Raw genomic sequence first — 57,671 nt, forward strand, 5'->3', positions numbered from 1 at the left:
ACATGCTCCACCCGCGAGCGGGTCTTGGACTTGATGCTGTTGACGATGCGCTCCAAGTCGGCCGCATGCCCCGTGCCTCGGACCCTCTGATTCGTTCTGTCTTTGGCCTTTGGCGCCTTGGAGGCGATCAACTCCTGCTGGGAGGCGTAGGCGCTGTCGCCGAAGACTTCCAGCTCCTGGCCATGCAGCAGTTCGGGCAGCGGGTGCTTGTCATGAACGTTGGCCGCCGTCACCACCGCGCTATGCGCAAGACCCGTCTCGCTGTCCACGCCGATGTGCAGCTTCATGCCGAAGAAGTACTGCTGCCCTTCTTGGTCTGGTGCATCTCGGGATCGCGCTCGCCCTTGTCGTTCTTGGTCGAGCTCGGTGCCGAGATGATGGTCGCATCCACGATGGTGCCCGTGCCGACCTTCATGCCCTTGCTCTGCAGCACCTCACCAACCTTGGCGAACAGGGCCGCACCCAGCTTGTGCTTGTCGTCCTCGAGCAGGCGGCGGAACTTCAGCAGCGTGGTCCCGTCGCCGCGAGAGACGGAATTCGTCGCCGTCGGCGCCACGCGCCAGGTCTATGCCTACAAGCCCAAGGCCTACAAGGGCCGCGAAGAAGATGGCATTCCCTTCGAGCTGCGCAAGTTCACCGAGGAGGCCAACGAGGAATTCGGCTGTGCCATCTACAAGACCGTGCGAGTGGGGCCGACGGTGTTCGCGTTGGGCAGGCCGTTCCGCGTCTTCGAGCGGGAAGGCCCGCAGGAGTGACGCGAGCATTCGGCCATTCCTTTACCAGCGGATCTGGGTAGCCTGGCTTCATAGCGACGCTCAGCTCTTCACGGCCGCACGGGGACCTCCATCGGCTCGGTGTCCGGCAGCGGCACCCGAGCCACCTGGCTGACGATGACCAATGGCGCATCGCCCTCCAGCAGAGCCAGGTCGATCGGCTCGGTATCGTCCAAACGACGCGCGCCGGGCTCTTGGGTGAGCACCGCACGGGCGGCGGTATCGTGCGCACACACGATCACACGGAACCAGCGGTCCTCATGCTTGAGCCGCACCTCCGCCCAGTCCCAGTGCGCCGGCAGGCAGGCACGCACTCGCAGTCGGCCTTGCTCCACTACCACACCGCAGATGGATTCCAGCGAGGCCCGCAGCAGCCAGCCGGCGGAGCCGCTGTACCAACTCCATCCGCCGCGGCCGACCCAGGGCGCATGGGAATAGATGTCCCCCGCCATCACGTAGGGCTCGATGGCATAGACCGGTCCCAGGCGCGGATCGGCCCATCGATGGGCCGGGCTGAGGCCGGTGTAGACCTGCCACAGGGTCTCGCGCTGGCCCAGCTTGGCCAGGGCCATCAGCGCCCAGACCGCCGCATGGTTGTATTGGCCGCCGTTCTCCCGCACCCCCGGTGCATAGGACTGGATGTAGCCGGCACTCGGCTCGGCCATTGCCAGCGGTGGATGAAGCAGCCGCGCCAGCCGCGCGACCGGATCCAGCAGATGGCGGCAGGTGCTGGCCATGGCCTGGCGGGCATGGGTTTCATCGGCCGCTTCGGTCAGCACCGCCCAGCTCTGCGCGATCAGATCGATCTTGCATTCCGGATTGGCTGCGGACCCGAGGGGCGAGCCGTCGTCGAAGAAGCCGCGCCGGTACCACTGGCCATCCCAGCCCGGGCCGTCCAGCGCCTTCACCCAGCCGTCGCGGGTCGAGGTCCAGCGCTGGGCACGTTCCGTCTCGCCCCGGGCCATGGCCAGCGGCGCAAAGGTCTCGATGACCTGGCAGAGGAACCAACCCATCCACACCGATTCGCCCCGGCCCTCATGGCCGACCCGGTTCATGCCGTCGTTCCAGTCCCCTGTGCCGAACAGCGGCAGCCCGTGGGCACCGCTGGCCAGGCTGCGGTCGATGGCGCGAGCGGCATGCTCATACACCGAGGCCATCGGCCCGTCGGTGCGCGGCGTCTCGTAGATGTCCTCGGCACCTTCGGGGACCTGCTGGCCCACGAGGAAAGGCACCTGATCGTCCATCAGGGACAGGTCCCCCGTCCGGGCCACATAGTGGGCCAGTGCATAGGGCAGCCACAGGCGGTCGTCCGAGAAATGCGTGCGGACGCCGGCACCACCCGGTTCATGCCACCAATGCTGCACGTCGCCCTCCGGGAACTGGCGGGCCGCGCTGCGCCGCAGTTGATCGGCCAGCAGTTGTGGGGCCACATCCGTCAGGGCCATGGCGTCCTGCAACTGGTCTCGATAACCAAACGCACCCCCGGCCTGATAGAAGCCGGCCCGTGCCCACATGCGGCAGACCAGCGTCTGGTAGGGGAGCCAGAAATTGGTCAGCGCATCGAAGCGTGGATCGGGTGTGCGCACCTGACGGCCGCCCAGCAGCTCCGGCCACTGCGCACACTGGCGCTGCAGCCGTTCGGCTGGGTCCACCGCCCAGGCCGCCTCCATCAGTTCATGATTGGCCTGCGGTGAGGCCGCATGGCCCAGCAGCACGGCCACGGCGCCGGTCTGCCCCGGGTCGATCTCCATGCGGGCAGCCAGCGCCGCGCAGGCGTCCAGCCCGCCGCCGCAGCGGCGGCCCAGCGCGCCGGGCACCACCAGACGGCCGGAGGCATCAAAGAACTCGCGGCGGTCGCAGGTCCAGTCCTGGGTGTCCAGCCGCACGCGGGCGGACGGTTCCTGCCCCATGCCGCGATCCGCCGGTTGGCGGGGGCGCAGGCTCAGGGCAGCCGTGGCATGGCCGAACCCACCCAATTCATCGAGCTGGGTGGCACACAGCGACAAGGCCCGTTCCGGCTGCGGTAGACCTGCGCCCAGCGGCCCAACCGTCAGCCAATCGGCGCGGGTGGTCACCGACAGCCGCTCGCTGCGGGCACTGCCCATCTGCCATTCGGCCATGGCCACCAGCCGCAGATGGCGGCGCTGGCGGCCGTGGCTGCGGATCTCCACCTGCAACTGCTTCACCGGGGCGTCGCGGTCCACACACCAGCTCAGCTTGATGTCCAGATCGTCCAACTGCTGGCGAATGCGGCTGTAGCCGATGCCGTGTTCCACCTGCAGCGGGGCGCCCTCCAGCACATGTCGGCCCAGGCACCAGACCCTGGACTGGTCCAGGTCGTGCAGGAGTAGCCATTCACCGGGCGGGTCCAGCAGCGGATCGTTGGACCATGGCGTGATCTGATGCATGCGGCTGTTGCCGGCCCAGGTGTAGCCCGCAGCGATGTCGGTGACCTGGCAGCCAAAGTCCGGATTGGCCAGCACATTCACCCAGGGACGGGACGGATGGCGGCTCGGGGAGACCTCAAAACCAAAGCCCCCGTGGGACGGGTCGAACAAGCCCTCCGGCGCACGCGCGACCTGGGCCGGGTCCGGTCGGCGGGGCAAGGTCTGCGGCACCATCAGGCGCGGGACGCCGTCGGCCGGGTGCATGTCCTCCAGCCAGCGCTCGACCTGCTGCGCCAGGCTGCGGCCATCGGCCTGCAGTCGAATGCGCGTGAGGGTGTTGAGGGTGAAACGCTCGTCGGGGGAGAGGTCGTTTTCCCGCAGCACATGCAGGGCGGAGCGCAGATGCGTCGGGCGGCCGTGATGCTGGCTCTCCAGCCGGGCCTGCAACTGCTGAAGAACCTGCTGCACCGGCGCGAAATAAGACGCCGGCTCTTCGTTCAGCACCACCAGGTCCACCCCCACCGCATGCGCACTCCACATGCGCAAGGCCTTCTTCAGTGCGCGCACCAGGTCCAGGCCTTCCTCGCCGCTGATCTGCACCGCCACCAGCGGGCGGTCACCGGAGATGCCAAAGCGCCAGAGCAGGCGTCGGTCACAGCGGCCCAGCGTTTCGCGCGCATGCAGCGGCTCGCGGGCCGCCTGGCCGGTGATCAGGGTATTGAGCTGCAGCAGCGAGCCCCAGGTGGCGGTGTCGAACTGCAGTTCCCGCAGCCGGATGCCACCCATGGTGTGAGACATGGCGGCGCTGCGCTCCAAATGTGCGGTCTGGCGGTACTTGTCCACCAGGGCGGCCAGTTGGTCCAGGTCGCGCGAGGCGGCGGTGCAGAAGGTCATCCGCAGGGTGGCCCCCGCTGGAATGTCCGCCCGCACGCGGATGCCGGCCACTGGGTCGAGGCCGGTGTCCAGCAGGCGGCCGGGTTCTCCGGCCGAGGTGACATCGGCCTCATCATCGACCACGGTCACTCCGGCATCGCCGGCCGGTCGGGTGGTGCTGCCGTAGCGGCCCAGCCAGCGGCCACGGTCGGCCACGGGCGTCACTTCGCGGATGGTGGCCGTGGGGCCGACCGGCAGGGTGACGCGCGGCGGTTGGCCGGCATGCAGGGTGGGGTCGTTGTCCGGTACCAGGAAGAACACCGCTCGCAGGGCGGCTTCGTTTAACAGGCGCGGCCGGCGGCGCAGATGCAGCGCATGTTCCCGGTCATCCCAGCGCGCCTGGATGAACAGGTTGGAGAAGGCCGGATGGGCCTCGTCGCCGCGTTGCTGGGCCAGTGTGGCTTCGAAGCAGGAGAGTAGCTCGATGCTGAGGGCTTCCTTGCCGGTGTTGCAGAGCTCCACCTGGCGCAGTTCGCAGTCATCTTCCGGGCTGACCCAGACGGTGGTGCAACTGCGCAGGTCCGGCCAACGGGTTTCATACAGCACCCGCTCTGCCTGCATGCGGCAGTGATAGCTGGCGCGCGGGTCGGGGGCGGGGCGGGCGCTGGCGCTGAACCAGTCCGCCTCGCCGCTGCGCCGCAGGAACAGGAACTGGCCATGCTGGTCACGCAGCAGGTCGTCCCGCCAACGGGTGACGGCGGTGCCATCCCAACTGCTGTAGCCGCCACCGTGGCTGCGCAGCACCACCGCATAACGGCCGTTGGTCAGCATGTGCGTCAGCGGCAGGCTGTCGTTCAGCGGCTCGGTCTCACGCACCATGCGGGTCTTGCGCAGCTCGCGTCGGCGCGGCAGCACGTCCAGCGGTGGCAGGGCCAGCGGCGCCACCTCGCGCGGCGCGCGTTCATGCAGCAGCGTGGCCACCGCCTTGATGTGCGGGTCGCTCATCAGCCAGCGGCGCGGCGCTTCATCGGCCAGCACGTTGGTCAGCGCCACAAAGCCCATGGCCTGGTGGTGGGCCATGTAGGTCTGCACCAGGGTGAAGGGCGTGCCGGCGGTCTGGCGCTGTGGTGTGTAGTCGACCGATTCGATGAAGCCGAAACTGCCGCGCGCACCGAGCCGCTCGAAGTCCTGCAGGTTGCGCACCACCGCCGATGGCGCCAACACGCTGGCCATCACGGCGGCATAGGGCGCCAGCACGCGCTCTTCATTGGACAGTCGGGCCAGCGCCAAACTCTGCACGCCTTGTGGGCCGTATTGATAGGCGAGGGTGTGGTCCTGCCCGGCAATGGCCGATTCCGAAATGCCCCACGGCGTGTGGCGGCCCTGTGCTTCCGACTGCTGCTCCGCCACGGCGGTGCGGATGGCGCGGCCCAGCGCACTGGCGGCGGGTTCGCGCAGCACCAGCGAGGGCATGAGGTATTCAAACATCGAGCCGGACCAGGACTTCAGGCCCAGTGAGGCATCACGTGTGTCCCGTGCAAAGAACGGTCGGCCGAGCGAGCGCCAATGCTCGGGGGGCAGGTCACCCTTGGCAATCGCCACCAGGCTGGTCAGGCGGGCTTCGCTGGCCAGCAGATCGTAGTGGTTGTCGTCCAGTTGCTGTGCGTCGGCCCGCCAACCGATGCGCAGCAGGCGGCGCTCGGGGTCGAACAGCGGGCGGTAGTCGGCCTCCAGGGCCAGGCGGCGCGCACGGTCGGCCAACGCGCGCAGTTGCTCCCGGGCCTGGGCCAGGGCGGCGCCCTGGTCCCGCCAGTAGGACTCCAACTGGGCGATCAGGTCGCGCACCAGCCAATGCAGGGGCGTGTCCAGTCCGGTCTGGTGCTCGTCCACTGGCAGCGGCCTGCCATCGGCATCCACACCGCATGGCGACGCTTCCCCCACTTCCGCGCGGGCGGCTTGCAGCCGGGTGCCCAGCAGGGCCTGCTGCTCTTCCACGGAAGCATCCAGCACCTCCAGCGAGGCCAAGGCCTGCACCAGCGCCGTGCTGGCGGGCAACTGCCCGCCCGTGGCCCAAGGGGGTTGATGGATGCGCAGCCGGTGCAGTGTCTGCTTCAAGGCCTGGCGCGTATTGCGGGCGATGGATTCGGGCGGGCTGTCGATCAGCACTTCACAGGCACGCGCCACGGCCAGCAGATGGCCGGAGCAGTTGCCGCTGTCCACGGCGGAGACATACCCGGGCGGCAGCACCGCCAGGGTCTGGGTGTCGTACCAGTTGTAGAAGTGCCCTTGCCAGCGTGGCAGGCGGTCCAGGGTGTCCAGTGTTGCACGCAGACGCTCGGTCGTGCTCACCAGGCCGATGAAGCCCAGTTCCCGTGCACAGGCCACCGTCAGCAGGTAGATGCCGATGTTGGTGGGCGAGGTGCGGTGCGCCACCAGCAGATGAGGCGTGAGCTGCACGTTGTCGGGGGGCAGATGGTGGTCTTCGGCGCCGACATGGCGGTCGTAAAAGCGCCAGGTGTCCCGGGCCAACTGCCACAGATAGTCGCGGCCCTGCGGGTCCAGCATCGGCTGGGGGTCGTGCAGGGCAGGGCGAGGGCGACTGGCCCACCAGATCCACAGCGGCGATAGGCCCCAGATCAGCAGCAGCCAGAAGGCAGCCATGCCATGGACGGGCGCACCCAGCAGTTCGGCGCAGGCCAGCAGCAGGCCGAGCACGATGGCGGTGGCGGGCACCCGCAGATGCTGCACCATCAGGGCGGGCAGTTCATGCCGGGCGGCCGCCTGCGCGGCGGCGGCGGTGGTCCACTCCAGCAGGTGGCGGCGGGTCACCGTCTGGCGCCACAAGGCCCGGCCGATGGCGTCGAGGTAGAGCAGGCCCAGATGCAGCAGCAGGGCCACGTGCCAGGCCGCCAGGGCCACGGCGCGGCCGAGGTCGGCCCCGGTTTCGCGGTAGAAATGGCGCAGCGCCAGGCCGTCGCGGCTGGGCACCAAGCCCGCCAGCGCACCCACCAGGGGGCCGATGCTGAAGGCCGCCGCCACCAGAGTCAGCGTCAGGCCCAGCGGCAGCGCGTCGGTGACCAGCACCGCCAGCAGCAGCCCCAGCGACAATGGCGCCACCAGGGAGCGGCGCAGGTTGTCCAGCAGTTTCCAGCGGTTGATGGCGCCAAGGCGATATCGGCGGGCATTGAAGAGGAAGGGCAGCAGTTGCCAGTCGCCGCGGGTCCAGCGGTGCAGCCGGGCATGGGCCGCATCCGCATGCATGGGGGAGTCTTCCACCACGGTGATGTCGGACACACCCGCGCAGCGGGCCATGCTGCCTTCCAGCAGGTCATGGCTCAGCACCTGGCCTTCCGGCAGCCTGCCCGACAGCACCGCGTGGGCCGCCGCCACATCGATCAGGCCCTTGCCGGTGAAGCTGCCTTCTCCAAACAGGTCCTGGAAGATTTCTGAACTGACCGCGCTGTAGGGGTCAATGCCGAACTGGCCGCCAAACAGGCGGTGGTAGGGTGTGCCCTGGTGATCGTCCGGCATCGGCGCCAGCACCCGTGGCTGCAGGATGGCGTAACCCTCCACGATGCGAAGGCCGTCGGCCGACAGGCGTGGGCGGTTCATCGGATGGGCAGCGGTGCCCACCAGCGCGCGCAGGCGCCCGGGCGGCATGTCGGTGTCGCTGTCCAGGGTGATCAGGTGGCGCACACCGGCGCCCGCCATCGAGATGGGGCCGAGATCCACAAAGGGCGTGGGGCGTTCCGGCGCATGCAGCCATTCGACCAGTTGTTCCAGCTTGCCTCGCTTGCGCTCCCAGCCGATCCACTTGCGCTCGGTCGCGCACCAGGTGCGCGGGCGGTGCAGCAGCAGGAAACGCGGGTGGCCGTCGGCCAGGGTGCCATGGCGGTCGTTCAGGGCCGTCACGGCCTGCACGGCGGCGGCGAGAATCTGTTCATCCGCCTCACGATGTTCCTCGTAGGCATCGGCGAAATCGCCCAGCAGCGCGAACCGGGCCAGCGGTTCGCGGTTGGCCAGATAGTGCTGCTCCAGCTGGGCGCACAAGGGCGCCACTGATGTAGCGGCGGGGAACATCACCGGCATCACCACCAGCGTGCTTTCCGAGGCGGGAATGCCGTCGGAGAGATCCAGGCGCGGCAGCCGCACGGGATGGGCCAGTTCGCTGATCCAGCGGTTGGTCAGGGCCACCACGGCTTCGCTGATCGGTCCGGCGGCCAGTACCGCGATCAGCACCTGCCAGCCCACCGCCAGTTCCGGCCGCATGCGGCCGATCAGCCACAGCAGCACCACGGTGCTCAGCGCCATCAGTCCGCAAAGATACGCGGCGGCGGCCCAGCGTTCACCGCGTGCCGGTTGCACCGGCCAGAAGCCGCGTGTGGGCAGGCCCAGTGCGGCGAGCAACTGCGGCCGGCCTTCGCCGCGCCACCAGTAGATGGGTGCGCTGCGGCGGTCAGCGTCCAGCGGCGCCTGGCCGACGTCAGCCTTGCGGGTCAGGGCGAGCAGCTGCTGCGCCACCTCGAGTTCACTGCGGCCCGATTTGCGGGCCAGTTGTTCGATTTCATGCAGGGTCAGGTCCTGCGTGTCACTGGCCTCCGCCGCATACACCGGCGATTGCGCCAGCGTCTGCATCACCGGGCTCACGGCCAGTACCAGCCGGCGCCAATCGGTCTGGTCGATGCGGCGCAGGGCGGTGATGGCATTGCGGATGCTTTGCAGGTCGCGGATGGATTCGTCCTGCTGCAGCGCAAGGACCTGCGACGGTGTCGGCAGCCGGGTGCTGAGCCAGGCGCGCAGTGCGCCGCCCAGCTCGGACGGCAACTCTTCCAGGCGATGATCCAACTGCAGCCAGAAGGCTTCCAGCACACCGCGTTCGCGCATGCGGGGTTCGAGCTCGGTGACAGCGTCCAGGCCGGTCTTGGCAGGGTTGCCGTCATACCAGTGGTGCACCACGTCGCGGGCCCCCTGCAAGGTGGCAAAACGCTCAGCCAGACGGCGCAGGTTTTCCACCAGCACCACCCGCAAGGTGGTTGGCAGGGCCCACAGCTCCGCCAGCGACAACGGACGCTCTTCCTGATAGGCGCGCAGGTAGCGGGTGAGCAGCTCAATGTCGAAGCCGCCATCGGTGTGGGCCACCCAGGCCCAGGCAATGCCGTAGATGCGCGGCAGCCCCGCCAGCGGTTCATCCCGCAGGCGCGGCAGCAGCCGGAAAAAGCTGCGCGGCAAGCCGCGGCGGACCTGATGGGTCTGCTCGTCGATCAGGGTGGCGTTGTCCAGCAGCCATTTGCCGGCGGCGCCGAGGTGGCGATAGTCCCTCGAACGCTTTTCGATCAGGCGCCGGGCCTGCTGCAGCATCGACAGGTTGTCATCCAGGCGCGGAAAGAACTGGCTGGCGCCGGCCGTGCCCTGGACGGCCTGCGCACGGGCCAGACTGCGGCCATGCTGTTCAAAACGCGCAGCGCCGAACAGCACCGAGCGCACCGGGGGCTCCAGTGCGCCGAGGGCGGGGTCCAGCAGGGCCAGTTCTTCCTTGATCTCCGGTGTTGTGGGCGATGGCGCCCGATCCGACGCCGTCGCCTCCTGGCTCATAGCCAATGCACCAGCACGGCCAGGGTCAGGCTGGCAAGGGCGGCGGTCGTGACGAGCCGCGGCAGGATCATGCCGTGCAGGCGCTCGGCCCATGCGGACAGGCCGAACCAGCGGCTGCGAGCCTTCGCGCACTGCAGCAGGTGACGCTGCAGGGCCATGGCCTGGTCATTGACCGGCATGAAGACGGAGGCGGTTGTGCGGCTCATGATGTGTTCCTTTGTTCAACTTCTGCAACGGGCCGTTTCAATGGCAATTGCCGTGCCCAGTCGAAATCAAAGGAAACGGCTCCCGAAGGAGCTGAGTGGGGATCAGGAGCCCCCTGCGCCTGCCGCACTGGGCACGGCCGATGCTGCGCGGTGGGGTGGGCGTTATTCGATGACGCCGCACGCCACCCGAACCCCGCCACCACCCAGCGGCGCGGGATGGTCGGCGTGGTTGTCGCCGCCCGCATGGACCATCAGTGCATGTTGTTTCACGTCCAGCAGACGCATCAGGCGCGGCGCCAGGACGGGGTTGGTGGCATTGCCTTGCGGATCGACATACAACGCGGGCAGGTCACCCAGATGGCCTTCGCCCCAGGGTTCCCCATGGCGACCGCTTTTGTCCGGATCCATGTGGCCACCCGCGCGGTCGGCCGTGACAGGATTGCCGTCTTTCATGCCGGGGGCGCAGGAGGGATTGGCATGCACATGGAAACCGTGCAGGCCCGGTGGCAGATTGTTCAGCTGCGGATAAAACACCAGGCCATAACGCGTTTCAACAATGCGCACCGTGCCCACCGTCTGGCCGTCGCCTTGCGGCGTGGCCAACTTGAGCGTCACGGTGGTGTCCGCCGCCCAGGCGCCCATCATCGGGCAGAGTGCAAGCAGGGATGTGGCCAGCCAATGGCGTTGCTTCATGCGGATCTCCTTGTGTTCTGCGTGGAGCGCGATGGGGGGGCAGGGTGCGTGCCCGAGCCATCAAGCTTGTGTCGCGAGAATAGGAGTGCGCGATGTCTTCATCAAGAACACAATGAAGGACATCAAAAAGAAAAAACCCCGGAAGACTTTCGTCTACCGGGGTTTGCTCAGGTGTGTGGCGGAGAGAGCGGGATTCGAACCCGCGGTGGGCTATTAACCCACACACGCTTTCCAGGCGTGCGACTTAAACCACTCATCCATCTCTCCGAAGCCCGCCATCATAGCGCAGTTTTTGAGAGTGAAAAGAAAGTTCTCATCACAAATTCTTTTTTCCGTTCTTGAACAGCGCCATCGCCGTGCCGATGAGGCCCGACACCTCGCTCATGTTGCCCGGCACGATCATGGTGTTGTTCTTCTGGGCCAGTTGCGCGAAGGCCTCGACGGCCTTTTCGGCCACCTTCAACTGCACCGCATCTTCACCGCCCGGTTGTTGAATGGCGGCGGCAATTTTTCGGATGGCGTCGGCGCTGGCGTCGGCCACTGCCGTGATGGCGGCGGCTTCACCCTGGGCCTTGTTGATTTCGGCCTGCTTCTCGCCTTCGGAGCGGGCGATGGCAGCTTCCCGCTCACCGGTGGCGATGTTGATCTGCTCCTGGCGGCGGCCTTCGGAGGCGGCGATCAGCGCACGCTTTTCACGCTCGGCCGTGATCTGGGCCTGCATCGAGCGCAGGATTTCGGCGGGCGGGGTCAGGTCCTTGATTTCATAACGCAGCACCTTCACGCCCCAGTTCAGCGCGGCCTCGTCCAGTGCCTGCACCACGGCGCTGTTGATGATGTCCCGCTCTTCGAAGGTACGGTCCAGTTCCATGCGGCCAATGACCGAGCGCAGGGTGGTCTGCGCCAGCTGCGTGATGGCCACGATGTAGTTGCTGGAGCCATAACTGGCGCGCATGGCGTCAGTCACCTGGAAGTACAGAATGCCGTCCACCGTCAGCTGGGTGTTGTCCTTGGTGATGCAGATCTGGCTGGGGACATCCAGCGGAATTTCTTTCAGCGAATGCTTGTAGGCCAGCCGGTCCACAAACGGCACCAGGATGTTGAGGCCGGGCGTGAGCGTGGCGTGGTAGCGCCCCAGGCGTTCCACCACCCAGGCGTTCTGCTGGGGGACGACCTTGACCGAGCGGATGATGAAGACCACCACCACAATCAGCAGAACCAGTGCAACGATTTCCATGAAACTCAAACTCCTCTAAAAAGTAGAGAGACCACAGGCACAACACACAACACACAAGATCAAGATGCCAGGACCCAGCGCACGTGTTCACCGATGCCTGTGAGGCTGCGGGCTCGCGCGAGGCTGGCGCTGTAGCGCTGCAGGCCTGACCATGAGCCGGCGATGGCAGCCCCGCGACACACCGGTGGGCGCATGTCGCCCGCTGCGGTGTGGGCCTGGCGGCCTGCGCCAGGGGCCGTGCTGCGCGACCTTCGGCGTGGGTCTGCCGTGGGTCTGGCGATCAGGCGGCTTCCAGCATGAGGCAGGCCCCTTCCACCGCGCGGATGACATGACGCCCGGAATGCGGAGCGCCGTTGCCGATAAAGCGGGCCTGCCAGGCCGCGCCGCGATACTTCACCTCGGCCGTGCCGTCCGCCCGCCAGTGATGGACATCCAGGCTCTGGCCCACATCCATATTCACATTCGGATTGGCCGTGGCCGGAATACGCGGGTGGCGGACCTGGCGCCGGTGCCACCAGGTGACCGCGCCGCCACCCACCACGGCGGCCAGCACCATCTGCAGGCTGAAATCCAGGCCGACATGTGCCGCCAGCGCCGCTGCGGCTGCGCCCAGGGCGAGCATCAGCAGATAAAACGTGGTGCCGCTGGCGAGTTCCGCCGCGATCAAGCCGCCGCACACCACCCACCACCAGGTGGACAGGCTCCAGTCCATGTCAGCCTCCGGATGTTTCAAGCATCCCTGTTGTATTGATGAAAGAAAGTGTACGCCTCGGGCCGCGCCGAACGGGGCTTCTTCCTATCCTCCCTTGGGGTGATGGGCTGGGGGTGTTGAACGTCCTGTTTGTGCGACGTTCACGGCATAGTTTCGGCTTAAAGACCACCGGACACTTGCGTGACCTGGGGTTGGCCCTACACTTCGCGCCTTTCCTGTTTGACCCCGCTTCGCCGGAGGCCCCATGACGCCGCGTTTCCGCTTCCCCATCGTCATCATTGACGAGGACTACCGCTCCGAGAACACCTCGGGTCTGGGCATCCGCGCCCTGGCCGACGCCATCCAGAAGGAAGGCTTCGAAGTGCTGGGCGTCACCAGCTATGGCGACCTGAGTCAGTTCGCCCAGCAACAGAGCCGGGCCAGCGCCTTCATCCTGTCGATCGACGACGAAGAATTCAGTTCCGGGCCCGAGCTGGACCCGGCCGTGCTGAACCTGCGCAAGTTCATTCAGGAGATCCGCTTCAAGAATGCGGACATCCCGATCTATGTGTATGGAGAAACCCGCACCTCCCAGCATTTGCCGAACGACGTGCTGCGTGAGTTGCATGGCTTCATCCATATGTTCGAGGACACCCCGGAATTTGTGGCCCGCCACATCATCCGTGAAGCCAAGAGCTACCTGGACGGGCTGGCGCCTCCCTTCTTCAAGGCGCTGATGGACTATGCGCAGGACGGGTCCTACTCCTGGCATTGCCCGGGGCATTCCGGTGGCGTGGCCTTCCTGAAGAGCCCGGTGGGCCAGATGTTCCACCAGTTCTTTGGCGAGAACATGCTGCGCGCCGACGTCTGCAATGCCGTGGAAGAACTGGGCCAGTTGCTGGACCACACCGGCCCGGTGGCCGAGAGCGAGAAGAATGCCGCCCGCATCTTCAATGCGGACCATTGCTTCTTTGTCACCAACGGCACGTCCACCTCCAACAAGATGGTCTGGCACCACACGGTGGCGCCCGGGGATGTGGTGGTGGTGGATCGCAACTGCCACAAGAGCATCCTGCACAGCATCATCATGACCGGCGCGGTGCCGGTCTTCATGACGCCCACGCGCAACCACTACGGCATCATCGGCCCGATTCCGGAGCAGGAATTCGAGCCGGAGACCATCCGCAAGAAGATTGCCCGCAATCCGCTGCTGGCCGGGGTGGATCCGAAGACGGTGAAGCCGCGCATCATGACGCTGACGCAGAGCACCTATGACGGCGTGCTCTACAACACCGAAACCATCAAGAGCAAGCTGGACGGCTGGATCGACACGCTGCACTTCGACGAAGCCTGGCTGCCGCATGCCGCGTTCCACAGCTTCTATGGCTCCTACCATGCCATGGGCAAGCACCGCGCGCGGCCCAAGACGGCCATGGTGTATGCCACCCAGTCCACCCACAAGCTGCTGGCCGGGATTTCGCAGGCGTCTCAGGTGCTGGTGCAGGATTCACAGAATGTGAAGCTGGATCGGCATCTGTTCAATGAAGCCTACCTGATGCACACGTCCACCAGCCCGCAATACTCGATCATCGCGAGCTGCGACGTGGCCGCCGCCATGATGGAGCCTCCCGGCGGTACGGCGCTGGTGGAAGAGTCCATCTCCGAAGCGCTGGACTTCCGCCGCGCCATGCGCAAGGTGGAGAAGGACTACGGCAAGGACTGGTGGTTCAAGGTCTGGGGCCCCGAAAAGCTCGCCGGGGAGGGCGTTGGCAAGCCCGCTGACTGGATGTTGAAGACCAACGAGAAGTGGCACGGTTTCGGCCCGATCGAAGACGGCTTCAACATGCTGGACCCGATCAAGTCCACCATCATCACGCCTGGGCTGGACATGAGCGGCAAGTTTGCCAAGACCGGCATCCCGGCCAGCATCGTGACCAAGTTCCTGGCCGAGCATGGGGTGGTGGTGGAGAAGACGGGGCTGTACTCGTTCTTCATCATGTTCACCATCGGCATCACCAAGGGACGCTGGAACACGTTGCTGACGGCGCTGCAGCAGTTCAAGGACGACTACGACCGCAATGCGCCGATCTGGCGCATCCTGCCGGAATTCGTGGCGGCTTTCCCGCGTTATGAACGCATGGGGCTGCGCGACCTCTGCCAGAGCATCCATGAGGCGTATGCATCCGGGGATATCGCCCGCCTGACGACCGAGGTGTATTTGTCGGACCTGGAGCCGGCCATGAAGCCCAGCGATGCGTATGCGCATATCGCCCATCGCAAGACGGAGCGGGTGGAGATCGACCATCTGGAGGGCCGCGTGACCACCGCGCTGCTGACGCCATACCCCCCGGGCATCCCGCTGCTGATCCCGGGCGAGCGCTTCAACCGCAAGATCGTCGAGTATCTGAAGTTCACCCGTGACTTCAACGCCAAGTTCCCAGGCTTTGCCACCGATGTGCATGGTCTGGTGGCAGAGAAGGGCGAGGACGGTCGTTCGCGCTATTACGTGGATTGCGTGGTGGGCGGCTGAATCAGAGCGGTGCAGCGGTTCTGAAACGGTTCTGAAGCCTGAAGCCGGATCCAGACGTGGAGCGGGGAAGGGCAGGGAAGAGGCCAGGAAGGGGGCGATGCGGCGCCCCTGTCTGACGCCGGTTCAGCGGTTGACGGCTGGTGTACGACGTTCTTTTACCCCTCCAGATAAAAAAATGGCCTCCAACAAGGAGGCCATTTTTCTTGGTGGGTTCGGATTATTCGGTGCCAGCCAACGCGCTGTGGCTGAAACCGCCGTCTACATAAATGATTTCCGAGCTGATGCCGGCCGACAGGTCGGACATCAGGAATGCGGCGGTATTGCCCACATCCTCGATGGTGACGTTGCGACGGATGGCGGTGGTGGCTGCGAACTGGTTCAGCAGCTTGCCAAAGTCCTTGATGCCGGAGGCGGCCAGGGTTTTGATGGGGCCAGCGGAGATGCCGTTGACCCGGATGTTCTTCGCCCCCAGGTTGTAGGCCAGATACCGTACGCTGGCTTCCAGCGAGGCCTTGGCCAGGCCCATGGTGTTGTAGTTGGGCACATAACGCTCGGCGCCCAGATACGAGAGGGTCAGCAGGGCTGAACCGGGGCGCAGGCGGGCGTGGGCTGCCTTGGCCATGGCCGGGAAACTGTAGGCGGAAATGTCGTGCGCAATGCGGAAGTTCTCGCGCGACAGGCCGTCCAGGAAGTCCCCGGCAATGGCCTCACGCGGCGCGAAGCCGATGGAATGCACAAAACCGTCAAACTCCGGCCAGTGTTCACCGAGTTGGGCGAACATGCGCTCGATCTGGGCGTCGTCGCCCACGTCGCAGTCAAACACCAGCGAGGAGCCAAATTCAGCGGCAAACTCGGTGATGCGGTCCTTGAAGCGCTCACCTACGTAGCTGAAAGCCAGCTCAGCGCCTTCGCGATGGCAGGCCTTGGCGATGCCATAGGCGATGGAACGGTTGGACAGCACGCCCGTGATCAGCAGTCGCTTTCCAGCGAGAAATCCCATGTCTGCTCCTGGTATTCATGGATTCGAGAGAGGCCAGGATTCTCGCATGCAAGCACACCGGATGCTGCTGCGCCTTGTCGGCATAGTGTTTGCATAGTACACTTGCGGCTTCACTGATTGCAGTGAGCGCGTTGTGAACGCGGAGGTGTGTGCCCGGTGGTGTATCCGGTGTAGCCAAGATGCATGCTAGGTGCACCCCAGATTCACGCGAAATTGCACTAAACGGACGCGAAAGCGTATGGAGTGGGCGGATTCATCCAGCCCATTTTTTTTGCTTGTCCGTTGTTGGTGTGAGAAGGTGGTCGCTGGAAGTGAGCCGCTAAGGTGGTGCTCCCCGAGTCGTCTCACAAGATCTTTACAAGGTAGATAAGTCGTTGATGAGTTTGAGCTGGCAAGCCGTTGTTGAAAAAACCGTGACCGGGCTGGGTTACGAGGTGGTGGGCTGCGAACGCAGCGCCGGAGGCTTGCTACGCGTCTACATCGACAAACCCCTTGTTCAGCAAGCTGCCGAAGACGGCACGGTGACCTGGCAGGAGCCGGAAACGGCCGTGAATGTGGAAGACTGCGAACGCGTGACGCGCCAGCTCCGCTACGTGCTGGAAGTGGAAGAGTGCGATTACCAGCGGCTGGAAGTGTCCACCCCTGGCATGGATCGCCCGCTGAATCACCCGATCGATTACGCCCGTTTCCACGGCATGGAAGTGGAAATCACCTTGCGTGAAGCCTTCCAGGGCCGCAAGAAATACCGCGGTGTGCTGGCCACGCCCGATGACGCCGCCCCTGATTTCGCTGCACCCGCCTCGGACTGGCGCGTGATCTTCAGCGACGGCAAGCAGGAGCAGGCGCTCGACTTCAGCCTGGACGAGGTGCGCTCGGCCAAGCTGGTCCCACAGATCAGTTTCAAGGGTCGTCCGGCGGCAGCGCCTGGCGGCAAAACCCCGGCGGGCGCAGGCCCTTCGGCGGGCAAGTTGGAAAAGACGGGTTTGGCGCCCCAGGCTTCGAAGGCTGCGAAAGCATCGAAGAAGAAGAGCAATGCCAAGACCCGGCAAACGGATGACAAGGTTGACGGAGGTCTCGATCAATGAACCGCGAACTGTTGATGCTGGTGGACGCCATTTCGCGCGAGAAGAGCGTGGAGCGCGACGTGGTGTTTGGTGCCGTGGAAGCGGCACTGGCTTCGGCCACCAAGAAGTTGTATGGCGGCGAGGTCGACATCCGTGTGGCCATTGACCGCGACACCGGCGAGTACGAGACCTTCCGCCGCTGGCATGTGGTGCCCAACGAGGCCGGCCTGCAGAACGCCGATGCCGAGATCCTGCTGTTTGAAGCGCAGGAGCAGATTGCCGACATCGAGGTGGACGACCACATCGAAGAAGGCGTGGAATCCGTGCCCATCGGCCGGATCGGTGCCCAGGCCGCCAAGCAGGTGATCCTGCAGAAGATCCGCGACGCCGAGCGCGAGCAACTGCTGAACGACTTCATGTCGCGCGGCGAAAAGATCTTCGTGGGTACGGTCAAGCGCCTGGACAAGGGCGACATCATTGCCGAGTCCGGCCGGGTGGAAGGCCGCCTTAAGCGCGGCGAAATGATCCCCAAGGAAAACCTGCGCACCGGTGACCGCGTTCGCGCCGTCATCCTGGGCGTGGACCCCACCCAGCGGGGCCCGCAGATCATGCTCTCGCGCTCGGCGCCGGAGTTCATGAAAGAGCTGTTCGCCCAGGAAGTTCCTGAGATTGAACAGGGCCTGCTGGAGATCAAGAGCTGCGCCCGCGATGCCGGCAGCCGCGCCAAGATCGCCGTGGTCTCGCATGACAAGCGTGTGGACCCGATCGGCACCTGCGTCGGCGTGCGTGGCTCGCGTGTCAACGGCGTGACCAACGAACTCGCCGGCGAACGCGTGGACATCGTGCTGTGGTCGGAAGATCCCGCCCAGTTCGTGATCGGTGCGCTTGCTCCGGCCAACGTGCAGTCCATCGTGGTGGACGAAGAGCGTCATGCGATGGACGTGGTGGTGGACGAGGAAAACCTCGCCATCGCCATCGGCCGTGGCGGCCAGAACGTGCGTCTGGCGTCCGAGCTGACCGGCTGGAAGATCAACATCATGACGGCCGAGGAATCGGCCGCCAAGCAGGCTGAGGAATCCGAATCGGTCCGTCGCCTGTTTGTGGAAAAGCTGGATGTGGACGAAGAGGTCGCCGACATCCTGATCGCTGAGGGCTTTGCCAGCCTCGAAGAAGTCGCTTATGTCCCCATGCAGGAAATGCTGGAGATCGAAGCCTTCGACGAGGACACCGTCAACGAGCTGCGCACCCGCGCCAAGGATGCTCTGCTGACGATGGAGATCGCCCGTGAAGAGAAGGTCGAGGAAGTGTCTCAAGACCTGCGCGACCTCGAAGGCATCACCCCTGAGCTGCTGGCGAAACTGGCCTCTGGTGACATCCACACCCGCGACGACCTGGCCGATCTGGCTGTGGACGAGCTGGTTGAAATTTCCTCCCTCGACGAGGCAGCGGCACGCGCTTTGATCATGAAGGCGCGCGAGCACTGGTTCAGCGCATAACACCCTGCGCCGCACCAGACCGCTCCGCCCACACAAGATTTAAGGATTCAACAATGGCCGTGACTACCGTCGCCCAGTTGGCCGCAGAGCTGAACAGGCCTGCGACCACACTGCTGGAGCAGCTTCAAGCTGCGGGCGTCAAGAAGGCGTCCGCCGAGGACACCCTCAACGAAAGCGACAAGGAACGTCTGCTGGAGCACCTGCGCGTTGCGCATGGCACCGGCGGCGCCGAGCGCAAGAAGATCACCCTGACCCGCAAGTCCACCAGCGAGATCAAGCAGGCAGATGCCTCTGGCAAGGCTCGCACCATCCAGGTGGAAGTGCGCAAGAAGCGCGTGTTTGTAAAGCGTGACGACAACATGGATGAGGCTGCTGCCGCTGCTGCGGAAGAAGCCGAACTGAAGCGTCGCGAAGAAGAAGCCCAGGCTCAGGCCGAATCCCTGCGTCAGCAGGAAGAGGAACTGGCCCGCAAAATGCGTGAGCGCGAGGAAGCCGAGCGGGCTGCCCGCGAAGCGGAAGAGAAGCGCCGCGAGGAAGAGCGTCTGGCCCGTGAGGCCGAGGCGCGCGCCGCAGCGGAAGCTGCTGCCAAGGCAGCCGCTGAAGAAGAGGCGCGTCGCGCCGAGGAAGCAAAGGCCAAGGCCGCCCAGGCCAAGGCTGTTGCCAAAACCAACGAAAAGCCCCTGGAGAAGTCTTTGGAACAAACGGCCGACAAGGTCGTCGAGAAACCTGTTGCGGCTGCTCCCGCGCCTGCGCCTGCCCCTGCTGAAGCAGTGGCGGCCAAGCCGGTCCTGCGAGTCGTCAAGGCCGCCGACAACGGCGCCGACGAAAAGGCCCGTCAGGCCGAACTGGAACGCCGCCGCAAGGCTGCCGAGGCCGAAGCGGCCGCCATTCGCGCCATGATGAACGCACCCAAGAAGGTGCTGGTCGCGAAGAAGGAAGAGCCCAAGCCGGAAGCCGCTGCTGCTGCCGCCGGTATCAAGGGCACGATTCACAAAAAGCCGGCCGGCGCGCCGGGTGCTGCTGGCACCACCGCTGCGGCCGGTGCCGGCGCCAAGCCGGGCGACAAGAAATCGGTCAAGTCCGAGAAACTGTCGTCCAGCTGGGCCGATGACGCCAAGAAGCGCGGTGGCGCGGCCAAGGGTCGCACCGATGCGCCTGCGGGTGCCGGTGCTGCCCGTCCGGCAGGCTGGCGCGCGCCCAAGGGTGCGGGGGCCGGCCGCCGTGGCGACCGCAATGACCGTGGCGCTCCGTCCAACTTCGTGGCACCGACCGAACCGGTCATCCAGGAAGTGCATGTGCCGGAAACCATCTCGGTGGCCGATCTGGCTCACAAGATGTCGGTGAAGGCGTCCGAGGTCATCAAGCACCTGATGAAGCTGGGTCAGATGGTCACCATCAACCAGCAGCTGGATCAGGAAACCGCCATGATCCTGGTCGAGGAAATGGGCCACAAGGCCTTGCCGGCCAAGCTGGACGATCCCGATGCCTTCCTGGAAGAAGAGGGCGCCGCCGCCGAAGCGCAGCACGAACTGCTGCCTCGCGCACCGGTCGTGACCGTGATGGGTCACGTGGACCACGGCAAGACCTCGCTGCTGGACAGCATCCGCCGCGCCCGTGTGGCGGCTGGCGAAGCGGGCGGCATCACGCAGCACATCGGCGCTTATCACGTCGATACGCCGCGCGGCATGATCACCTTCCTGGACACCCCGGGCCACGAGGCGTTCACCGCCATGCGTGCCCGCGGCGCCAAGGCCACGGACATCGTCATCCTGGTGGTGGCGGCGGACGATGGCGTGATGCCGCAGACCAAGGAAGCGATCCACCATGCCAAGGCGGCGGGCGTGCCCATCGTCGTGGCCATGAACAAGATCGACAAGCCCGATGCCAACCCTGAGCGCCTGAAGAGCGAGCTGGTGGCCGAAGAGGTGGTGCCGGAAGAATTCGGTGGTGACTCGCCGTTTGTCCCGGTGTCGGCCAAGACCGGCCAGGGCATCGACGAGCTGCTGGAACAGGTGCTGCTGCAGGCTGAAGTGCTGGAACTCAAGTCGGCCAAGGATTCCCTGGCCAAGGGTCTGGTGATCGAAGCCAAGCTGGACAAGGGCCGCGGCCCGGTGGCGACGGTGCTGGTGCAGTCCGGTACGCTCAAGCGTGGCGACGTGGTGCTGGCCGGTTCGACCTATGGCCGTGTGCGCGCCATGCTGGACGAAGACGGCAAGCCGGCCAACGAGGCGGGTCCGTCCATCCCGGTGGAAATCCAGGGTCTGACCGAAGTGCCGCAGGCCGGTGATGAATTCATGGTGCTGTCCGACGAACGTCGTGCCCGTGAAATCGCCACCTTCCGCGCTGGCAAGTACCGTGACGTCAAGCTGGCTCGCCAGCAGGCCGCCAAGCTGGAGAACATGTTCTCCGACATGACGGCTGGCGACGTGCAGACGCTGCCGCTGATCATCAAGGCCGACGTGCAGGGTTCGCAGGAAGCGCTGGCAGCCTCGCTGCTCAAGCTCTCGACCGACGAAGTCAAGGTGCAGATCGTGCACGCGGCCGTGGGTGGTATCAGCGAATCGGACGTCAACCTGGGCATTGCCTCCAAGGCGGTGGTCATCGGCTTTAACGTGCGTGCTGATGCCGGTGCGCGCAAGCTGGCCGAGCACAATGATGTCGATCTGCGTTACTACAACATCATTTACGACGCTGTGGATGATGTGAAGGCGGCGATGGCTGGCATGCTGGCGCCTGAGCAGAAGGAAGAGATCATCGGCATGGCCGAGATCCGTACCGTGTTCGTGGCTTCGAAGATCGGCACGGTGGCTGGTTGCATGATCACCAGTGGTCATGTCACCCGCAGCTCTCGCTTCCGTCTGCTGCGTGAGAACGTGGTGGTCTACACCGGCGAAGTCGAGTCGCTCAAGCGCCTCAAGGACGACGTCAAGGAAGTGCGCGAAGGCTTCGAGTGCGGTATCAAGCTCAAGAACTACAACGACATCAACGAAGGTGATCAGTTGGAATTCTTCGAGATCAAAGAGGTCGCTCGGACGCTCTAACCCACCGCGCCTCAGCCAACGCTCCCGGGGCCCCTTGGGGGCAGGGGCGGCGTGACTGGGGGCCCAACAGAACCCCGCCTGGACGTCAGGCGGGGTTTGTGTTTGATTGAAACCCGTTTTATTGTTTTGGATGATTGAGGTCGGATATGCGTCATAAGCGATCGATTCCTAACCGCGGCCTGCGCGTGGCGGACCAGATCCAGCGCGATCTGGCCGAGCTGATCCGCGATCTGAAGGATCCGCGTGTGGGTATGGTCACGGTCAACGCCGTCGAGGTGACACCGGACTATGCCCATGCCAAGGTCTATTTCTCGCTGCTGGTGGGCAACCCGGACGACACGCAGGAGGCGCTGAATGAAGCGGCCGGTTTCCTGCGCAACGGGCTGTTCAAGCGGCTGCAGATCCACACGGTGCCCAGCCTGCATTTCCATTTCGACCGCACCACCGAGCGTGCAGCCGAAATGAGCGCCCTGATTTCCAAGGCCAACGCCAGCCGTGCGCTGGACGATGAAACGCAAGAAGACTGATCGCCCGTCCGTCGCCCGCCCCAGGATTGAATGGCAGCCCCGCCGGGCTGTGTTGCAGTAGTCATGAACGCCGTCGTTCCCCGCCCCAAGATCGAAAAGCGCGCCGTCCACGGTGTGCTGATGCTGGACAAGCCGCTCGGCCTGTCCAGCAATGACGCTTTGCAGAAGGTCAAACGCCTGATGCGGGCGGAGAAGGCCGGCCATACCGGTACCCTGGATCCGTTGGCCACCGGCCTGCTGCCGCTCACTTTTGGTGCGGCCACCAAGTTCAGCCAGGTCAGTCTGGAAGCGGACAAAGGCTACCGTGCCACCCTGCAACTGGGCGTCACCACCACCACCGGTGATGGCGAGGGCGAGGTGCTGCAACGGCGTCCGGTGGACGTGACGCTGGCGCAGATCCAGTCGGCCTGCGACGCCTTCAAGGGTCCCATCTCCCAACTGCCTCCGATGTATTCGGCGCTCAAGCATCAGGGCCGTGCCCTGTACGAGCTGGCCCGCGAAGGCATCACGGTGGAGCGTCAGCCCCGCCAGATCACGATTCATGCGCTCGACATCGTCCAGTGGCAGGCTGAGGCCTCGCTGCTGGTGATGGACGTGCGCTGCACCAAGGGCACCTACATCCGCACCCTGGCCGAAGACATCGGCGAGCGCCTCGGCTGCGGGGCTCACCTGGCGGCGCTGCGCCGGACCGGCAGTGGTCCGGTCAGCGTCGAGCAGGCCGTCACGCTGGAACAGCTGGAAGCCATGGACGACACCCGTCGCCTGGCCCAGTTGACCGCGCCCGACAGCCTGCTGGGGGAGTGGCCCGAGGTGGTTTTGAGCAATGAGGAGGCTGGCCGCTTCCTCTCCGGCATGCGTCGTCGTGTGGCGCTGGCCGATGCCCCGCAGGTGCGGGTCTACGGCCAGATGCCGCGTGCGTTTCTGGGCAGCGGGCACATTGCCGGTGGCGAGCTGATCGCTGACCGGCTGCTGAGCCCGGCCGAAATCGCCTCCATGCTCATGCAGGCTTCCGCCGGCTGAGCCCCCAGGCCGCACGACCGATTCACCGATTCCCAAGAACTTCAGAGTCTCCGAAGAAAGCCCGAAAGCGAAAGCCTCACCATGAGCAAGCAAATCCGCAACATCGCCATCATCGCCCACGTCGACCATGGCAAGACCACCATGGTGGACCAGCTCCTTCGCCAGAGCGGCACCTTCGCCGAGCACGAGAAGGTCGTCGACACGGTGATGGACAACAACGCCATCGAACGTGAACGTGGCATCACCATCCTGGCCAAGAACTGCGCCGTCAGCTGGAAGGGCACCCACATCAACATCGTGGACACCCCCGGACACGCGGACTTCGGCGGCGAAGTGGAGCGTGCGCTGTCCATGGTGGACGGCGTGGTGCTGCTGATCGACGCCCAGGAAGGCCCGATGCCGCAGACCCGTTTCGTCACCAAGAAGGCACTGGCCCTGGGCCTGAAGCCGATCGTGGTGGTGAACAAGGTCGACAAGCCGGGTGCCAAGCCCGACGCCGTGATCAACGCCGCTTTCGACCTGTTCGACAAGCTGGGCGCCACCGATGAACAGCTGGACTTCCCGGTGGTGTATGCCTCGGGCATCAACGGCTGGTCGTCGCTGGAAGAGGGCGCTCCGGGCGAGAAATGGGGCGAAGACATGTCGGCCCTGTTCGACACCATCCTGAAGCATGTGCCGTCGCAAAGCGGTGATCCGGCCGCTCCGCTGCAGCTGCAGATTTCCGCGCTGGACTTCTCCACCTTCGTCGGCCGTATCGGCGTGGGCCGCATCAGCCAGGGCACACTCAAGCCGTCGATGGACGTGCTGGTGATGGAAGGTCCGGACGGCAAGACCACCAAGGGCCGCATCAACCAGGTGCTGACGTTCCAGGGTCTGGAACGTGTGCAAGCCACCGAAGCCGGCCCCGGCGACATCGTGCTGATCAACGGTATCGATGAGATCGGTATCGGGGTGACCGTGACCAGCCCGGCCAATCCGGCGCCGCTGCCGATGCTGAAGGTGGACGAGCCGACGCTGACGATGAACTTCTGCGTCAACACCTCGCCGCTGGCCGGCCGTGAAGGCAAGTTCGTCACCAGCCGCCAGATCTGGGACCGCCTGCAGAAGGAACTGCAGCACAACGTGGCTCTGCGCGTGAAGGAAACCGACGAAGACGGCATCTTTGAGGTGTCCGGCCGCGGTGAACTGCACCTGACCATCCTGCTGGAAAACATGCGCCGTGAAGGCTATGAGCTGGCTGTGTCCAAGCCTCGTGTGGTGTTCCAGGACATCGACGGCGTCAAGAACGAGCCGATCGAGCTGGTGACCGCCGACGTGGAAGAAGGCCATCAGGGCGGCGTGATGCAGGCCCTGGGCGAGCGCAAGGGTGAGCTGGTGAACATGGAGCCGGACGGCCGTGGCCGTGTGCGCCTGGAATACCGCATCCCGGCCCGTGGCCTGATCGGTTTCAGCAATGAATTCCTGAACCTGACCCGCGGTTCCGGCCTGATCTCCAACATCTTTGACGGCTACGAGCCGCACAAGGGTGACATCGCCGGCCGCAAGAACGGCGTGCTGATCTCCATGGACGCCGGTGAAATCTTCACCTATGCCCTGGGCAAGCTGGACGACCGCGGCCGCATGTTCGTCAAGCCGAACGACCCGGTGTATGAAGGCATGATCGTGGGCATCCACAGCCGCGACAACGACCTGGTGGTGAATGCCACCCGGACCAAGCAGCTGACCAACTTCCGTGTCAGCGGCAAGGAAGACGCCATCAAGATCACCCCCCCGATCGAACTGACGCTGGAATACGGCGTGGAGTTCATCGAGGACGACGAGCTGGTGGAAATCACCCCGAAGTCGGTGCGTCTGCGCAAGCGGTTCCTGACTGAAAACGAGCGCAAGCGCGCTCAGCGCAGCTGAGACCCTGACCGGCTGAGCCTGATAAAAGCGTCGCCTAGCGACGCTTTTTTTTTAGCCCGAATGACCTTTTGCTCTGGGAGCGGGCCGGGGAATCCGTCAACAATGCGGCTTCTGCGCCGCCCGGTAGAGGGTGTTATGGTGCGGGCCGCGTGTTGACTAAAGAAGAGCCGGGCGCCCTAAGGGTGTGCCGGCAGACAAGTGGAGAATTGACGTCGTGATTCCGTCGCTGCAATCCGAAGGTTTTGTCCTGGCCGAAGTGAATGGCTGCCTGGGGGTGATTACCCTGAACCGGCCGCAGGCGCTTAATGCGCTGTCGCTGTTCATGATTCGCGACCTGACCACATTGCTGACCGCCTGGGCGGCCGAGCCCGGCATCCAGGCGGTGGTGGTGTTGGGGGCGGGCCGTGAGGGCAAGCCTGCGGCGTTTTGCGCGGGCGGCGACATCCGGTTCTTCCACCAGGCCGCGCTGGCGGGTGATGCGGCGCTGGAGGCGTTCTTCACCGAGGAATATGCGCTCAACCATCTCATCCACCAGTTCCCCAAGCCCTACATCGCCCTGATGGATGGTGTGGTGATGGGTGGCGGCATGGGCATCAGCCAGGGGGCGAAGCTGCGGGTGGTGACCGAGCATTCCAAGCTGGCCATGCCGGAAACCAACATCGGTCTGTTCCCGGATGTGGGGGGCGGTTATTTTCTGTCCCGCTGCCCGGGATACAGCGGCGAGTGGATGGCGCTGACCGGTCAGGCGATCGGCGCGGGGGACGCGATCGAACTGGGGCTGGGTGACGTGTTTGTGAAGAGCAACGAACTGCCGGCCATCATCGATGCCTTCCGCCACGGCATGCAGGACAGTGCGGAGCATGTCGTGGCCACGGTGATGGAACGGGCGGACCTGGCGCCCCTGGCGGAGCACTGGGAGTCGCGCAAGAAGATCAACCAGCACTTCAGTGCCGCATCGTTGCCGGCGCTGATGGCGTCGCTGGCCGCCGACGCGGACCCGTGGGCGCAAGGGACGCTGGAGGTGCTGAAGAAGCGGTCTCCGTTGATGATGGCGGTGACACTGGAACAGATCCGTCGTGCGCGGGGCATGAGCCTGGCGGACGACCTGCGGATGGAGCGGGATCTGGTGCATCACTGCTTCCACCTGCGGCCGGGTGCGGCCAGCGAGACGGTGGAGGGCATTCGCGCGCTGGCGGTCGACAAGGACCATGCGCCGAAATGGAATCCGCCGACGGTGGATGCGCTCGATGCAGGCGAGGTGGCGAAGTTCTTCGTCAGCCCTTGGGGGGCAGACGCGCATCCGTTGAAGGGCTTGGGGTGAGCCGCTGCGCACCACCGGTTACGCTGATTGGCGGGGCAGATAGAGCTCAGCCACCGGGGCGGCACCCAGGCCTTCGGCAATACATGGTCCGCTGGCTGCCTGACCATCCCAAGCGATATCTATCCTAGATTTCTGGCGTCTATGGGGCAGATCAAATCGTGCCACGATGTTCTCGTCGATGGCGATTGATCACCTGCTGTGACGTGCCGTCCCGCTGCTGACCAGCGCCGCTTTGACCCTCATCTACGTGGGAACGTTGGCGGTCAGGGCGCAGCCTCTGGCTCCCGGGATTCAGCGCTTCCGATGTGCCGCTTGGGTGGATCGGGCGCGGATTCACTGCACGTCTTCCCTCAACCCGCAGGCCTCCCATTTGCCCCAAACTCCGATCTGCCGACGTTGAATCAACCCCTCGGCAACCGCCCAGTCACGAGCTGACGACCTCGAGCGATCAGGAGCGCACATGTCGGATACGCATCGGCAGCCGGAGCAGCCGGAGCCGCAGGCCATGGAGGTCGAAGACGAAGACATCCGTCGGCTCCGGCAGGCGGGGGACGCCACGTATCGTCACCTTGTCGAAGGTGTCCTGGACTACGCCATCTTCCTGCTCACCCCCGCCGGACACGTTGCCACCTGGAATGCCGGTGCTCAGCGTATCAAGGGCTACATCGCGGAAGAAATCATCGGCAGACACTTCTCGGTCTTCTATACCGCTGCCGACGTCGCCGCAGGCTGGCCGAACAAGGAACTGGTGCTCACGCGCGAGCGCGGGCGGGTCGAAGATGAAGGCTGGCGCGTCCGCAAGGACGGCTCCTCGTTCTGGGCCAATGTCGTCATGACGGCCATTTACGGCGGCCACAACGAGTTTCTCGGCTACGCCAAAGTCACCCGCGATCTCAGTGACCGTCGCCGCATGGCCGCGCTGCTGGATGAAGGTCGGCGCATGACGGAATTCATCGCCATGCTCTCGCATGAGTTGCGCAATCCGCTGTCGCCGATCATGAACGTGCTGGCCATCATGTCGCACGAGCCGCAGAGCCCTCGCTCCCAGTGGTGCCTCGATGTGGCCGCCAAGCAGGTGCGGCAGATCAATCGCCTGGTCGAAGATCTGTTGGACGTCAGCCGCGTCACCACCGGCAAGGTAAGCCTCACCATGGAACGCCTGGACCTCGTTGAGGTGGTGAAAGAGGCCGTGGAGGGCATGCGTCCCGCGCTCGATGAACGCGGCCACATCTTTGTGGCGCACTGGCCCCAGCACCCCGTCTGGATGCAGGGCGACCGGACCCGGCTGATCCAGTTGGTGTCCAACCTGCTGAACAACGCCGCCAAGTTCACCCAGCTGCCGGGCGACATTCAGTTGACCCTCCACCTCGATGGCGGCCAGATCTTTCTGGCTGTCTCCGACAACGGCATCGGCATGGAAGAGGACACGCTCAAGCGCGCCTTCCAGCCCTTCTCACAGGCGGAGAGCCGCTACAGCCGTGGGGAAAGCGGTTTGGGCCTGGGGCTGGCGCTGGTGCGCAGCATCGCCCAGCACCATGGTGGTAGCGCCGAAGCGTCGAGCGCAGGGTTGGGGCAGGGCGCCGTGGTCACCGTCCGGCTGCCGCTGGACAGCGGCGAAGCAGCCAGCCGGGGCGATCTGGCTGCGGGCCACACCCTGAGTGCCGCACCCGTGGGCGATCCCAAGCGCCTGTTGATCATCGACGACAACATCGATGCCGCCGACAGCCTGGCCCTGCTGCTGCGCACCTTCGGCCATCAGGTGCAGACCGCCCATGATGGGCTGCGCGCGCTGGAGTTGATGCGGCAGGAGACGCCCGACGTGGTGTTGCTGGACATCGGCATGCCGATGCTCAGCGGGCTGGAAGTCGCTCGTGAAGTGCGCAGCGACCCGACCTTGTCCGGCATCCGCTTGGTGGCGGTGTCGGGTTATGGGCAGCCTCAGGACAAGCTCGCTGCTCGCGTGGCCGGGTTCGATGACCATCTGGTCAAGCCGGTGGTCTTGGAGGATGTTTTGCAGGCGCTGCACTGATCTGCAGCGCAACTCCGGGCGACTTCCGTGGCCGCGATGCCCTCGGCTCCGCGAAGGCCTCAATGCCTCAACGCATCAAGGCCACAGGCACCGCAGCCACTGAGGCCGCCACGACAAGGTCATGGCCACCGTCAGCACTGCGGCGGCCAGCAGCATGAACCACACCAGCACCGCCATGGAGGCATGGTCTGCCGTCAGGCACAGCCCCAGCGATGCGGCCAGTGCCAGGCTGCCCAGCACGCGAAGCAGCCGTACCACGGGAGCGGGCTGAGGACGCTGGCCCTGCGCCTGTTCCCAGTGCACATCCATGGCCAGCGCGAGCCAGCCAAAGCCCACAATCGCCGCTCCAGCGGCGGCCAGTTGAAGCAGCAGCGGATCAACCATGGCTGACCTCCGCCGAAGCCAGGCGTCCGGCCGGGTCGGCACTCGGGGCCGCTGGCGACGGTGGAGGAACGAGCGCCGCCTGATCGCGAGCCCGCAGCCCCAACCGGCGCGCCGCCAGCAGACAAACGCCACTCAACACCAGCAGGCTCAGGTCCACTCCGGCCACCGGCCAGTAACCGGTGGAGATCGTGCGCAGCAGATGGTCCCCGGTGCTCACCGCATTGGCCACCACCGCCGCGATGGCGATCAGGGCCACCACCCCGCATTGCTCCCGCCAAGCAGGATTCATGCGGCCTTGGGCCACCGCCCCGCCACGCAGGAAGGCATGCACCATGGCCAGCGCCCACACCCCCCAGAACACACGCTGCTCCCAATCACCTTTGCCCATCAGGTTCTCCGGCAGCAGCCGGTTGGACAGCAGCATCGCCACGGTGGCGATCAGCATGCCGGTCATCGTGGTCACCGCCAGTGCATCCACGATCCGGCTGCCCTGGCCGCCGGCCTTGGCATGCTGCGCCTTGCGCTTTTCCACGAAGAAGATGAAGCCTGTGGCGATGCAGACGCAACCGGTCAGCCCGCCCAGCACATAAAGCCAGCGCAGCAGCCAGTGGCGGAAGTGCTGCAGATGCAGGCCTTCCAGGAACTCATTGGTGCTGTCCACCGCCGTACGCGGTGGGTCTTCCCGCAGCAGTTCGCCAGTGCTGGCTTTGAAATGAATGCCTTCGCCGGTCAGCGCCACACGGTCGGTGCCCGCCCGGTAGACGCTGACGTAGGCATTGGCATCACCCGGGTGCTGCACTTGCAGATAGCCCACGTCACCCGCCATGCCCTTGGCCTGCCAGCGTTGCTGCGCCTGGGCCACCATCGCATCCACCGAGGCCATCGGCGCGGCCACCCCAGCAGGATCATGCGGCAGCCCGGTCTCGGAGGCTTCGATCTTCTCGCTCAACTCATGCAGCGGATTCAGCTGCGTATGGGCCACCGGAAAATAGAGGCCCGCAAAGATCACCAGCCCGGTGAAGGCAAAGAAGAAGTGAAAGGGCAGGGCGACAACACCGGTCAGGTTGTGCAGGTCCAGCGTGTTGCGCTGCGTGCTCTTGTTGCGCCGGAAGGTGAAGAACTCGCGGAAGATCTTGCGGTGCATCACCACGCCGCTCACCAGCGCGGCCAGCATCATCAGCGCCGCAAAACCCACCACCCAGGTGCCGAGATCCTTCCAGGTGACGTTCAGGCTGTAATGCATGGGGTAGAACCACTGGCTGCCGATGGCCAGCTGGCTCTGCGGCAGCAGCTTGCCGTCGCGCGGGTCCATGGCATGCACGGCCCAGAGCGTTTCTTCCGGGTCCTTGGCATTCGGTACTGCAAAGCCCGCAAACACCGTGGCCACCGGGTCCCGATGGGTGGTGTAGACCCCCCAGGTCCGCACCACATCGAAGTGAGCCGGCAGCGGCCCGTTCACCCGGTCCTGGATGCCCGCCACGACGGCGGGGTCCGGTTGCATCTCCTCCAGCGCCGGCTTGAGCAACTTGTCAAAGGACGGCATGGGTTGCGGGTCAAAGCGCGATTGCGGGATCGACCAACGGTCGATCTCCCGGTCAAACACCGACAGCGACCCGAAGAAGAACACCACGATCAGCACAAAGCCCAGCACCAGGCCGAACCAGGTGTGCAGCCAGGCCATGGAAAGACGGAAGCTCTGGAACATGGGTCGACCTCCGTTCAAACCAGGGCGTGCTGCACCAGCGCAGCCGCCCCTGCCATCACGCCCGCGCCCACCAGCAGCACGGCCCACACGCGGGCCACGCTGCGGGCGGCAAAGGCCCACAGGAACACCACCAGAAACACCAGCATGCCCACCATGGCCGACAAGTGCTCGGCGTCATGGAAGGACATGCCGGCGGCGTAGGCCCCCGCGATCAGCAGGGCCACAAAGCCCCAGGAGAAGACATATCCGCCGCCGACCGCCGCGCCGATGCGCAGGATCAGGGGCAGGGCCAGCGTGAAGCGGCTCAAGGTGTTGGACGTATTCATGGTGTGGTGGCGGCAAGACGGCGGCTTCCGGGACAAGAGTCGCACCGGCCGAAGCCTGGAGTGTCCTACACAATGAGAATGATTCCTAACAAGCCGCACAGAAAAAACGGGAATGTCGATGGGGGATTCCGTTGGGTGGGCGCTTTGCGATCAGTCGTCCGGGCCGGTGGGCGGAATCGTGTAGATTGCGGGGCCTCCCACTGGAACTCTCATGCGCACCATCCTGTCTTCCATGGGCCGCAGGGCCTTGATCTCCTGGGCTGGCAAGTGCCTGCTGGCCACTGGCGCGCTGGCGCTGCACCTCCAGGCGCCGGCGGCGGACGCCAGCATCCCCATCTACACCGTCAAGGTGGTCAAGGCGTATCCGCACGACCGTGGGGCCTTCACCGAAGGCCTGTTTTTCAAGGAAGGCTTCCTCTACGAGAGCACCGGCCTGAAGGGCCACTCCACCATCCGCAAGGTGAAGCTGGAGACCGGTGAGGTGGTGATGGACACCAGCCTGCCGGCCGAAGTGTTTGGAGAAGGCATCACGCACTGGGGGGACCGCATCATCGGGCTGACCTGGACGGACCAGGTGGGCTATGTGCTGGACGCGAGCAACTTCAAGCTGTGGCGCAAGTTCAGCTATGGCGGCGAGGGCTGGGGCATCACGCAGAACGGCCGCGAGCTGATCATGAGCGACGGTACGCCGGAGCTGCGATTCATCGATCCGGTGTCGTTCAAGGAAACCCGCCGTGTGCGGGTCACCGCCGGTGGCAAACCGGTGGAGAAGCTCAATGAGCTGGAATGGGTGGACGGCGAGGTGCTGGCCAACATCTGGCAGACCGAACGCATCGCGCGCATCGACCCTGCCAGTGGCAAAGTCACCGGGTGGATCGACCTGACCGGGCTGATGCCGGAGCGCAACCCCGAGGCGCAGGGGGAGGACGTGGCCAACGGCATCGCCTACGACGCCAAGACCAAGCGCCTGTTCGTGACCGGCAAACTCTGGCCGAAGCTGTTTGAGGTTCAGCTGGTCAAGGGCGGCGCCGGCCCGCGGCGCTGAGGTGGCTGGGCCGCAGGCCCCAGCCGTCTCAATCCATCTGCTTGCGCAGCATCACCGCCTTGTCGCGGTAGTACTGGGCCGACGCCTTGTTGCCCTCGGCATCAAAGCGGGTGGCGGCTTGGTCGGCTGCCTTGGCCGCCTCTTCAAAGGCGCTGATCGCAGGCCAGCGTTCATCCGTGGCCGGCAGCTTGCCCTGCTGGAAATGGCCGGCCAGGAAACCCTGGTTGGGCTCTTCCACCACGCCCAGCAGCATGTCGCCCTTGGAAGCGCGGCCCAGGAACATGCGTTTGACGCTGCTGCCTTGCTGCTCCTTCAGAATGCCCAGACCATCGGCGTTGTCGCCGATGCACGCACCCTCCCAGCGGACCGCCGCAGCGGACCATCCTTCGGGCAGGGTCTGGACCCGGCAGGCGGCCCAGGTGGCTGGGCTGGCGGCGGCCAGCAGCACGGAGCAGAGGGACGTGAGGAGCAGGGAGGAACGTGAGCGCATGAGGACTGCAGTGAACAACAGGATGAAGCCAGGATAGCTGCAGCACAGGCGCCGCGGCAGGGGGGAAGGTCTCCAACTGCAACCAGGTGACCCGCCAACAACATCCGCTTGCAGAAGACATCGCAGGGGTGCGGCTCGTGTGCAAAAGTGCGCGGTGCGGCCCCGGGTCACTGCGGATAAGTCTGCGGGCTTGAGGCACCCTCTGGATCAGCCTTGCTGCGGGGATCGGAATTTCCGGATCTTTACTGCGGGAATCCGGGAGAATCCCCGGCTTCGGATCGATCCCGATCCTCTCCCAAGCATCCGGAATGAACCACAACACTCCGAGCCGCGCGACGGCCTGGTGGATTTGCGCCCTGGTGGCTGCAGCGCTGTACGGCAACTACTACGTCTATGACTCGATCGGCCCGGTGGCCGATGCCTTGCAGACCCAACGGGGGTTCAGTGATGCCCAGGTGGGCCTGCTCAATGCGGTCTACAGCCTGCCCAACGTCGTGTTGATCCTGCTCGGCGGCGTGCTGGTGGACCGATTCGGAGCCGCCAAGGTGACCTTGGGCACCGCCGCGATCTGCTTTGCCGGTGCGCTGCTGACGGCGCTGAGCCCCAGCTTTGAAGGCATGGTCGCCGGACGCTTGCTGTTCGGCATCGGGGCCGAGACGTTTGGCATCTCCACCTTGGCCGTGCTGGCTCAATACTTTGCCGGCGGCAATGTGGCTTTCACGATGGGCCTGGCCTTGTCGCTGGGGCGGCTGGGGTCGTATTCCACCGACATGTCGCCGACCTGGTTCCCGCATGCCTACGCGCAAGGCTGGCAACCGCCGCTGCTGATTGCGGCGGCGATGGGCGCAGCGTCGCTGGGCGCATCGGTGTTGTATTGGTGGCTGGACCGCCGCGTGGAGGCGTCGGCCAAGCATGACGTCCAAGCTCAAGCGCAGCCCTTCGTGTGGCGGGACCTGCTGCATTTCGGCAAGGCCTATTGGTATCTGCTGATCCTGTGCGTGCTCTGGTATAGCGTGATCCTGGCGTTCCGCAGCACCTTCTCCATCAAGTACTTCCAGCATGTGCACGGGCTGGATCTCGCAGCCGCCGGGGAACTGAACAGCTATGTGTTCCTGGCGGCCGTGTTTGCGACACCGGCCTTCGGCTGGTTGTGTGACCGGGTCGGACGGTATGCCCCGTTCCTGGCCTTCGGGGCGGTGCTGCTGCCGATTGCATTGGCGGTGATGGTGCTGAGTTCCGGTGGCTTGGAGGTGTCCACCGCGCTGATGGGCATCAGTTACTCGTTGGTGCCGGCCGTCATGTGGCCGCTGGCCAGCAAGGTGGTGGCCCCCGCACGTTTCGGGACGGCCATTGGCTTGATGTGGGTGGTGCAAAACGCCGGCATTGGCGGCGCCAATCTGGTGGCCGGCTGGCTCAATACACGTGCGGGCGCCAGTGCGCAAAATCCGGCCGGTTATGACGCGATGATGTGGTTCTTCGGCACCTGCAGCCTGGTGGGCGCGGTGTTTGCGCTGGTGCTGTGGGCCACGGCGGGCCGCAAGCATCAGGAGCTGCAGGCTCGGCAGGCCTGAACTCCGCAGCGCCTGAGCCGCTGAGCCACTGAACGCCCGAGCCACTGAACGCCCGAGCCACTGAGCGCCCGAGCCACTGAGCGCCCGGGCCACTGAGCGCCCAAGCCACAGAGCGCCCGAGCGCCCGGGTCCTTGACCGCACATCCGAGTCGTCGCGGGAGCGACCACTCGGCAGCGGCCTCTCACACCCCCGCACTCCCACCTTCCATCACGCGCCACATGGCACTGGAGGCCCGCAGGCCGCTGCGGGCAAAGCTCGCCTTGAATGCGGGGCCGATACGGCGAAGGGCGGCACACACCCGTGTGAGCAGGGTCAGAGCAATCATGAACTTCTCCTTGGACATCCTCTGCAGCGGGTTTGCTGCGTTGGCATGGTTCAAAGCGTGCGCCTGCACGGAGTGGTGCGCTTTGCCTTGAATCAAGGTCAGAGGCGCATGGCTCGTGTTCTCGGCTCAGGCCTGCGATTGGTCAACACCTAGAACGGCAGTGGACAAAGTGCGCCCTTTGCCGTGCGCCACCTCACAACTGTCCGCACAAACCTCGATTTTGTTTTTTATGTATCGCTGCTTGGTGAGTGGTGCTTGCCAATTTCACTTTATTCAATGTGGCGGTGGCCGTCATATTGATTGCAGGTAACGGATCTTCTTATTTATCAAGGACCGTACCTTCTTTAGTTTTTGGGCAGTCGTTATCCTGACGCTGTCGCGAAATCAGAAGGCGATCGAAATTCGGGTTCATCAAGGCAAAAAATATTGCTGAGCCGGCTCCCCAACCGGTTTGTTTCGAGTCGCCCGCTTCGCGTTCCTATTGGTGTTTTTGACTCCTGGTCTCCCTCGTGGGATCAGGCCTGGCCCCGCCGTGGCCGTTTGCCGGAAATGTCATCAATGAACGGGTTTTTTCAACCGCTTGTCAGTCAGGTGGAAATATCCAGAGCGTCCCCGGACTGGTGCTTTGAGATACTGTGTGAGTTGGAGTCAAGGCTTGCTGGAGATTCCGGATTTCCCTGCGTTTTCTCAAAGAATGCCTTCAAGAAGAAACTCATTAAATTCATCTTCGTTGAAGGGGTCGATGCCGCAGGTATTCGCCATCTGGCCGAGGGCTTGAAGCAATATGTGGAACTGTCCCGCCAATGGGATGGAGCCTTGGACACTGCTTATCCACTGATCGTCGCGTTTTCACGTGACGTCATTCAGGCCGATGCCGTGGCGGCCTATCACGCCTTTGGCTGGCGCGTGCTGCAGGCGCTGCACGAGGTGGACCCCGCACCATGGCCACAGGGTGTTGGCCAGGACCCGAATGCGGCGGACTGGTCCATGTGCTTCAACGGCATGCCCCTGTTCTGCAACATGAGCAACCCGGCGCACCTGGCGCGCAAGAGTCGCCATCTGGGCCGCCATTTCATGCTGGTCATCAACCCGCGGGACCGCTTCGATGTCTTCGCGGGCAACACCCCCGGTGGCCGGAAGGTCCGCGCCAACATCCGCCAGCGCATCGAACGCTACGACGGCCAGCCGCATGCACCGCAGCTCGGCTTCTTCGGTGCCGAGAGCCGTGAGTGGTGGCAATACGGGCTGTTGGATGACAACAGCGCCCGCCAGGACCAGTGCCCCTTCCTGTTCCGTTCTTCCACAAGGACCTCTCGCCATGATTGAACTCATCGTTTCTCAAGGCCGTGTGGCCGACCGCGCCCCGCGCATGATCGAAGGTGCCGCACGCACCGCCCAGGCGCTGAGCCAGCGCTACGGCATGGCAACGCGCACGGTTGGCTGCCCCCAGCCCGCTGCACAGGACGACTGGCGCGAAAGCCTGCCGCAGGCTCGTGAGACGCTGAAAGGCCTGCAGGCCGCCGTGCAGGCGAGCGTCCGTCAAGGGCCGTTGACGGTGATGCTTTCCAACACCTGCTCGGCCAGCCTGGCCAGCCTGCCGGTGGTGGCCCGTGAGCATCCGGACGCCGTGGTGCTCTGGATCGACGCACACGGGGATTTCAACACCCCGGACACCACCGATTCCGGCTATTTGGGCGGCATGGTGCTGGCGGGGGCCTGCGGGCTGTGGGACAGCGGCCATGGTGCCGGTCTGCAGCCGCGCCAGGTGGTGCTGGTCGGGGCGCGCGATATCGACGATCAGGAGCGGGCCCTGCTGGCAGATGCCGGGGTGCGCATCCTGCCCCCCGCCGCCGTCACGCCCGAAGCTGTGCTGGCGGCCATCGGCGATGCACCGGTGTGGGTGCACATCGACTGGGATGTCTTGGATCCCGGCCATCTACCCGCCGACTACTCGGTCCCCAACGGTTTGCATCCCCACCAGATTCGCGCCTTGTTCGAGGCGATTCCGGCCGCGCAACTGCGTGGCATGGAACTGGCCGAGTTCAATGCTTCGCTCGATGAAGCGGTGAATGCCTCCGCGCTGGCGGTGATCCTGGACATCGTCGCGCCGGTGTTTCAGCGGCTCGGCGCTGCCTGAGCGCGTTGAGGGGCAGGTCGCAAGCAGAGCCGCAGCGGCCCCGCCGCCCAGCCTCCGCTGACCTGCCACCGACCCGCGACCGACCCGCATCCACCCCACACCCAAACGGACCCACGCATCCCCTCAATCCCTCCCCCCTCAGACCAATCTCCAACCACCCTCAAGGACACCCTCATGGCTCTCTACAACAGCATCCTCGACACCATCGGCCGTACCCCCATCGTCAAACTGCACCGGGTCGCGCCACCGCATGTCAGCCTGTATGTGAAGGTTGAATCGTTCAATCCAGGCGGCTCGGTGAAGGACCGCCTCGCCCTGGCGGTGGTGCTGGACGCCGAATCCAAGGGTCTTCTCAAGCCTGGTGACACCCTCTGCGAGTGCACCTCCGGCAATGTTGGCATTGCACTGGCCATGGTGGCGGCGGCGCGAGGTTATCGATTCGTGGCGGTGATGTCCGATTCCTACTCCCTCGAGCGGCGCAAATTGATCCGGGCGTATGGCGGCAAGGTGCTGCTGTTCCCGGCGGCGCTGGGCAGCAGTGGTGGCAACCGCATTGCCGATGAACTGGCCGACCGCCACGGCTGGTTCCGTGCCCGCCAGTTCGACAACCCTGCCAACCCGGCCTATCACCGCGAGACCACGGCTGCCGAGATCCTCAGCGACTTTGCGGGCAAGCGCCTGGACTACTTCGTCACCGGCTTCGGCACCACCGGCACCCTGACCGGGGTGGGCCAGATGCTGAAGCTGGCGCGGCCGCGCGTGCGTGTGGTGGCGGCAGAACCGGCCAATGCGGCGGTGTTGGCCGGGCAGGCGTGGAATGTCCATCAGATCCAGGGTTGGGCCCCCAACTTCGTGCCCAGTGTGCTGGACCCGAGCGTGATTGATGAACTGCGGCCCATTGACGAGCGGGTGGGGCGTGACACCTCACGCCGCCTGGCCGCCGAGGAGGGGATTTTTGTCGGCATCTCTGCCGGGGCCACAGTGGCCACGGCCCTGGACGTGGCGCGAGGCGCGCCTGAAGGCTCCGTGCTGCTGGCCATGCTGCCCGACACCGGCGAGCGATATCTCTCCACCTTTTTGCTGGAGGGCATGAATGAGGGATCGGACGACGAGTGGCTGAGCGCCCTCGGCGGTCCGTCCGTCGCCACCTTGGTGGAAGCCGCCGCGCCGCAAACCGTCTGAGTGGCCGGCCCGCGCAGCACCCGGCTTCTCATCTCATCTCATCTCATCCCATCCCTCCAGGAGTTGCCCATGATGGAGTTCATTCCCCCCGGCACCCGCTTCGTGCCCTTGCCCGATGCCTTCCCGCTCAAACGCGGTGGCACGCTGAGCGGCGCGCGCATCGCCTACGAAATGGTCGGCGCGCTCAGCCCCCAGCGAGACAACGCCCTCTTGATCCTCACCGGCTTGTCCCCCGATGCGCATGTCTGCGCCCATGAAGACGATCCCCGCCCTGGTTGGTGGGAGGCGATGGTGGGGCCCGGAAAACCCGTGGATACCGACCGGTGGTGCGTGGTGTGCATCAATTCGCTGGGCAGTTGCAAGGGCTCGACCGGCCCCGCATCGACGGCCCCCGCCACGGGCCGCCCCTATGGCCCGGACTTCCCGGCGCTGTCCGTGGAAGACATCGCGGACGCCGCCGCGCATGCCGTGCGTGCCCTGGGCATCGAGCAACTCGCGGCGGTGATCGGCGCGTCCATGGGGGCGATGACGGCCTTGTCGCTGGTGGCGCGTCATCCACGGCTCACGCGCCATTTCATCAATGTCTCCGGCGCGGTGCATGCCCAACCCTTTGCCATCGCCATCCGTGCGTTGCAGCGTGAAGCCATTCAGCACGACCCGCACTGGCAGCAAGGCCGGTACGACCCTCAGCGTTATCCCCTCAACGGCATGCTGGTGGCGCGCAAGCTGGGGCTGATCACCTACCGCTCTGCCACGGAATGGACGGAGCGGTTTGGTCGTATGCGTCTGGACGGGGCGCATGTCCCGGAGGGGGGCGCATCGAATGCGAACTCACACTCGGCGACGGCATCCGCATCCGCATCCGCATCCGCATCCGCGGCCGCACCTACGCCCACGCCCACGCCCACGCCGAACGCCGGGGCTACCTACAGCATGGAGTTTGCGGTGGAGGGGTACCTGGCCTGTCAGGCGTACAGGTTCGTGCGCAACTTCGATCCCAATGCCTACCTTGCGCTCAGCCGCGCCATCGACTGGTTTGATCTGGGCGAGGTGTGTCATGGAGACCCGGACGCGGCGTTGGCGCAGTTGCAGCTCGAAAGCGCGCTGGTCGTGGGCGTGGACAGTGACTTCCTGTTCCCGCTGGCACAGCAGCGGCAGATCGCGGAGGGCCTGCGCGCTGGGGGTGTTGCGGTCACCTTTGCGCCGCTGGCGTCCTCGGCCGGTCATGACGCATTCCTGGTGGACATTGCCCAGTTCGGACCGCCCATCGGGGCTTACCTGGCGGGCTTGGCCAGGGCATCCACTTCGCCCGGCGGCAAGGAGGTTCTTGCAGCGCCATCAATGCCAATGTCATCGCCAGCGCCAGCGCCAGCGCCAATGCCAATGCCAATGCCAAAGCACGAGCACGAGCACGAGCACGAGCACGAGCACGAGCACGAGCACGGGCACGGGCACGGGCACGGGCATCCGCACCCGCACCCGCACGAACACGGGCACCAGCATCCGCACGAACACGCCGCTGCGCAGGCTCACCTGGGCGCCGCCCCCGCCACCGCCGCCCCCGCCGCCGCCACTTCCGCCTTCACCCCCGCCTGAGGTGCCCACCATGACCCCAACCGTTCCCACCCTGGCGCTCGTCACCGGCGCCAATCGCGGCATCGGCCTGGAAATCGCCCGGCAACTGGCCGAGCAGGGCGTGCGCGTCCTGCTCACCGGTCGTCGTGCTGGCGCGGCTGCAGAAGCGGCCCGCCAGCTCAGCGCAGAAGGCCTGGATGTGGAAGCCCTGGTGCTGGATGTCACCCACCCGGCCAGCATCGCGGCAGCCGCGCAAGGCGTGCAGCAGCGTTATGGCCGCCTCGACATCCTCGTCAACAACGCCGCCATCCGCATCGAACCTTACGGCCGGTGCCCGTCGCAGCAGCCGCTGGACCAATGGCGCGAAACCTTCGACACCAACCTCTTTGGCGTCGTGGCGGTCACCCAGGCCTTCCTGCCGCTGTTGAAGGCCTCTCCGGCGGCCCGCATCGTGAATGTGTCCAGCCTGCTGGCTTCGCTGGGCACGCACAGCGACCCGGCCTCTTATGCCTACAGCGACATGTTCAAGTCGCTGCCGGCCTACAGCGCCTCCAAGAGCGCCATCAACTCATGGACGGTCCACCTGGCCTACGAGCTGCGGGACACCGGTATCAAGGTCAATGCCGTGCACCCGGGCTACACCAGGACGGACATGAACGATGGTGCCGGTGAGCAGGAGCCCCGGCAGGGTGCGCTCACCAGTGTGCGCATGGCCCTGCTGGGGCCCGACGGCCCCACCGGCCAGTACGTGCACCTGGGGCGCCAGATTCCGTGGTGACGCTCCGGCGGCCAGGGCGCTGACGCCCACGCCAACCCCGTCGAGCCACGCGCTTCGCCCGTCGTGGCACCGAGGGCCTGCCATTCCAATTCAGATCGATTCATGATGAAAACTCTCGCTTTGGTCACCAGTGCCGGCAGCCTGCCGATTGATGTCGACATGCCGCTGCTGCTGCAGGCTTGCCGCAGCCTCGGCCTGCACGCCGAGGTGTGCGATTGGGAAGACCCCGATGTGCCGTGGGGCCGCTTCGATGCGGCGGTTTTGCGATCGCCGTGGAACTATGTGGATGCCTTGCCCGCCTTCATGGCCTGGTGCGATCGCGTCGCGCCGGTCACGCGGCTGTTCAATCCGCCTCAGGTGGCACGCTGGTCGCTGGACAAGCGCTACCTCTCCGATCTGGCGCGCCTGGGTGTGCCGGTGGTGCCCTCGTGTTTTGTCGCGCCGCAGGACAACGTGGATGCGGTGTTGCACGGCTTCCTGCACGACTTCCTGAAGTCCCAGCCGCAAGCGGCCGAGATCGTGGTCAAGCCCACGGTCGGCGCCTACTCGCGGGACGTGCAGCGATTCCACCGCGACCGCCTCGACCTGGCCGCCGGCTACATCCGCACGCTCCACGCGCGGTGCCATCAGGTCATCCTGCAGCCCTACCTCTCGTCCATCGATCGTGATGGCGAAACCAATCTCGCCTTCTTTGACGGTCAGTACAGCCACGCCATCCGCAAGAGCGCCATGCTGATGGCCGATGGCACGGTGCATGTGCCCACCCAGGACCTGCGCCAGGCCCGCGACGCCGATGCCGACGAGCAGGCGGTGGCCGGTGCAGCCTTGCGCGCCGCCGCGCTGCATCTTGGGCTGCGGGAACCGCTGCTGTATGCCCGTGTGGATCTGGTCCGCAACGACGAGGGCCAGCCGATGGTGCTGGAGCTGGAGATCTGTGAGCCCTCGCTGAACCTGCCGTTTGCCGAGGGCAGCGCCCTGCGCTTTGCCCAGGCCATGGCACGCCGTGTGGGCCATTGACGTTGTGCTCACGGTTCGCTCCCGCTTGAGGCTCGGCTGAATGACGGCCGACTTGCCGCGGACCGGTTTCGGCCTCACTGCTTGCCGAAGGCTTCCGCCGGTCGCGTTGGCAGTTCGCTGATGGCGAGCTCCGGCGAGCGGCGGCCCAGCAGGGCCAGGGTGCCGGCTGTCAGCACCAGGCCGAACGCGAGCAGCGCGGTGGCTGTCCCATACCGGTCCGCCACCAGCCCGGTGAAGATCACCGGCACGCTGAAGCCGACATAGGCCATCAGGAAGTAGGCCGCGCTGGCGCGTGTTTTCTCCGCGCCGGCGGCTTCGGCGGTGCCTGCCAGCCCACCCAGATACACAAAGCCATAACAGGCACTGCTGGCCGCCAAGGCGCCCAGCAGCACCGCCACCAGCATGCCCGACCATGCGCCCCAGGCCAGCAGCGCATACGCCGGCACCAGCACCAGCAATCCGATGCGGACGGCCTGTCGAGGTGGCTGCCGGCGTGCGGTGGGCTGGAACAGCAGCCCGCAGCTGATGGCCAGCATCGTTGCCAGCCCGGAATACCGCGAGAGCCCGTGCGGGGCCAGCACCGACGGCAGGATGGAGATGACCAGGCCGGTGGTGGCCCAGCACAGCAGGATGGCCGCGCCAAACCACAGGCCGTCCGAAGTGAAGTAGGGCAGGCGCAGCATCGGCGCCTTCGGCCCCTGCCGTGGCGCCGTCTCGGGCAACTGCCACACCAGCACAGCGGACGCGGCCACCCCCGCCAGATGCAACCAGAAGCTGGGGGGTGCCACCGTCTCCCGCATCATCAGGCAGAGGCTGGTCAGCACCGGGCCCAGCCCGAAACCGATGGACGTGCTGGCTGTCACCCAATTGGCGGCGCGGGACGCACGTGCATGGCCAAACAGCTCCAGCATGTAGGCGGTGGCGGTGGCGGACATCAATGCCGTGCCCGTCCCCAGGATGAATCGCGCCAGGGCCAGGGTGGTGACATGGGGAAACGCCATCATCAACAGCGTGCCCAGCGCCGAGAACACCAGCGCCAGCAGCATCACCCGTCGCCGGCCGATACGGTCCGACAGCCCGCCCAGCCCCAGCAGCACCGGCAGCACTCCCGCCACATAGAACGAAAAGGCAATGGTGGTGGCCATCACGCCCACACCGTCCGCTTGTGCATAGGTGGCGTACAGAGGCGCCTGGAGGTTGACGCCGGTGGTCATCACGCACAGCGCCACGGCCAGCCAGGCCGGATGTCGTGTGCTGGGTTGTTGGGGTCCCATACCTGCAAAAGCTCCCTCGTTGGCCTTGTTTCTGGAGGTGCGCCCCTAGACCGGTGGGTCCTGGGGCCTGCCTGCATTGCAGGATAGCCAGGACATGGGTACAAACACAGGCACAGTTCGACCATTCCGGAACCATCTGTACCCATCCGTTTTAGAAACAGTTTCCACCGCTGAGCCCGACCATGAATCTCCAGATCCAACGTGACTCCGACACCCCGCTGGCCGACCAGGTGGAGCAGGGCCTGCAGGCCCATATCGGTCGGCGTGTCTACGCGCCCGGAGCCCGGCTGCCCTCCATTCGCAGCCTGGCCAGTGACCTGGGGGTGAGCCGTAATACAGTGATCGAGGCCTATGACCGGCTGGTCACGCGCGGCCTGGCCCGGTCGCAACCGGGCTCGGGTTATTACGTGGAAGACGGCGCCGTCCGCTTCCCGTCGGCCGGCATGGCCAACCCGCGGGATGCGGAGAGCGTTACTGATGAGCTCTGGCATCTTTTCCGGGAGCAGAACGACAGCGTGAAGCTGGGCTGTGGCTGGTTGCCGGACAGCTGGCGCGAGAGCGAAGACATGGCCTATGCCATCCGCCAGACCGTCCGGCGGGACCGCAGCGGGCTGTTTGACTACGGCACGCCGCTGGGCAGCCCCAGCCTGCGCAAGGCCCTGAGCCGGCGCCTGTATGCCATGGACATCGAAGCCCCGGCCAATCAGTTCCTGCTGACCAGCGGCGCCAGCCAGGCGCTGGACCTGCTGGTGCGCCTGCTGCTGCGGCCCGGCGACACGGTGCTGGTGGAGACGCCGGGCTACTACAACCTGTTCGGGCTGCTCAAGCTGCAGGGCATCCAGATGGTTGGTGTGCCGCGCACCGCCAACGGGCCGGATGTGGAAGCCTTGGAGCGGCTGCTGGAGACCCACAAGCCCAAACTGTTCTTTGTCAACGGCGTCTTCCACAACCCGACCGGCAGCACCATCTCGGTGGCCACGGCCCACCGCATCCTGCAACTGGCGGAGCGGCACGATTTCAATGTGGTGGAAGACGACATCTATGCCGACTTCCAAAGCAGCGCCACACCTCGCCTGGCGGCGCTGGACCAATTGAACCGGGTGATCTACATCGGCAGCTTCTCCAAAAGCTTGTCGTGCTCGCTGCGGGTGGGCTTTGTGGCGGCGGCGCCGTCGCTGATCAAACGGCTGGTCGACTTGAAGATGCTGACCAGCATCACCTCGTCCCGCTTTGCAGAGGAGGTGCTGGCCGTGATGCTGGAGAACGGCAGCTATCGCAAGCTGGTGGAGCGGCTGCGGCGCCGCCTGGACCGTCAATTGGCCGTGGCCAGCCGATTGCTCACCACCGCCGGATGGCAGTTGTTCTGTCGCCCGACCGGCGGCATGTTCTTGTGGGCACGTTGGCCGGGCGTGGACGACGCGAATGAACTGGTCAAACGCGCGGCCGCGCGAGGCGTGAGTTTTTCCGCAGGGTCTGTCTTCACCCCGGATCTGGCCATGTGCCCCTGGCTGCGCATCAACGTCAGTTATGTGGACGACCCGCGCGCCATGGCCTTCCTGAACAAGCCGATGTGACGGCGCGGTGGCTTATCGCAACTGATTGCCTTCGTCAATCACCCCCTGGGCCGCCCCCAAGAGTCCGAAACCTTCAGATACATTCTCGGCACAAATGCTTGTCCGTCGGCTGAGACCGATGACAGGCCCCCAGGGCAAAACCGGCGCGAGCCGGTGACGCAAAGCTTCCGGTCTCGGAGTGCCTGAAACGGCGCACGAGATAGCGGGGCCGCCCATGCAGCACTGCTGCATGGATTGCTTCATTGGAAGTTTTGCGCGCCTTGGGTCGGGAAGCACCAACAAGAGCGTGATGGATGAAGCGGCGATATTCGCACCAGCTCGGGGAGGGCCTGGCGGGTGCAGGCAATTCCAATTTCTTTGTGACCTCTGCGTCGCGGGCTGCCCTGGCCTTGGGGCTGGGCACGGTGGCGGGGCTGGCCTGGGGCCAGGCCTTGCCTGCGGCCGGCGCGGTGGACCCGGACGCTCAGCGGCAGTTGCAACAGCAGCGGGAATCGCAGCAGCGGCAGTCGCTGGAACGCGAGCCGGACGTGCGCCTGCAGGCCAGCGCGCCGCCTAGCCGGCAGCGCCTGCGTGAGGACGAATCGCCCTGCTTCGTCATTCAGCAGATCGAGCTCAGGGGCGTCGAGAAGCTGCCGACCATTGCACGCATGGTGCGCACCCTGGATGGCCCAGCCGGGGACGATTCACCGATCGGCCGCTGCCTGGGGGCGCAGAGCATTGGCACGCTGGTCACCCGGCTGCAGGACGCGGTGATCGAAGCAGGCTACATCACCACCCGGGTGCTGGCGGCGCCGCAGGACCTCTCCACCGGCCGCCTGGTGCTGACGGTGGTCCCCGGCCGGGTTCACCGCATCCGCTTGCGCGAAGGCAGTTCACGGCAGGTGAGGCTGGCCAATGCGCTGCCCATTCGCGAGGGCGACGTGCTGAACCTGCGGGACATGGAGCAGGCGCTGGAGAACCTTCAGCGCGTGCCGGGCGCCCAGGCGGACATCCAGGTGCAACCGGCGCAGGACAACAGCGAGCCGGGCTGGAGTGACCTGGCCGTCAGCTATCAGGGGGGGCGGCAATGGCGCTGGCAATGGTCACTGGACGACAGCGGCAATGAATCCACCGGCCGTTATCCGCTGTCACTCACGGCTTCACTCGACCACCCGCTCACCCTCAATGACCTGTTCTATGTGACGGTCAGCCGCGATACGAGTGAACTCAATCGGCGCCTGCATGACAAACCCGGTCCACTTCCTGGAACCGGAGGCCATGTGGTGCATTACTCGCTGCCGTGGGGGCACACGCTCATCAGCAGCACTTTCAGCCGCAATGGCTATCAGCAGGTGGTGATTGGCGCCAACCAGCGGTATGTGTATCGCGGCACCAGCAGCAATGGCGAGGTCAAGCTGACGCGCATGCTATGGCGGGATGCGCAATACAAATTCAGCGGCTTTGCCAAGGTCCTTGGGCGCTCCTCGCGCAATTACATCGACGACACCGAGGTGGAAGTGCAGCGCCGCCGCGTGGGTGGTTGGGAAGCGGGGGTGACGCTCAAGCGGCAGGCGGGCGCCGTGTCCAGTGATGCCGAGTTGAGCCTGAAGCGAGGCACGGGGGCCTTCCATGCACTGGAAGCTCCGGAAGACGCTTTTGGAGAAGGCAGTTCGCGCATGAGCCTGCTGCAGGGCAGCTTCAGCGTGGCTGGCGCGGTGCCGCTGGGGCAGCGCAAGTTGCAACTGAGCACGCAATGGCGTGGGCAATACGCACTGCGCCCCTTGACACCGCAAGACCGCTTTGCGATCGGGGGCCGCTACACGGTGCGTGGATTTGGCCCAGATGCTTCGCTGTCGGCTGACAACGGGTTGCTGACCCGCAATGAAGCCGAATTGCCGCTGACGGGCATGGCTTCGCTCTACCTCGGCCTGGATGCCGGCGTGGTGTCCGGCCCCAGCGCGGGCCGACTGGCTGGCAAGCGCCTGATGGGTGCCGTCATCGGCACCCGTGTGCGGGCCGAAGGCCTGTCTCTGGATCTCTTTGCTGGCACGCCTGTGCAGCAACCCTCCAATTTCCCTGTCGCCCGTTTCACGGCCGGCTTCTCTTTGAGCTATTCGCGATGAACCGACTTCAGTACCGGATTGTTTTCAACAAGCAGCGGGGCCAACTGATGGCCGTGGCGGAGACAGTGCGCAGCCAGAGCAAGGCGGCGGGGCAGACCGGCCATCCATCCCTGCGCGCAGTGAAGTCCGCAGACGGGGTGGAACCCACCGCTTGCGGCCCGCCCAGCCTCATCGCCATCGCGGCGGCGTTCGCCGTGGGCGCGGTGCTGACGCTGCTCCCGGTGCCGCCCGCCCAGGCGCAGGTCAAGGCGGATCCCAACGCACCCAAGAATCAACAGCCAACGGTGCTGACGGCACCCAACGGCACGCCCTTGGTCAACATCCAGACGCCGAGTTCGTCGGGCGTCTCCCGCAACACCTACAGCCAGTTCGATGTGAACGGCCAGGGCGTCATCCTGAACAACTCCCGCACGGACACCAGCACGCAACTGGGCGGCTGGGTGCAGGGCAATCCGTGGATGGCCAAGGGGGAAGCGCGGGTCATTCTGAACGAGGTCAACAGCAGCGCGCCCAGTCAGCTCAAGGGCTATGTGGAGGTGGCGGGGCGCCGGGCGGAGGTGATCATTGCCAATCCGGCCGGCATCCAGGTGGATGGCGGGGGCTTCATCAATGCAAGCAGCGCCACGCTGACCACGGGCACCCCTCGTTTCGATGCCGCCGGCCATGTGACCGGCTTTGGTGTGCAGGGGGGATTGATCCGCATCGACGGCGCCGGGCTGGATGGCAGCCAGACCGACTACACGGCGCTGCTGGCCCGCGCGGTGGAACTCAATGCCGGGTTCTGGGCCAAGGAGGCGCGTATTCAGACCGGCACAGAAGTGATGCCGGTGGTGTCAGCGGGTGGCGCGGACGCCGGGCAGGGCGCTGGTGAGGCACTGGCCCCGACGGGCGAGCGGCCGCGTTATGCACTGGACAGCACCGCGCTGGGCGGCATCTATGCGCAGCGGATCACCTTGGTGGGCACCGAGGCCGGGCTGGGGGTGCGCCAGGCCGGGCAGATGGTGGGCGGTCAGTTGAAGCTGGATGTCAACGGGTGGCTGGACAATAGCGGCACCCTGTATGCACAGGACGGCGGGGCTGATGCGCTCCATGTGAATGCGACTTCCGGCGTCCACAACAGCGGCACGATGGCAGCGCGGGGCTCGACGACGGTGAGCGGCGCCCAACTTCAGGGTGAGGCCGAGAGCCTGACGGCGGCCGGACTGAACGAGGACGGCACGCTGGTCGTTGGTAGCGGCACCTTGAGCCTGCGGGCGGGGGACAGCCTGAGGCAATCCGGTCAGATGCTGGCGGGGGACCGCGTAGAGGTCCAGGCCAAGGCTGTTGATGTGTCGGGCGCTTCGGTGCAGGGGCGCCAAGTATCCCTGCAAGGGGACGTGCTGCGCGCGGACGGCGCGCAACTGGCTTCCACCGGCGCCATGCAGTTGCAGGCGACGGGTGGCTTGTTTGCCACACAGGCAGCCCTCCAGGCTGGCGACTTGACCGTCAGCGCCGCAACCCTTCAGCTAGAAAAGAGCGAGCTGTCTTCCGCTGGCACTCTGACGCTCACCACCAGCGGGCTGTTGAACACCCGTGGCGCCTTGGTGGCCGGGGATCTTCTGCAGATCACCGCAGGTGAAGCGGACAACCAGGGCGGTGAATGGCTGCACCTGGGGGCACAGCGCTTCAACGCGACGGTTGCGGGCACACTGACCATGACGGGTGGACGCCTGGCGACCAATGCCCAGGACATGACCGTGAACGCCGGCCAGCTCACGGGTGCGCAGGCCAGCCTGGAGCACTACGGCACGGGTGTGTTCAGTGTCACGGCCGCGTCGGCGGACCTGGGAGGTGCACAGCTCACGTCTTACGGAACGCTGGATCTGCAAACCCAGTCGCTGCAACTGGATGCGGTGGATGCGTTGGTGCGGGCCGTCCACTTGCAGGCCGATACCGTGTCCCTTCGGCAGGCCCTGGTACGCAGCGCCAGCACGGCGAGTGTCACGGGCGCCGTCATCGACCATCGTGGTGGGCAACTGGTCGGTGACCAGGGTGTTTCCATCACCGCCTCAACATCGTTCCTCAACGATGGCGGGCAGATCCATGCCGCCAGCGGTTCGGTGGATATCACTGGTGATGCCGACATCAGCAATCGCGCAGGGGTACTGGCCGCGCAGGGCACGGTCAGTGTTGCCGGTGTCTCGCTGACCCAGGCGAATGGGGCCTCGATCAGCGGGAAGGATGTGAAGCTCCAGCTGCGAGGTTCCTTCAGTCAGGATGCAGTGGGTGCGGACACGGCCAGCTCCTCGGTGGCGGCCGCACGCGACCTGAACATCCAGGCTGACACCATGACGCAGGCGGGCGTAATGCGTGCAGGCAACGCCCTGGTACTGTCGGTGGCGCAGACAGCCGCGTTGGGCGGCTCCATCTACAGCCAGGGATCGCTCCAACTGCACGCTGGCGGTGCGGTGACCGTCAACGGGCTGCTGGGGGCGCAGGAAAGCGTCACGGCGACAGCCTCGCGCTTCACCACCAGCGCCACATCCACCGTGGCGGCGGGCCTTGGTACAGATGGGCAGATCAACACCTCGGGTGCCCTGAACATCAGTGCAGCGGACGAACTGCGCCTAGCGGGCCTGCAGTTGGCGGGGCATGCCCTCTTGCAGGGCGCGCGGCTGGATCTCACCAGCACGCAGCTCTCCACCGGCAGCTTGATGCTGCGCTCCGGCGGCGCGTTGATCACCGAGGGGGCCACGCTGCAGACTGGTCAACTGGGCGTGCAGGCCACGGATTGGCGCAACAGTGGCGGCAAGGTGGCCGTCAGCGGCACCGAGTCACTGCAGGTGACGTTGGTCGGAAACCTGAACAACCGCCAGGGCAGCCTGCAAACCAACAGCGCGCAAGCTTCGCTCACGGCCGCCAGCGTGGACAACACCGGCGGCGTGATCAGCACCAGCGGCGGTCTGTTGAGTCTGCAGGCCGACCACTGGCAGAACCAGTCCGGCGTGCTGGCTGGTGCCGGGGCGGTGACTGCACGGGTCGGAGAACTACTCAACGCGGACGGTCAATGGAGCGGCCAAATCCTGACGCTGGATGCCGACCGGCTGAGCAACGTCGGCAGTGGCCTGATCTCGGCGTCCCAGACGTTGCAGGTCGACGCCGGGGAACTGCACAACAGTGGCACCTTGTATTCCCATGGCAACCTGGGCATCAGCAGCCGGGGTGTGCTGGAGAACAGCGGCCTGATTCGTGGTTTTGGCGTGTCCACGCTGCAGGCGGATCAACTTCTACAGGGCGGCACGGTAGCATCGCAGGGCAACCTGACGGCCACGGCGCGTGAGATCAGCAGCGCCGGCACGTGGGCGGCGGGCCTGCAGGCCGACAACACCTGGGCGGCGACGGGTAATCTGACCCTGTCCGTACAGGACAGCCTGCAGCACAGTGGCACCGCGATCGCAGCGGGGCTCCTGCAGATGACCGGCGCGCAACTGCAACTGCAGGGCAGCCAGGCGCGGGCCCGCGAAGTTGCCTTGCTCTCCCAGGGGGACCTCCGACTGGATCACGCCACGATGGCGGTGAATGGTGTGATGTCCCTGGGGGCACAGTCCACGCTGAATACGGAAGGTGCGAGCCTCAGTGCGGCGGATGTGACCCTGGCGGCGGCGGACTGGCGTCATGCCGGTGGAACCTTGTCGCAGACCGCCGCAGCAGGGCGATTGCAGGTGGATGTGGCCGGCCAGCTCGACAATACGGGCGGCAAGATCGAAGCCAATGCGGCCACCGTGGACCTGCGCGCCGCTACGCTGAACAATGCCCAAGGCAGCATCATGCATGCGGGTGCCGGTGGTCTCCGGCTGGCGGTGGGTACCCTCTACGGCGCCCGGGGTGAACTGCTCAGCAATGGCGCACTGACACTGACCGCCAACGGTGGCGTTGATGTCAGCAACGCTCGGGTCCAGGCACAGCAGGTGGTGCTGGCCGCGGATTCGCTTCAAAACCAGGCTGGACAAATCACCGGCGTGGTGGGTGTGCAGCTCACCGTGGCCCAGAGGCTGGACAACACCAGTGGCCTGCTGCAAAGCGGTGGCGACCTGCGGCTGCAGGCGGGGACCCTCGAGAACCGGGATGGGCAGATCGACGGTGAGGCGGTTCACCTCTCCGGCAGCGACCTGAGCAACACGGGGCAGGGTTTGGTGAACGCACGCCAGGCGCTGCACATCGAGGCCGGTCAATTCACCAGCACGGGTTCGCTGCAAGCGGGAGACACGCTGTCCGTGAGCACCGAAGTGGCTTTTGTCCAGGGTGGGCTGCTCTATGCACAGCGGGCGGTGACGGTCCAGGCCGGTGGCCTGTTGACCCAAACCGGACTGCTGGCCTCCGCTGACGCCGTCACCCTCCATGCGCGGGACCTGGCGGGCAGCGGCCAGATCGTGGCCGGTCTCCGTAACGACAACACCTTGGGAACATCCGGTGATCTGACCGTGGTCGGGACGGGCGCTGTGCAGCACAGCGGGCAGTTCCTTGCGGCGGGGGCGCTGTCTGTCACGGGCGCTTCGTTGTCCTTGCAGGGGAGCCAGTCCCAGGCGCAGGCCGTGGCCATGCGGGCCAGCCAAGGGGATCTCCGTCTGGAGGGCGGTGCCGTCATCACCTCCGGGCTGCTGGACCTGCAAAGCAACAGCACCCTGGATTCCAGTGGTGCGGCGCTGAGCGCAGCGTCGGTGAATCTACAGGCGCAGGACTGGCGAAACATCGCCGGCCAGCTGGCGCAGACGGATGCGGCAGGCATCTTGAACGTCGCCGTGCAGGGTCTGATCCAGAACCAGGACGGCCGCATTGCCGGCAATGTGAGCGACCTGACGCTACAGGCATCACAGATCAACAACACCCATGGCGCGGTGGTGCATGCGGGTGCGGGTGTGTTGACGCTGCGCGCCGATCAACTCGACGGCAGCCAGGGGCAGATTCTCTCGGCCGGAAGCATTGCGCTGTCGGTGACGGGCGCGGCGGACCTTTCGGCGGCGACGACGCAGGGCCAAGGCATCACGTTGGAGGCTACCAGCCTGAACCATCAAGGCGGCCAATGGCTCAGCGCGGGCGGCACACGCCTGGCGGTGACGGGCGCCATGGACAACACCCATGGGCAGATCCAGTCCGCCGCAGATGTGGTGATCCATGCGGGCAACGTGACCAACCAGGACGGCCAGTTGAGTGGACAGATGCTGGACCTCACCACCGGCACCCTGAACAACGGCGCCAACGGCCTGGCACTGGCGCAGCGAGGTTTGACACTCACCGTCGACCGACTGACCAATGTCGGTTCCTTGCAGTCCCAGGGTACGCTGGCCTTGAACGTGACTGGCACCATGGGCAATGCCGGGCAGATCTACAGCCAGGCGGACGCCATCGTCTCCGTGGGCGGCGTGCTGACACATTCCGGCCTGTTGGCAGCACAAGGTTCGCTGACGGTATCCGCAGGGGCCATCAACAGCGCTGGCGTGCTGGCCGCAGGCTTGAAGCCGGACAGCACCCTGGCCGGCCAGGGGCATCTCAGCCTTCAGGCACAACAGACGCTGCAGCACAGTGGCGCCACCATCGCCGCAGGCCAGTTGGACGTGAGCGGCGCGGCCCTGCAGTTGCAGAACAGCCAGATTCAGGGGCAGTCCGTCCATCTGACGGCGGCATCGGGCGGGCTTCAGATGGATCACGCCATTGTGGCGTCCGGCGGCGACCTCACGCTGCACAGCCTGGCGGGCATGCTGGTGACGGATGATGCGACCCTGAGCGGCGCCTCCGTGAACCTGCGCGCGCAGGATTGGCGCAATTTGGGTGGCACGGTGGGGCAATTGAGCGCCAGCGGTCAACTGGTGGCCGAGGTCGCAGGTAGCCTGAATAACGAGCGTGGCGCCATTGAAGCCACGGGCGGCGCCCTGACGCTGACGGCTCAGTCGATCACCAACAGCGACGGACGCATTGCACAGGCCGCCGCTGGCGCGCTGACCGTGCGAGCCGGCAGCCTTCAAGGGCAGCAAGGCGAGTTGCTGACCAATGGCACGCTGACGCTCCAGGCGAACGGCGCGGTCAGCCTGGCCCAGGCGCTGACGCAAGCGCGGGATCTCTCTTTGACGGCGGCATCACTGGATCATCAGGGGGGCCAACTGCTGAGCACCGGCACCGCCAACCTGCAGGTCCAGGGGCAGGTCAACAACACCGGCGGCACGATGGTGAGCGGCGCGCTGATGGACCTGCACGCCGGCAGCCTGGTGAACAACACCGGTGGCCTGATGCAGAGCGGTGGCGGGCTCCAAGCCCGTGTCGACGGCACGCTGGAAAACCAGGGCGGCAGGCTCCGCTCGGGCGGGGACCTGCTGATCACCAGCGCACGCCTGGACAACCGAGGTGGCGAGGTGGGTTCGGATCGCACCCTGACGGCGCAGATCACCGGCGACCTCCTGAACACGGGCGGGAACCTCATAGCGCAGCGCGCGCTGACGGTAACCGCCAGCACGCTTGGCAATCAGCACGGTCAGATCGCCAGCCTGCAAGACGGCGTGACGATGACAACCCAGGGTCAGCTCGACAACACTGGTGGCCTGGTCCAGGCGCAGGGAGGCCTGAAGGTGCGCACCAACGGCGGCGCATTGATCAACGCGCGTGATGCTGCGGTGACCACCTCGACGGGCATTCATGCCCAGGGTGGGATGACCATCGAAGCGGGCGCCCTCAGCAATGAATCAGGAATCAGCGCGGCGGCTGGCGCCAGCCTGACATCGTCCAGCCTGACCAACCGGGGGGAGATTTCGAGCGGCACGACGTTGCAGCTGATCACAGCAGGCACCTTGAACAACCAAGGGGGGCGTCTGATCAGCCTGGGCACGTTGGACGCCACAGGGCAGCAGGTACTGAACCAGGGTGGGCTTCTTTATGGTGGCCAAACCTTGACGGTCCAGGCCGCCACGCTTCTGGACAACATCAATACCAGTGGCACGGGCCAGGGCCTGCAGGGCGGAGCGGTGACGCTGCGCGCCGAGCAGGTGGACAACCGCGCTGGGCAGGTGCTGGCGAACGGAGATTTGCAGATCACCGCCCATCAATGGGTGAACAACAGCGGGGGACAGCTCGGCGCGGGTGGGCGACAGGTCATTGGCGATGGTGGCGCGGTCAGTGCCAGCGCCTTGTTGATGAACAACGTCGGCGGTCGTGTCTGGTCCGGGGGCGACTTCAACTTGACCGCACGGCAACTAGCGGACGGAGTGGCCGGGCAGATCAGCAGTGGTGGCAATCTGGGGCTGAGCCTGCAGGGTGACCTGACCTATGGCGCGGGTAGCCAATTGGCATCCACGGGCAATACCGTGCTGACGGTGACTGGCAACTTCACCAACCAGGGTGTCCTGCGCAGCGGCGGCACCCTCTCCGTGAGCGCTGCCAAAATCGATAACCAGGCCAGCGGCGAACTGAGCGGCGTGGTGACGCTGCTCAGTGCTGGAGGATCGCTGACCAACCGCGGGCTCATTGATGGCGACGGCGTGTCATTGACGGCTGGCCAGTTGATCAATGTGGGAACCGGGCGGATCTATGGCGGCGACATCGTCCTGACGGGCGGCTCGCTCACCAACGATGCGGAGAATGGGCAGGCGGCGGTGATTGCCGGACGCTATTCGCTGGATGGTCAATTCACGGGAGACATCAACAACCGCAATGGGGCGTTGATCTTTGCCGATGGGGGCCTGCAGATCACCGGGCAGAACCTGCTGAACGAGAACGCCACCATCCAGGCCTCGGATTGGTTGGTGCTTTCGCTGCGGGGGGGCTTGACCAACAGCACGGTCTACGAGGGCATGGGGACCGGCCAGGGTGCGGGGCAGGGCGTCTTGGCCAGCAAGGCCTTCATCAGCAGCGGCGGCGACATGGCCATCACCGCAGGAAGTCTACTGAACAGCGGTGCGACCATCGAAGGGCGTGGCAACCTCACGCTGGTGTCTGCGGACATCAAGAATGTGAATCCTTATCTGAAATGGACGGTTTCCACGAGCGCGGGGGAGCCTTCCGTGATGATCTCCTACTACATGGTGGGGCAGCTCTATGAAGACCGATCCATCACGATCAAACTGAATGGCCGGAATCCCGACGATGTGGTGAATGATTTCATCAAAGCCAACGATGATCGCCGGCTGGAGCGGTACTTCCTGAGTGGCGGCACCACCACGGCGGTCACGCAGAGCTCAGCCGCGCAAATCATTGTGGGAGGGATCTTGACGGTGGTGGGCGGCACCATCACCAACGACATGAGCCGCGTGGTGGGGGCCAATGGGGTCTCCATCACGGCGGACACGGTGAACAACGTGGCGCATACGGTGCAATCCGTGGGGACGGACGGTACGGTCACGCAGGTCACCCTGACGCTGCCGACGTCGGCGTCATCGGTGGTCCCCAATGCCTCGCAACCGGGTGTTCGGACCGGCGCGGGGGCGGTGACGACCGAGGGTGGCGCCACGGGGCAGGCCGCCCAGAGCGCGGGCCGGGCTGGCGGCCTGCCGGGTTTGCTGCAGAAGGCACTCCATCAGGTCGACGGCGCCAGTGGCGCGGACACCAATGCCAACGTGAACACGGCCTGGCGCGCTGGCGAAAGCGCTGATCTGCTCACGGTGGATCAGGCCCAGGGCGCCGCACAATCGATGGCCGCCACGGCGGAACAACGCGAGGGTCGGTCCTTGCTGATTTCCGCGCTGCGCAATGCCACGGCCACACAGACGGATGGCCAGGCGGATGGCACCACCCGCGCGGCCGTTGCCGCTGAAGCGGTACGGGTTGCCGGGGCGACCAACGCCGCCCAACCTGCGGCCGCGCGGACAACCACACTGCGTGGCGCCGCGGCCACCTTCAATGGGAAGCCGCTGGCCCGCAGCGTGACCGTGAACCTGACGGTGCCGAACAACAGCCTGTTCAAGCTGCACAGCGAGGCCACGTCCAACTACCTGGTGGAGACAGACCCGCGGTTTGCCAACTACCGCGACTGGCTCTCCAGCGACTATCTGTTGGAGCAGTTGGCCATGGACCCAGCCACCACACAGAAGCGCCTGGGCGACGGGTTCTACGAGCAACGCCTGGTGCGCGAGCAGATCGGCGAGCTGACGGGTACCAGCTACTTGGCGGGTTATGCCAGCGACGAGGAGATGTACCGCGCGCTGCTGAGCAACGGTGCCAGCTTTGCCAAAGAGCATCAGCTGATCCCTGGCGTGGCCTTGACGGCGGAGCAGATGACGCAGCTCACGACCGATCTGGTCTGGTTGGTGGAGCAAGACGTCACCCTGGCCGATGGTTCCGTGCAGAAGGTGCTGGTGCCGCAGGTGTATCTGGTGCCGCGAGACGGCGACCTGCAGGAGAACGGGGCGCTGATCGCCGGGGATCGGGTACAGATGGCGCTGGCCGGGGATCTCGGCAATGCCGGCACCATTCAGGGGGGCGACGTCACCGTCCAGGCACAGAACATCAGCAACACAGGCGCGGTGCGAGGCACCAGTGTGGCGTTGAGCGCGCGGGAGGACATCACCAACATCGGGGGCAAACTTGCGGCGACCGAGGACCTGAGCCTCGTCGCCGGACGGGACATCTCCGTTGGCAGTACCGTGGCCAGTGGGGCGTTTTATGACAAGGGCGTCTCCACGCGCAGTACGGTTCTGGACCGTGTGGCGGAGTTGAGCGCCGGTGGCGTGATGGTGTTGCAGGCTGGGCAGGATGTTTCGCTGCAGGCGGCCCAGCTCAAACAAGGCTCGGAGGGGCAGGGGGCCGATGGTGGCATCGTGATCCAAGCCGGGCGGGATGTGAACTTGAGCACCGTGGAGCTCTCCAAGTCGACGTCGGAGGTCAAGAACGCCAACAACTACCGAAACGAAAGCCTGACGCAGGACAGCGGCACCACCATTGACGCGCAAGGGCTGGTGGCGGTGCAGGCCGGACAGGACGTGGTGGCCAAGGCTGCCACCTTGTCGAGCGCGCAGGGTTCGGTGCAACTGCTGGCGGGGCGTGATGTGCAGTTGCTGGCGGGTGAAGCCAATCAGGTCATCGAGCAGATGACCCAGAAAAAGAAGAGTGGCTTCCTCAAAAAGAAGACCACCACGACCTACACCAAGACGGACGAGACTGTGGCGGTGGCCTCCACAGTCTCGGGCAGCACCGTGGAGGTGCGGGCAGGTCAGGACATCGGCGTTCTGGGCTCCAACGTGGTGTCGGATGCTGGCACCTCGCTGGTGGCCGGGCGCGATGTGGTGATTGAAGGCGTGACCAACACGCTGGAGAGCGAGAGCTTCAGCAAGACGGTCAAGTCCGGCTTGATGAGCGGTGGCGGCATTGGCTTCACGGTGGGCAAGCAGTCGCTGGCGCAGACGAAGAAGAGCACCGAGGAGACGAATGCCGGCGCGACCGTCGCGAGCGTGCAAGGCGATGTGAGCATCGTGGCGGGTGAGGCCTACAAGCAGGTGGGGTCCGCCGTGTCCGCGCCGGCCGGCGATGTGAGCGTGGTGGCCAAGAGCATCGACATCGAAGAAGCCCGCAACACGTCCGTGCAGAACAGCGAGACGAAGTTCAAGCAGAGCGGGGTGACGGTATCGATCAGCGCACCGGGTGTCTCGGCGGCTTTGGGGGCGGTGTCGGCGGGTGAGCACCTCACTCAGACCGAGGACGACCGGATGAAGGCCTTGGCTGCGGCCACTGCCATCTCCAAAGCCATGCAGGCGCAAAAAGAGATCGCTGCATTGTCCAAATCGCTTGAGGAAGAGAAGGGCAAGGAGAGCATCAGCGTCAGCATCTCGGTGGGCAGCTCCAAGAGCACCAGCAACCAGGTGAATCAGGCGGACCAGGCGGCTGGCAGCACGGTGGTGGCCGGAGGCTCCTTGAGCCTGACGGCCACGGGTGCGGACAAGGACTCCAACGTGACGGTGCGCGGCAGCTCGCTCACAGGTCAGGACGTGATCATCCAGGCGGACAACGCCATTCACCTGGAGGCCGCCAGCAACAGCAACGAGCAGCACAGCACCAACAAGAGCAGCAGTGCTTCGGTGGGGGTGGGCTTCTCGCTGGGGGCAGACAGCAAAGTCGGCGTCACCGTGAGCGGCAGCGTCTCCAAGGGCAACTCGGACGGCGTGGACACCAGCTACACCACGACCGAGGTGAAGGGCGGCAACAGCGTCAGGCTGGAATCCGGGGGCGACACCTCGCTGAAGGGCGCAGTGGTCACGGCGCCGCAAGTGGCAGCCAAGGTCGGCGGGGACCTCAAGGTGGAGAGCCTGCAAGACACCGCCACGTTTGACAGCAAGAGTACGACGGTCAGCGGCAGTGCCACGTTCACCGGACCCGCCCTGACCGGAGCCAGCGCCTCATACAGCCAATCCAAGGTTTCTGCGGACTACGCGGCGGTAGGGGCCCAGGCCGGCATCCGCGCGGGTGACGGCGGCTTCAATGTTGAAGTGGCCGGGAACACCGACCTCAAGGGCGGAGCGATCACCAGCAGCCAGGCGGCCATTGATGCCGGAAAGAATGCATTCAGCACTGGCACGCTGACCAGCACGGACATTCAGAACCGCAGCCAGTACAGCGCCACTGCGGTGACGGTCAGTGCCGGGACCAGCGGTGGCATGGCCGGGGCCTACAAGGACAGCGGGGACGAGCGCAGCACCACCCAGAGCACGATCAGTGCGGGCGCGACCACGATCACGAGTGGAGATGCGGCGAGCCTGGCTGCGCTGGAGCAACTGGACCGAGGCGCCACCAACGACGCCACGGCCGGCAAGCTGGCGCAGGGGTGGGATGGGCAAAAGCTTGCCGAACAGGC

At 65.4% G+C, this 57,671-nt stretch carries 32 protein-coding genes, 1 tRNA gene, 2 pseudogenes and 1 riboswitch (2 of these 36 running past the window's edge); of the genes and pseudogenes, 21 read left to right on the forward strand and 14 right to left on the reverse strand.

Annotated elements, in window-relative coordinates:
- Nucleotides 1–520: pseudogene (locus OU995_RS16430) on the reverse strand (IS5 family transposase); its annotated part reaches 133 nt to the left of the window's first position; the annotation flags it as partial.
- Here OU995_RS16430 and OU995_RS27490 point away from each other — a divergent pair.
- A complete protein-coding gene (locus tag OU995_RS27490) occupies nt 510–755 on the forward strand; it encodes a hypothetical protein (RefSeq protein ID WP_324288572.1) in 246 nt (81 codons plus the stop codon). The pseudogene OU995_RS16430 and the gene OU995_RS27490 sit on opposite strands and share 11 nt — an antisense overlap.
- Before the next feature lie 68 nt (nt 756–823).
- On the opposite strand, the gene OU995_RS16435 is transcribed toward OU995_RS27490, so the two are convergent.
- From OU995_RS16435 to OU995_RS16460, 6 genes are all read right to left on the reverse strand, one after another.
- Nucleotides 824–9,625, reverse strand: a complete 8,802-nt coding sequence (locus OU995_RS16435; RefSeq protein ID WP_267831088.1) for a GH36-type glycosyl hydrolase domain-containing protein — start codon at nt 9,623–9,625, stop codon at nt 824–826.
- Complete coding sequence (locus OU995_RS16440) at nt 9,622–9,831, reverse strand: hypothetical protein (protein WP_267831089.1); 210 nt, start codon at nt 9,829–9,831, stop codon at nt 9,622–9,624. Before OU995_RS16440 ends, OU995_RS16435 begins: the two co-directional genes overlap by 4 nt.
- A 162-nt stretch (nt 9,832–9,993) precedes the next feature.
- The gene (gene sodC / locus OU995_RS16445; protein WP_267831090.1) at nt 9,994–10,524 is read right to left on the reverse strand and encodes a superoxide dismutase [Cu-Zn] SodC; all 531 of its coding nucleotides are present in this window, start codon (nt 10,522–10,524) and stop codon (nt 9,994–9,996) included.
- Nucleotides 10,525–10,700: 176 nt separating this feature from the next.
- Nucleotides 10,701–10,791, reverse strand: a tRNA-Ser gene (locus OU995_RS16450).
- A 49-nt stretch (nt 10,792–10,840) separates the two neighbouring features.
- The gene (locus OU995_RS16455; RefSeq protein WP_267831091.1) at nt 10,841–11,758 is read right to left on the reverse strand and encodes an SPFH domain-containing protein; all 918 of its coding nucleotides are present in this window, start codon (nt 11,756–11,758) and stop codon (nt 10,841–10,843) included.
- 280 nt (nt 11,759–12,038) lie between these two features.
- On the reverse strand, nt 12,039–12,470 hold the full coding sequence (locus OU995_RS16460) for an NfeD family protein (RefSeq protein WP_267831092.1): 432 nt from the start codon (nt 12,468–12,470) through the stop codon (nt 12,039–12,041).
- A gap of 244 nt (nt 12,471–12,714) precedes the next feature.
- On the opposite strand from OU995_RS16460, the gene OU995_RS16465 reads away from it, so the two are divergent.
- Nucleotides 12,715–14,979 (forward strand): arginine/lysine/ornithine decarboxylase, encoded by a 2,265-nt coding sequence (locus tag OU995_RS16465; protein ID WP_267831093.1) that lies wholly within the window; start codon nt 12,715–12,717, stop codon nt 14,977–14,979.
- 217 nt (nt 14,980–15,196) lie between these two features.
- Here the strand turns inward: OU995_RS16465 and fabI are convergent, their stop codons facing one another.
- Nucleotides 15,197–15,979, reverse strand: a complete 783-nt coding sequence (gene fabI, locus OU995_RS16470; RefSeq protein WP_267831094.1) for an enoyl-ACP reductase FabI — start codon at nt 15,977–15,979, stop codon at nt 15,197–15,199.
- A 383-nt stretch (nt 15,980–16,362) separates the two neighbouring features.
- On the opposite strand from fabI, the pseudogene rimP reads away from it, so the two are divergent.
- The 8 genes and pseudogenes from rimP to OU995_RS16510 all read left to right on the forward strand — a co-directional run.
- A pseudogene (gene rimP, locus OU995_RS16475) lies at nt 16,363–16,896 on the forward strand (ribosome maturation factor RimP); the annotation flags it as partial.
- A 164-nt stretch (nt 16,897–17,060) separates the two neighbouring features.
- Entirely contained in the window at nt 17,061–18,539 is a 1,479-nt protein-coding gene (gene nusA / locus OU995_RS16480; protein ID WP_267831095.1) for a transcription termination factor NusA, read from the forward strand.
- A gap of 53 nt (nt 18,540–18,592) precedes the next feature.
- Nucleotides 18,593–21,580 (forward strand): translation initiation factor IF-2, encoded by a 2,988-nt coding sequence (infB, locus tag OU995_RS16485; protein WP_267831096.1) that lies wholly within the window; start codon nt 18,593–18,595, stop codon nt 21,578–21,580.
- Nucleotides 21,581–21,726: 146 nt separating this feature from the next.
- Nucleotides 21,727–22,107 carry a 30S ribosome-binding factor RbfA gene (gene rbfA / locus OU995_RS16490; RefSeq protein WP_267831097.1) on the forward strand — a complete coding sequence of 127 codons (381 nt, stop codon included), beginning with the start codon at nt 21,727–21,729 and terminating at the stop codon, nt 22,105–22,107.
- 63 nt (nt 22,108–22,170) lie between these two features.
- Nucleotides 22,171–23,127: a tRNA pseudouridine(55) synthase TruB gene (gene truB, locus OU995_RS16495; RefSeq protein WP_267831098.1), complete on the forward strand. Its 957-nt coding sequence runs from the start codon at nt 22,171–22,173 to the stop codon at nt 23,125–23,127.
- 81 nt (nt 23,128–23,208) lie between these two features.
- On the forward strand, nt 23,209–25,032 hold the full coding sequence (gene typA, locus OU995_RS16500) for a translational GTPase TypA (protein WP_267831099.1): 1,824 nt from the start codon (nt 23,209–23,211) through the stop codon (nt 25,030–25,032).
- A gap of 214 nt (nt 25,033–25,246) precedes the next feature.
- On the forward strand, nt 25,247–26,353 hold the full coding sequence (locus tag OU995_RS16505; RefSeq protein ID WP_267831100.1) for an enoyl-CoA hydratase/isomerase family protein: 1,107 nt from the start codon (nt 25,247–25,249) through the stop codon (nt 26,351–26,353).
- A gap of 460 nt (nt 26,354–26,813) precedes the next feature.
- Complete coding sequence (locus OU995_RS16510; protein ID WP_267831101.1) at nt 26,814–28,382, forward strand: ATP-binding protein; 1,569 nt, start codon at nt 26,814–26,816, stop codon at nt 28,380–28,382.
- A gap of 75 nt (nt 28,383–28,457) precedes the next feature.
- Here the strand turns inward: OU995_RS16510 and OU995_RS16515 are convergent, their stop codons facing one another.
- Genes OU995_RS16515 through OU995_RS16525 form a run of 3 tightly spaced genes read right to left on the reverse strand, consistent with a single transcriptional unit; the run spans nt 28,458 to nt 30,797 of the window.
- Nucleotides 28,458–28,766 carry a DUF3325 domain-containing protein gene (locus OU995_RS16515; protein WP_267831102.1) on the reverse strand — a complete coding sequence of 103 codons (309 nt, stop codon included), beginning with the start codon at nt 28,764–28,766 and terminating at the stop codon, nt 28,458–28,460.
- A complete protein-coding gene (locus OU995_RS16520) occupies nt 28,759–30,471 on the reverse strand; it encodes a PepSY-associated TM helix domain-containing protein (protein ID WP_267831103.1) in 1,713 nt (570 codons plus the stop codon). The genes OU995_RS16515 and OU995_RS16520 overlap by 8 nt, the downstream gene beginning before the upstream one ends.
- Nucleotides 30,472–30,485: 14 nt before the next feature.
- Complete coding sequence (locus tag OU995_RS16525) at nt 30,486–30,797, reverse strand: iron uptake protein (protein ID WP_267831104.1); 312 nt, start codon at nt 30,795–30,797, stop codon at nt 30,486–30,488.
- 211 nt (nt 30,798–31,008) lie between these two features.
- Between OU995_RS16525 and OU995_RS16530 the strand changes: the two genes are divergently transcribed.
- On the forward strand, nt 31,009–31,842 hold the full coding sequence (locus OU995_RS16530; RefSeq protein WP_267831105.1) for a glutaminyl-peptide cyclotransferase: 834 nt from the start codon (nt 31,009–31,011) through the stop codon (nt 31,840–31,842).
- A gap of 28 nt (nt 31,843–31,870) precedes the next feature.
- Here OU995_RS16530 and OU995_RS16535 read toward each other — a convergent pair whose 3' ends face one another.
- The gene (locus tag OU995_RS16535; protein ID WP_267831106.1) at nt 31,871–32,332 is read right to left on the reverse strand and encodes a hypothetical protein; all 462 of its coding nucleotides are present in this window, start codon (nt 32,330–32,332) and stop codon (nt 31,871–31,873) included.
- Nucleotides 32,333–32,640: 308 nt separating this feature from the next.
- Between OU995_RS16535 and OU995_RS16540 the strand changes: the two genes are divergently transcribed.
- A complete protein-coding gene (locus OU995_RS16540; RefSeq protein ID WP_267831107.1) occupies nt 32,641–33,903 on the forward strand; it encodes an MFS transporter in 1,263 nt (420 codons plus the stop codon).
- A 182-nt stretch (nt 33,904–34,085) separates the two neighbouring features.
- On the opposite strand, the gene OU995_RS16545 is transcribed toward OU995_RS16540, so the two are convergent.
- A complete protein-coding gene (locus tag OU995_RS16545; RefSeq protein WP_267831108.1) occupies nt 34,086–34,229 on the reverse strand; it encodes a hypothetical protein in 144 nt (47 codons plus the stop codon).
- 549 nt (nt 34,230–34,778) lie between these two features.
- On the opposite strand from OU995_RS16545, the gene OU995_RS16550 reads away from it, so the two are divergent.
- The 6 genes from OU995_RS16550 (at nt 34,779) to OU995_RS16575 (ending at nt 40,918) form a co-directional block, all read left to right on the forward strand.
- Nucleotides 34,779–35,555 (forward strand): YqcI/YcgG family protein, encoded by a 777-nt coding sequence (locus OU995_RS16550; protein WP_267836283.1) that lies wholly within the window; start codon nt 34,779–34,781, stop codon nt 35,553–35,555.
- Complete coding sequence (locus tag OU995_RS16555) at nt 35,548–36,366, forward strand: arginase family protein (RefSeq protein ID WP_267831109.1); 819 nt, start codon at nt 35,548–35,550, stop codon at nt 36,364–36,366. Before OU995_RS16550 ends, OU995_RS16555 begins: the two co-directional genes overlap by 8 nt.
- A gap of 174 nt (nt 36,367–36,540) precedes the next feature.
- Complete coding sequence (cysK, locus tag OU995_RS16560; protein ID WP_267831110.1) at nt 36,541–37,548, forward strand: cysteine synthase A; 1,008 nt, start codon at nt 36,541–36,543, stop codon at nt 37,546–37,548.
- Between the two features lie 69 nt (nt 37,549–37,617).
- Entirely contained in the window at nt 37,618–39,144 is a 1,527-nt protein-coding gene (gene metX / locus OU995_RS16565; protein ID WP_267831111.1) for a homoserine O-acetyltransferase MetX, read from the forward strand.
- Between the two features lie 10 nt (nt 39,145–39,154).
- Nucleotides 39,155–39,901, forward strand: a complete 747-nt coding sequence (locus OU995_RS16570; protein ID WP_267831112.1) for an SDR family oxidoreductase — start codon at nt 39,155–39,157, stop codon at nt 39,899–39,901.
- A 102-nt stretch (nt 39,902–40,003) separates the two neighbouring features.
- Complete coding sequence (locus OU995_RS16575; RefSeq protein WP_267831113.1) at nt 40,004–40,918, forward strand: ATP-grasp domain-containing protein; 915 nt, start codon at nt 40,004–40,006, stop codon at nt 40,916–40,918.
- Nucleotides 40,919–40,992: 74 nt separating this feature from the next.
- On the opposite strand, the gene OU995_RS16580 is transcribed toward OU995_RS16575, so the two are convergent.
- Nucleotides 40,993–42,192: an MFS transporter gene (locus OU995_RS16580; protein ID WP_267831115.1), complete on the reverse strand. Its 1,200-nt coding sequence runs from the start codon at nt 42,190–42,192 to the stop codon at nt 40,993–40,995.
- Between the two features lie 182 nt (nt 42,193–42,374).
- Here OU995_RS16580 and OU995_RS16585 point away from each other — a divergent pair, with 182 nt between their 5' ends.
- From OU995_RS16585 to OU995_RS16595, 3 genes are all read left to right on the forward strand, one after another.
- The gene (locus OU995_RS16585; protein ID WP_267831116.1) at nt 42,375–43,766 is read left to right on the forward strand and encodes a PLP-dependent aminotransferase family protein; all 1,392 of its coding nucleotides are present in this window, start codon (nt 42,375–42,377) and stop codon (nt 43,764–43,766) included.
- 123 nt (nt 43,767–43,889) lie between these two features.
- Nucleotides 43,890–43,982: riboswitch (cyclic di-GMP riboswitch) on the forward strand.
- Between the two features lie 77 nt (nt 43,983–44,059).
- Nucleotides 44,060–45,868 carry a ShlB/FhaC/HecB family hemolysin secretion/activation protein gene (locus OU995_RS16590; RefSeq protein WP_267831117.1) on the forward strand — a complete coding sequence of 603 codons (1,809 nt, stop codon included), beginning with the start codon at nt 44,060–44,062 and terminating at the stop codon, nt 45,866–45,868.
- Nucleotides 45,865–57,671 carry the 5' portion of a hemagglutinin repeat-containing protein gene (locus OU995_RS16595; protein ID WP_267831118.1) on the forward strand. Its footprint extends 2,623 nt past the window's final position, so 11,807 of the gene's 14,430 nt are visible here — the first part of the coding sequence; its start codon is at nt 45,865–45,867; its stop codon lies beyond the right edge, outside the window. The genes OU995_RS16590 and OU995_RS16595 overlap by 4 nt, the downstream gene beginning before the upstream one ends.

Origin of the sequence: Roseateles sp. SL47, from assembly GCF_026625885.1 — a bacterium.
Classification (GTDB): domain Bacteria; phylum Pseudomonadota; class Gammaproteobacteria; order Burkholderiales; family Burkholderiaceae_C; genus Roseateles.

Coding starts and splice junctions, on each gene's coding strand:
- OU995_RS16435 (WP_267831088.1), bottom strand. CDS start 9,625: ATGAGCCAGGAGGCGACGGCGTCGGATCGGGCGCCATCGCCCACAACA.
- OU995_RS16440 (WP_267831089.1), bottom strand. CDS start 9,831: ATGAGCCGCACAACCGCCTCCGTCTTCATGCCGGTCAATGACCAGGCC.
- sodC (WP_267831090.1), bottom strand. CDS start 10,524: ATGAAGCAACGCCATTGGCTGGCCACATCCCTGCTTGCACTCTGCCCG.
- OU995_RS16455 (WP_267831091.1), bottom strand. CDS start 11,758: ATGGAAATCGTTGCACTGGTTCTGCTGATTGTGGTGGTGGTCTTCATC.
- OU995_RS16460 (WP_267831092.1), bottom strand. CDS start 12,470: ATGGACTGGAGCCTGTCCACCTGGTGGTGGGTGGTGTGCGGCGGCTTG.
- OU995_RS16465 (WP_267831093.1), top strand. CDS start 12,715: ATGACGCCGCGTTTCCGCTTCCCCATCGTCATCATTGACGAGGACTAC.
- fabI (WP_267831094.1), bottom strand. CDS start 15,979: ATGGGATTTCTCGCTGGAAAGCGACTGCTGATCACGGGCGTGCTGTCC.
- nusA (WP_267831095.1), top strand. CDS start 17,061: ATGAACCGCGAACTGTTGATGCTGGTGGACGCCATTTCGCGCGAGAAG.
- infB (WP_267831096.1), top strand. CDS start 18,593: ATGGCCGTGACTACCGTCGCCCAGTTGGCCGCAGAGCTGAACAGGCCT.
- rbfA (WP_267831097.1), top strand. CDS start 21,727: ATGCGTCATAAGCGATCGATTCCTAACCGCGGCCTGCGCGTGGCGGAC.
- truB (WP_267831098.1), top strand. CDS start 22,171: ATGAACGCCGTCGTTCCCCGCCCCAAGATCGAAAAGCGCGCCGTCCAC.
- typA (WP_267831099.1), top strand. CDS start 23,209: ATGAGCAAGCAAATCCGCAACATCGCCATCATCGCCCACGTCGACCAT.
- OU995_RS16510 (WP_267831101.1), top strand. CDS start 26,814: ATGTCGGATACGCATCGGCAGCCGGAGCAGCCGGAGCCGCAGGCCATG.
- OU995_RS16515 (WP_267831102.1), bottom strand. CDS start 28,766: ATGGTTGATCCGCTGCTGCTTCAACTGGCCGCCGCTGGAGCGGCGATT.
- OU995_RS16520 (WP_267831103.1), bottom strand. CDS start 30,471: ATGTTCCAGAGCTTCCGTCTTTCCATGGCCTGGCTGCACACCTGGTTC.
- OU995_RS16525 (WP_267831104.1), bottom strand. CDS start 30,797: ATGAATACGTCCAACACCTTGAGCCGCTTCACGCTGGCCCTGCCCCTG.
- OU995_RS16530 (WP_267831105.1), top strand. CDS start 31,009: ATGCGCACCATCCTGTCTTCCATGGGCCGCAGGGCCTTGATCTCCTGG.
- OU995_RS16535 (WP_267831106.1), bottom strand. CDS start 32,332: ATGCGCTCACGTTCCTCCCTGCTCCTCACGTCCCTCTGCTCCGTGCTG.
- OU995_RS16540 (WP_267831107.1), top strand. CDS start 32,641: ATGAACCACAACACTCCGAGCCGCGCGACGGCCTGGTGGATTTGCGCC.
- OU995_RS16545 (WP_267831108.1), bottom strand. CDS start 34,229: ATGATTGCTCTGACCCTGCTCACACGGGTGTGTGCCGCCCTTCGCCGT.
- OU995_RS16550 (WP_267836283.1), top strand. CDS start 34,779: ATGTCATCAATGAACGGGTTTTTTCAACCGCTTGTCAGTCAGGTGGAA.
- OU995_RS16555 (WP_267831109.1), top strand. CDS start 35,548: ATGATTGAACTCATCGTTTCTCAAGGCCGTGTGGCCGACCGCGCCCCG.
- cysK (WP_267831110.1), top strand. CDS start 36,541: ATGGCTCTCTACAACAGCATCCTCGACACCATCGGCCGTACCCCCATC.
- metX (WP_267831111.1), top strand. CDS start 37,618: ATGATGGAGTTCATTCCCCCCGGCACCCGCTTCGTGCCCTTGCCCGAT.
- OU995_RS16570 (WP_267831112.1), top strand. CDS start 39,155: ATGACCCCAACCGTTCCCACCCTGGCGCTCGTCACCGGCGCCAATCGC.
- OU995_RS16575 (WP_267831113.1), top strand. CDS start 40,004: ATGATGAAAACTCTCGCTTTGGTCACCAGTGCCGGCAGCCTGCCGATT.
- OU995_RS16580 (WP_267831115.1), bottom strand. CDS start 42,192: ATGGGACCCCAACAACCCAGCACACGACATCCGGCCTGGCTGGCCGTG.
- OU995_RS16585 (WP_267831116.1), top strand. CDS start 42,375: ATGAATCTCCAGATCCAACGTGACTCCGACACCCCGCTGGCCGACCAG.
- OU995_RS16590 (WP_267831117.1), top strand. CDS start 44,060: ATGAAGCGGCGATATTCGCACCAGCTCGGGGAGGGCCTGGCGGGTGCA.